Origin of the sequence: Paenibacillus whitsoniae (assembly GCF_003955665.1) — a bacterium.
GTDB classification, from domain to species: domain Bacteria; phylum Bacillota; class Bacilli; order Paenibacillales; family NBRC-103111; genus Paenibacillus_E; species Paenibacillus_E whitsoniae.
In genome coordinates, this window is record NZ_RXHU01000085.1 from 1 (window position 1) to 57,671 (window position 57,671).

Sequence of the window (57,671 nt, forward strand, 5' to 3'; positions counted from 1 at the left end):
CCGATAGTTATCCCAGTCTCAAAGGCAGGTTGCCTACGTGTTACTCACCCGTCCGCCGCTATCCCCGAAGGGACCGCTCGACTTGCATGTATTAGGCACGCCGCCAGCGTTCGTCCTGAGCCAGGATCAAACTCTCCATAAAGAAAATCTGACTTGCTCATTTGACTTGCTAGCGAGATTTTTCAATCTCATTATAGTTGATTACTCAACCGATTTGCTTACTCACTCGTTGTTCAGTTTTCAAGGAACAATGACTTGCTTTTTTCATCGCCTCGTTTAGCGGCGACTTTTTCAATATATCACATTATCATCTGTGATTGCAAGTTTTTTTCAAAAAACTTTTTTTACAGCCTGTCCGATCTAACGAATTTGACTGTTGCCCTCAAAGTGACGTTTTATAAGTTAACACACGATTAGAGGATAAGTCAAGCACTTATCCTCTATTTTTTCTGTGCTTGGTAATTGCGGTTCCTGGCATACTTGGAAATCTCTTTGGGAGTCGCGAGCCGCGCATACATGCGGAAGATTACTTTGTATCTGGACTCGATAGCACCCTTTATTTCTTGATCGATCCTTTTATCGTTTAAATCAAATAACATTTCATCCAACTCTTTGCGAAGCACGTAATCCAATTCTCTGCACTCTCTGTCATTGAACAAAAATCCTAGCATACACCCCTTCAAACCCCTCTCAACTGTAGAGATTTACGGCACATACAGTGTAATTCAGAAATTGGGCCGAAATTGTTCGTCCGCTTCATTTCTGCCTTATTGTTATGCTCAGATTTTTACAGTTTTATGACTGGGATTTGAAAATATTTTACAAATGAACCAACCAGTAGGTTAGCGTGCTTTCAATAATCGCCGCAAGCAGGAGCAGCGCCACGATGGCCACGATCAACGTTTTACTCAGTCGGAAGACATTCGCAAGCTCGCGCCGCGCCGTCCTTCTTTCAACAGGAAGGAACAACTGACCCCCCATTTTCCATACTAGCATGCCGACCTTTAAACCATATGCGCAAGCAATAAGAATAACAGGGATCTCAATAATACCATGCGGTAGAATCCCCTTGAGAACGACGGAAAGCGTACTTTCATTTGTTTGCAAGGAAAGTACATAACCCAGAATCATCCCATTGGCAACCAACATATACAGGGGAAGCACCCCGAAGAACAGACCTAGGAAGATGATCAGGACCGATTTTACCGCATTATTCAGAAATATAAATATAAAATACCAAATCTGCGGATTCCCCTTTGCACTAAGCGATTGACTAACGGATTTTAGACCCTGCAGCTGCCCTTCCAGAAAGAACGAATACCGATCGGAATTGGCCCAACCCAAATAAAAACTAATTGCAAAAACGACCAACACAACGACGAAGTAATGCTTCATATCGGTAAAATGCCGAAACAACCCTTTAAAATTCATGTCCATTCCTCCATGTCCCGAAGCATAAGTGCTTTGTGTACGAGCATACATTAGTTACTAAAAGATAAACAAGCTCTGCCCATTCGCAGGTTAAGGAGGTACAGGCTGTCTATGAACTATTTTTTCGTTTTTAATGCCAGCAAGCTCAAACAGTATGTTTTCATCGCACTTGCCGTTGTCTTTGCAGCTGCGATCGTGTACTCCGAGCAAAGCCATGTATCGGTCTTCATGAATTCTGAGCCGTCCGCGATTTACAGCGTACAGACCGAGAAAAAAGTGATCGCACTGACCTTTGATATTTCCTGGGGGGAAGAGCGCGCAGAACCGATCGTGAAGACGCTCAAGGAGAATGGCGTCAGCGAGGCTACCTTCTTCTTATCTTCCCCATGGAGTAAAGCGCATCCGGAGATCGTTGATCAGATCAAAAAAGCAGGCTTTGAAATCGGCAGTCACGGCAATGACTTCACGAACTACAGCAAGCTTGACGACGAAGAAATTCGCAAACAAATTTCTACAGCACACAGTATTTTGACTGAATTGATCGGAAAAGAGCCGAGCCTCATTCGACTGCCTAACGGTGATTTCGACAAACGTGTGCTGCGCATTGCCGACGATATGGGCTACTCGGTGATTCAATGGGATACCGATTCCCAGGATTGGCTGAACAAAGGCGTAGATACGCTGATCAACCGCGTTGTTAACAAAGCGCACCCGGGCGACATCGTGCTGCTGCATGCCAGCGACGCCTCCCTGCAAACGAATGAAGCGCTGCCGGTCATCATCAAACAACTCCGCGACAAAGGCTATCAATTCGTGACGGTGAGTGATCTCATCAAGCAGACCGAAGTGGATACAGTGCCGGTGGAAGACCAAGCCTAAAGCCGCTTTCATACCTAAACAGACAAAAAGAGCTAATGATTTAGCTCTTTTTGTTTTCCAATATTTTATGCAGGGTCAGGATTTGCCATGCATTGCACACAATCAGCGGTGCAAACATAAAAAGAGTTGTCGCGGCATTATCCTCTTGGAGTGCAGGAACGGCCTCCAACACCGTTACGACCGTCATAAAGAAAAGCGTTGGAATAAAAGCGTTGCGGTTGGTCAATTTCACTTTCCAGTAGCCAATGCCTACCGCAATGATCAGAATGATGATTGGTGTAATGAAATAACTGGACAATGAACCTGAACCATTTTTACGCAAATACACGAGATCAAACATCACGACAATGACGACGGCGAGCTGCAGCAATTCCCAAACCGTCTTGGACCTGATGATGCCAATCGCGATAAAACGGACAATTAAATAGGCGAAAAAGCCCATTTGACTGAGTAAACTGATAATGCCTCCGCCTAGAATCATAATAAGCAAATTAAATCCATAGCCAGACAGGCCCATTACCGAAAAATCTTTGTCTGATAATTGAAGAATTAATCCGATCACCGTTGATACAACGATGCCCAGTAACAAGGTTGTCCAAAACAAATGAAACCATTTCCGCAGCGTCAACTGATTTCCCTCCACGATTTTCAACTCTAATTGTTAATTGTACCAACCTTTCCGGGAAAAATCCAATGATAGCCTCTTATAATCTTCCCCTTTTCACACATACTACTGGTATATTATAAAGCTACGGGAAGGGAGATTCGGTCATGTTCACTACGACCTTTAAAAAAGTTCATGTTATACCGATCATTTCGATGGCAGTCCTCTTGGCTTCCTGCGGGACGGACAACTCCTCTCAGGGACAATCGCAGGGCTACACCTACAAAGAGCAAAAGGCGATGGTTCTGGATATTCTCAAATCGGACGAGGGCAAAAAGGCGATCAGCGTAGCCAACCAAGCGATTATGAACGGTGAGGTCGGCACCAACAGCTTCGCTGGGCAGTCTCAAATCAAACTGCTATCGGCGAACGAATCGCTGCAGCTGCAAATGGCTGTAAAGGATGTTCTGACCTCCAAAGAGAACAATCAATTTCTAACCGACATGATGAAAGACCCGAAATTTGCTGGCGATTTCGCCAAAGCGATTCAGAAAGACACCAAGCAAATGTTCAAAGAGTTGCTGAAAGATCCTACCTATCAAAAAGCGCTCATCGATGCGATGAAAAATCCCGAATACGAGAAAATGACTCTCGATGTCATGAAAACTGCGCCTTACCGCCAGCAAATGATGACCGTTATGGAAGAATCGTTGCAAAGTCCTCTGTTCAAGGCCCAGATGGTCGAGCTTTTGAAGGCCGCCATTGTGCAGCAAACGAGGCAGGAGCAAGTTCCCACCGCACAGAGTGCATCGAAGGGGAATCAATCGAGTCAATCGAAGGATAGCCAACAGGATAAAGAGAAGGAGAAAGATGATTCCGGCTCTGATAAAAAAGAGGGCGAACAGAAGAGCGATTCCGAGTCCGATTCTGGCTCCTAAGTCCTTCTGTTCAACAAATAAGAGCGTGCCGGAAGGCACGCTCTTTTCCTATTTTTCCAACTTCTGAATGACCGCTTCCGCTACTTCGAGGTACAGTTGTCCCGCTTTGGAATCAGCCTTGTACACCGATGGCGAATAATCCGGTTCCGAAATATGATTGTCTGGCGCGCCTAACGGGATCTGCGCAAGCAAATCGGTATGCAGGTTCTCAGCAAGCTTAGCGCCGCCGCCTTTGCCGAAGACGTAATCGATAGTACCGTCCTTGGCCTCGTAATAGGACATATTCTCAACAATACCCAGAATCTCATGGTTCGTCTGAATAGCCATCGCCCCGGCTCTAGCTGCCACAAAGGAAGCTGTTGCGTGAGGCGTCGTGACAATGACTTCTTTACTTTGAGGGATAAGCTGATGTACATCAAGCGCTACGTCCCCGGTGCCTGGAGGCAAGTCGAGCAAAATGTATTCAACATCGCCCCATTTCACTTCGTTGAAGAAGTTGCGAAGCATTTTGCCCAGCATCGGCCCCCGCCACACAACAGGCGCGTTATCCTGCACGAAGAAGCCCATCGAAATAACTTTAACACCAAACTTCTCAACCGGCATTATGACGTTGTCAACTAATTGCGGCTGCTCCTCAATCCCCATCATATCCGGAATGCTGAAGCCGTAAATGTCAGCATCGATAATTCCAACCTTTTTCCCTTTGCGTGCCAGCGCAACTGCGAGGTTCACCGTTACCGTCGACTTGCCCACACCGCCCTTGCCGCTCGCTACCGCGATAAAATGCACCTTGGACTCTTGTCCAAGAATCGGTTGATCGATCGGCGGCTGTACCGGTTTCTGTTGGGATTGCGCGGCGTGCTCATGCTGATGCTGATGTCCGCCCATCTCCTGCTCAATCCGGCCTCTTTCATGATCGGTCATCAGTCTGAACCGAACATGCACCTGAGAAGCTCCCAGCGCCCCAAGCGCGTCGGCAATAAATGCTTTTGCCTCTTCTTTATATCCTTCGTCGTCCGATGTCGTAATGACACTCAAGGATATGGCCTCTTCTTTAATCATGACGTCACGCACCAAGTTGAGCTCGACGACGCTCTTCTGAAATTGCGGATCTATGAGAGGCTGCAATGCTTCCATCAATTGTTCTCGTTGAATCATAGCCACACACCTTTTGTTCGTAATCTACTTTCCTTCGTGGCTTTTATTATATCACATTATGTTGTAGAACCCACTTTTTCCCCTGCAAAAAAGCGCAAGATTCCCTGATAGACCGATGCAGCCAGCATTTTCTGGTATTTCTCGTCCGCAAGCAGCTTTGCTTCTTCAGGATTAGACAGAAAGCCGACTTCCACAAGAGCGCTTGGCATTTTCAAGGTTTTCAGCAAATACACGGTTTTGTCCGCCACTTTTGCCACCCGGTCCGTGTTCTCCAGATTCCGCTTAATTTCGGATTGGATAAGAGCGGCTAGATTCGGATTCTCCGGATTGTTCAAATAGTAGAACGTTTGTGCCCCTCTCCATTTCTCAGAAGGAATGCTATTGAGATGGATACTCAAAAATAAATCAGCATCCGTATTATTGATCAGGTCAGCGCGATTGTGAAGGTCTTCCGTTTTCCGCTTGCTGTACCCCTTCGTACCCGATTCCGCTAAATCGGTATCCGTCTCACGCGTTAAGACGACCACAGCTCCCGCCTGCTGCAGGAAATCACGAAGATGAAGGGTAATGGCCAGGTTAATGTCCTTCTCAATCACCCCATTCTTGCTCGAAGCACCGCCATCAGGCCCACCATGGCCCGCATCTAAGGCGATTGTTTTGCCGGATAGGGGCAAGCTCCACTGCGAAACGGACTTCGATTGAGGAAGCTCATAAGCATAAATAAAAACAATGAGTGCAACAAGCATCGCCGAGAGCAGCAGCTTCAGGCTGCCGTGGAAGGTTAGCCAGACGACCAGCCTCTTCTTTCTTTTGCGCATAAAAAATCCACCTCTGTTCCCCTATAGACTCTGTAACATCTATATGGGACAGGGTGGACAAATATACCTTGTTGTTCCTTCGACTACGGATTCCAGCTTATTTGTGCAGGCCGCACTCCGTTTTCTCCGAATTCGACCAACGTCCTGCACGAGGGTCTTCACCCGGCATGACTTGCCGCGTGCAGTGCGAGCAGCCGATACTAGGATAGTTGCGGTCATGAAGCGGATTGTAGATCACATCATGTTCACGGATGTAATTCCACACGTCTTCAGACGTCCAGTCTGCCAATGGGTTGAATTTGATGAGACCGAATTTCACATCGTATTCCACTTTTTTGGCATTCGCACGTGTAGGCGCTTGGTCGCGGCGGATCCCGGTGATCCATGCGTCGTAGTTTCTGAGAATATCCGTCAGCGGATCTACTTTACGAATGTTGCAGCATTGATTCGCATCCGATTTCCAGAGCTCATCGCCATATTGCGCCGCTTGCTCTTCAAGCGTCAGTTTTGGAAGTACTTGAACGAACTTTGTGCCATAATGCTGTTCAAGACGGTCTCTCGTTTCATACGTCTCTTGGAAATGCACGTTCGTATCCAAGTAGAAAATGTCCACGTTGGGATTGATTTTTTGCAGCATATCTACAAGCACGACATCTTCTGCACCAAAGCTGCATGCCAGCGTCAAACGGGGAAACGTCTCTATAGCAAGTTTCAGAAGTGCCTCTGGGGATTGGCTTTCAAATTCTTCTGCAGCCTTCGTAACAAACGCTTCTTTTTCAAATAGATTCATCTTACGATTCCTCCAATGTCGTTAATTCCGACCAATATAATATGAATAACTTTATTATATCCGACTTCACCGCTATGTCAATGACTTTTGATCATTTTGGTATTAACTTCTTTGAAGCTTTATAGAACTAGACGGACAGCTAAAAAGAAGAACCTCTCCAACATATGCCGGAAAGGTTCTCGAGGGTGTGCAAAAGCACGAATATTAACGTTTGGAGAATTGAGGAGCGCGACGAGCTGCTTTCAAGCCGTACTTTTTACGCTCTTTCATGCGGGAATCACGAGTCAGGAAGCCTGCTTTTTTCAGGGATCCACGGTACTCAGGATCAGCTTTCAACAATGCACGGGAAATCCCGTGACGGATTGCGCCAGCTTGTCCGCTGATGCCGCCACCGTTCGCGATAACCAGAACGTCGTACTTACCAACAGTTTCCGTCAACGCTAATGGTTGCTTCACGATCAATTTCAAAGTTTCAAGACCGAAATACTCATCTAACTCACGTTTATTAATGATGATGCGTCCTTCACCCGGTACAAGGCGCACACGCGCTACCGAATGCTTACGACGACCCGTTCCATAATATTGAACTTGTGCCACGAAACGTTCCTCCTTATATTAACCGCGAAGATTCCAAACTTCTGGTTGTTGTGCTTGGTGTGGGTGCTCTGCGCCACCGTAGACTTTCAGCTTTGTTTTCATGCTGTCGCCTAGGCGGTTCTTAGGAAGCATGCCATGTACGGCGAATTCGATCATGCGGTCAGGTTTGCTGTTCAGCAGGTCCTGTGCAGAAGTCACTTTCAAACCACCTGGGTACAAAGAGTGACGGTAGTACATTTTGTTTTGCATTTTCTTACCAGTCAGTTTGATCTGGGAAGCGTTGATGACGATTACGAAATCGCCTGTATCCACATGTGGAGTAAATTCCGGTTTGTGTTTACCGCGGATGATGCTTGCAACTTCACTTGCAAGACGGCCAAGAGTTTGGCCAGCAGCGTCAACGATGTACCATTTACGCTCTACTTCATTTGGCTTAGCCATATATGTGGTGCGCATGCTTAGTCCTCCTAAAAATATATCTCAAATACGTAGGTTATTAGATGTTAATTTTACTTAAGTGATGGATTGTTGGTTTCCGTAGCCTGGGGCTGTGGGATAGCCGACCACGAAACGCCAAGTTATATTTTACACGATCACGCTCGAAGAATCAAGTCTTATGCTGATCTTTTTAATAGTCGACTTTCCACATCGTTAAGCCCTTAGCCTCAGCTGTAGGTCCTGCCAATGCGCGGTCTTTGGCCTCAAGGATGCGCTGCATATCGCTGCTTGGTCGCTTCCCTTCACCGATCTGGATCAAGGTGCCGACCATGATTCTTACCATGTTATATAAGAACCCGTTGCCGCTCACAAAGAAGCGCAGCCGATCGATCGAGCCGCTATCCAGGAAGCCGTCGGATTCTGTTTCCAATCGAGCTTCGTAGAGCGTTCTCACCTTCACTTCTTTATCCGTTCTTACCGTGCAAAACGAAGTAAAATCATGCTCGCCGATTAAGCAAGGCAGCGCCTCTCTCATGGCTTCCACGTTCAAAGGGGTGGGATGATGATACTCATAACTGCGGTGAAAAACATCAGGGAAGCGCGCTGTGCGAATCGTATAACAGTACGTTTTGCGTTTCGCGGCTTTACGAGCGTGGAAGGAGGGAAGGACTTCTTCCGCGGTATGGGCAACAATGTCCTTGGGCAATCTAGCATTAAGCGCCAGACACCAACGTTCGACAGGAATCTGAGAGTTTGTCGTAAAATTAATCACTTGTGCTTTCGCATGTACGCCGGCATCGGTGCGCCCAGAGGAAATCACCTTCACGGTTTCTCCGGTGAGCATCCAAACCGCCTTCTCCAGCCGATATTGAATCGTATCTGATTGAGGCTGTATTTGAAAGCCGGAGTAGGCCGTACCATCATAGCTTATCGTAAAACGGAGATTTCTCAAGGTTGTTCCTCCTGAGTCATCTTTGAGTCCGCGACGAAAAAAGGTATCGCTCATTTCCTCGCAGCTCCGTAGGTGTCGAGCCAAGACCGCAAAAAAAGGGCTTCACCAGAATCTAGCGATTCCGTCCACCCTTTCCCATCCGTCTTTTTTATGCGCGATCTACTAGCTCTAGGTAAACCATTGGCGCTGCGTCGCCGCGGCGTGGTCCCAGTTTCAGGATACGTGTGTATCCGCCTGGACGCTCGGAGTAGCGAGTTGCCAAATCAGAGAATAGTTTTTGAATCGCATCTTGATTCTCGTTAGCAGCTTCTCTGCGAACAAAAGCAGCAACCTGACGGCGTGCGTGAAGATCTCCGCGTTTCGCAAGAGTAATTAACTTCTCAGCGATCGAACGAATTTCTTTTGCTTTTGCTTCAGTAGTTTGAATGCGCTCATGTATGAACAGATCTGTTACCAGATCGCGAAATAACGCTTTACGATTACTGGAATCGCGGTTCAACTTTCTGTAGTTCATTGAGTTAACCTCCTTCTGTCACGATTATTCCTCGTTACGTAGACCCAGACCCAGCTCTTCGAGTTTCTCTTGAACCTCTTCAAGGGATTTACGACCTAAGTTACGAACCTTCATCATGTCTTCTTCTGTTTTGGTAATCAGTTCTTGAACGGTGTTAATACCCGCACGCTTCAAGCAGTTGTAAGAACGAACAGAGAGATCCAGTTCTTCGATTGTCATCTCCAGAACTTTCTCTTTCTTGTCTTCTTCTTTCTCAACCATAATCTCAGCGTCTTTTGCCTCATCCGTCAAACCAACGAACAACAGCAAATGTTCTGTCAGGATTTTCGCGCCCAAGCTTACTGCTTCTTCAGGTCGAATACTGCCATCAGTCCACACTTCGAGGGTCAACTTATCATAGTTCGTCACTTGGCCGACGCGAGTATTCTCAATGGAGTAGTTTACCCGTGTAATAGGCGTATAGATAGAATCAATCGGAATGACGCCGATCGGTTGATCTTCACGCTTATTTTTGTCTGATTGGACGTAACCGCGCCCTCTGCCCGCATGAATCCTCATATGAAGACGCGCATCGGAAGAAAGCGTAGCAATGTGCAGATCCGGGTTAAGGATCTCCACGTCGCTATCACCGCGAATATCAGCCGCAGTGATGATACCTTCTCCTTCAGCATCAATTTCAAGCACTTTCTCCTCATCGGAGTGAATTTTCAACGACAGACCTTTCAGATTGAGGATAATTTCCGTAACATCCTCAAGCACGCCAGGAATCGTTGAAAATTCATGCAAAACGCCATCGATTTGGACAGAGGTTACTGCTGCCCCCGGCAAAGAGGACAGTAGAATACGACGTAGTGAGTTACCTAAGGTTGTACCGTAGCCGCGCTCCAACGGTTCGATGATAAATCGACCATACGCACCATCTTCACTTAGAGCTACAGTTTCTATTTTTGGCTTTTCGATTTCGATCATGAAATGTACCCTCCATTCAATACGTCGGTTCCCTCTGGATACTTCGTTCAAAAAAATCTAGTATATCTATCCTTCAAACCATTATTCACGATTTTGGAATAATTATACTACAAAGTGATCCTGAATTATACGCGACGACGTTTTGGAGGACGGCAGCCATTGTGAGGAACCGGCGTCACGTCTTTAATCAGGTTTACTTCGAGGCCTGCTGCTTGCAAAGAGCGGATTGCTGCTTCACGGCCAGCGCCTGGACCTTTAACCATCACTTCAACAGTTTTCAAGCCGTGCTCCATTGCTGCTTTAGCTGCTTTCTCAGCTGCCATTTGCGCTGCAAATGGTGTGCTTTTACGGGAACCTTTGAAACCAAGGTTACCGGAACTTGCCCAAGAAATTGCGTTACCATGCGGATCCGTAATTGTAACGATCGTATTGTTAAATGTGGAACGGATGTGTGCAACACCGCTCTCAATATTTTTCCGGTCACGACGTTTTGTACGGACAACTTTTTTAGGCTTTGCCATTTAGCTCTTACCTCCTTTATTATTTCTTTTTATTCGCTACTGTACGACGAGGACCTTTACGTGTACGAGCATTTGTTTTAGTACGTTGACCACGAACAGGAAGACCACGACGGTGACGAAGACCGCGGTAAGATCCGATTTCGATCAAGCGTTTGATGTTCAACGAGATTTCACGACGAAGATCCCCTTCTACTTTCAGGGTTTTGTCGATTACGTCACGAATTTTGCTAACTTCGTCTTCGGTAAGGTCGCGAACGCGAGTACTACCGTTGATCCCAGTTTCAGCAATAATTTTTTGTGCAGTTGTATTGCCAATACCGAAAATGTAAGTCAACGCGATTACGACTCGTTTGTCACGAGGTAAGTCAACACCAGCTAAACGTGCCATCTACAGATTGCACCTCCTTCTAACCTTGTTTTTGTTTGTGTTTAGGATTTTCGCAGATAACCATAACATTGCCTTTACGGCGAATTACTTTGCATTTTTCACAAATCGGTTTAACCGACGGTCTTACTTTCATTTTAAGCCCTCCTCCTTTTCATCGTAAGCAACCATGTTGCGTTTTCGTGAGAAAACTTGCTTCGTAAGCATACGCCTTTGAGAGAGTAACTTACTTGTAAGCCGAACATTTATTTGAAACGGTAGGTTATACGGCCTCTTGTTAAATCGTAAGGCGATAATTCTACGGTAACCTTGTCTCCAGGCAAAATGCGAATGAAGTGCATTCTGATTTTACCGGATACATGGGCTAGGATTTTATGACCATTTTCCAATTCAACTTTAAACATTGCATTCGGAAGAGGTTCAATCACTGTACCTTCTACTTCAATTACATCTTCTTTGGCCACAGTCATTCTCCTTTCTCTTGTGCTTCAACGAATTTGGCAAGCGCATGACGCAGCTTTCCGTTCGTGACACGTCCTGTTTCCCTGATGCTCTCTTCTACTTCACTGCTAATCTGATCTTGTAACTGAAGATGATGCAGGTTCTTCTTTTTCGGCTGATCGAATTTGCGATTGACGCCGTCGGCAAGCCAGACAAACCGTTCATCCTCGATGCCGATCACGATCGCATATTCTCCGGGATCTTTACCGCGAAGCACCTTTACGATTTGACCTATGACAGGATACTTACTATTCATGCCATTCACCTACGATCTAGGCAAAGTTAATATTTCATAACCTGTTGCCGTTATTGCAACCGTATGTTCGAAGTGGGCACATAGCGAGCGATCCGCTGTCACGACCGTCCAATCGTCTTCGAGTGTTTGGACAAATCTTTCGCCAACGTTCACCATCGGTTCAATGGCTAAGACCATGCCTGGTTTGAGTCTAGGACCTTTATCAGGGATTCCATAGTTCGGAATTTGCGGTTCTTCGTGAAGATCTGTTCCGATGCCGTGACCAACGTATTCGATAACCACGGAGAAGCCTGCGTCTTCAATACAAGTTTGGATTGCATGCGACAGCGTATAGAGTCTGACATCCGGTTTCGCTTCTGCTATCCCCCGGTAAAGCGATTGTTCCGTTACCTGCAGCAAACGCTGCGCGGTCTCGGAAATTTCACCGACCGGATACGTCCATGCAGAATCTCCATGATAACCTTTATACTGAGCGCCAATATCAATGGAGATGATATCGCCCTCAGCCAGCTTTCTTGGACCAGGAATACCATGAACTAATTCTTCGTTGACTGAAGCACAAATGCTTCCGGGAAAACCGTTGTAGCCTTTGAAAGATGGAATCGCTCCCTGACTGCGAATGAATTCCTCTGCGATCTGATCAAGTTCTTTCGTTGTAATGTTCGGACGAATCGCCCTTGAGAGCAGTCTGTGCGTTTCAGCTACGATCCGCCCAGCTTCTCGCATAAGGTCTAGTTCAACCTCGGACTTACAAATGATCATTCCGCTAAACCTCGGAGCAGCGAGCTAATTTGCTCGGTTACCGCATGAATGTCTTGCTCTCCGTTAACCTCACGCAATAATTCCCTCTTTTGGTAGTAATCCAGCAGCGGAGCCGTTTTGTTGATGTACTCATCCAAACGAGTTCCGACTTTCTCTTCCGTATCATCCGAACGTTGGTACAACTCACCGGAACATTTATCGCATACGCCTTCTTGCTGAGGTGGGTTGAAAATCACATGATACGTAGAACCACAGGATTTACAAATTCTTCGGCCAGTCAGTCTAGCTAGCAGGAAACTGCGATCAACGGACAGATTGATAACAAGCTCAATCTTCTTACCTAAGGAATCCACGATATCAGACAATGCATCTGCTTGTGCTACCGTTCTTGGGAACCCATCAAGCAAAAATCCTTTATCACAATCCGGTTGGGCAAGACGCTCTTTCACAATACCGTTCGTAATTTCATCTGGAACCAGAAGGCCCTGATCCACATATTTCTTAGCCTCAACACCCAGCGGAGTGCCTTGGCTCATCGCCAAACGAAACGCATCGCCTGTCGAGATATGAGGAATTTGAAATTCGGAAACGATTTTCTCTGCTTGCGTACCTTTGCCTGCACCAGGAGGCCCCATAAATATTACGTTCACAAATTAAACCTCCCCATCGCACTCGGCATTACGAACAGCACAATAGGTGCCGATGTCGCAACAATCGCGCACCAGAACCTATATGCTATTTATTGATAAATCCTTTGTAATGACGCTTAATCAATTGGCTCTCGATTTGCTTCATCGTCTCAAGACCAACGCCTACTACGATAAGTAAAGATGTACCACCTATCTTAACCGAACTAGGGAGTCCGGCAAGTCCGCCAAACAACATTGGTAGGATTGAGATTGCTGCAAGAAACAAAGCACCAGAAAGAGTAATTCTAGTCATTACGCGAGTCAGATAAGTCGAAGTGGTTTTACCCGGTCTAATCCCAGGTATGTAGCCACCGTTCTTCTTCATCTGGTCCGCCATTTGTACCGGATTAATTTGAACGAAGGTGTAAAAGTAAGTGAACCCGATAATCAGCAGTACATAAAGTACAATCGCTATTGGCGCAGTTTGGTTAATGCTCAGGTTGTTGATGATCCATTCTGCTACAACGTTGCCTCTCCAATAGCTCGCTATTGTTGGAGGAAACATCAATAGGGACAATGCGAAGATTACAGGAATAACACCCGCGGCATTCACTTTAAGTGGAATGTGCGTTGTTTGTCCGCCATACATTTTACGACCGACGACGCGTTTGGCATATTGTACAGGGATTTTTCGAACGCCCTGCTGTACAAAGATGACACCCGCAATAATCAGGATTATGACGACAGCAATAATAATCAGCTTCACGATATTCAGAAACAGCGCTGCGTCTGAAGCGAAAAGCGATTTATAGATTTGCTGGATCCCCGTAGGAATCGCCGCGACGATACCGGCAAAGATGATAATGGAAATACCATTTCCAATCCCATACTCCGTGATTTGCTCCCCAAGCCACATCAAGAAAGCTGTACCAGCTGTCAGTACGATCGCGATTAGCGCATAAGTTGTAAAGCCTGCATCAATCACCAAACCGCTGTAGAGGCGGTTAAATCCGATGGAAAGACCGAAGGCTTGAATCAACCCAAGAACAATCGTACCGTAACGAGTCACCTGCGTCATTTTCTTTCTGCCAACATCGCCTTCTTTTGCCCATTGCGCAAAGCGCGGGACTACGTCCATGGACAAAAGCTGAACGATAATGGATGCCGTGATATAGGGCATAATTCCCATCGCAAAGATGGAGAATTGGAAAAGAGCACCGCCCGAAAACGTGTTAAGCAAACCAAAGACATCGCTTTGATTCGCTTGATCTTGAAGTTTCAAAACATCTGTATTAATGTTAGGCACCGGAATGAAAGCACCCAACCGGTAGACGATGAGCAAGAGAAGTGTAAACACAATCCTTCTGCGAAGATCTTCTACTTTAAAGATGTTGGCAATGGTACTGAACATTAAATCACCTCGGTTTGACCGCCGGCAGCTTGGATTTTCTCAATCGCCGATTGAGAGAACTTATTCGCTTTAACGGTTAATTTTACTGTGATTTCACCGTTCCCTAGGATTTTGATGCCATCTTTAGGGGCTTTAACAATACCAGACTCCTTCAAAACTTCTGGAGTGACTTCAGTACCAGCTGCGAAATTGTTCAGATCTTCCAGGTTTACGATTGCGTATTCCGTACGGAAACGGTTCGTGAAACCGCGTTTCGGTAGACGACGGTACAATGGGTTTTGACCACCCTCGAAACCAGGACGAACACCGCCACCGGAACGTGCATTTTGACCTTTGTGTCCGCGAGTTGATGTTTTACCCATGCCGCTACCTGTACCACGTCCAACACGCTTGCGAGTTTGACGAGCACCAGTTGCAGAACTTAGCTCATGTAACTTCATCGTTGCACACCTCCTCTAAATCTTAATTATATAGCATTTAAGCTTCGATTTCTTTAACTTCTACAAGATGGCTAACTTGATTAACCATTCCTCTGATAGCAGCATTATCTTGGTGAACAACAGTTTGGTTCAGCTTGCGCAGACCCAGTGTTTTCACAGTAATGCGTTGCGTTTCAGGACGGCCAATCAGGCTACGCTTTAGGGTAACTTGTAATTGTTTCGCCATGTTTACCCCTCCTAACCTAACAGCTCTTGAACTGTTTTGCCGCGAAGCTTAGCAACTTCTTCCGCTTTTTTCAAGCGGCTCAAGCCTTCAAGCGTTGCGTTTACCATGTTCATGGAGTTCGAAGAACCTAGGGATTTTGTCAAAATATCGCCGATACCAGCAAGCTCAAGTACTGCACGTACTGGACCACCAGCGATAACACCAGTACCTTGGGATGCCGGTTTCAACAGAACGCGGCCTGCGCCAAAGCGACCAGTTACAAGGTGAGGAATCGAAGTGCCTACGATTGGAACATGGATCAAGTTCTTCTTCGCATCTTCAATACCTTTACGGATCGCATCTGGAACTTCAGATGCTTTACCGATGCCTGCACCAACCCAGCCCTTGCCATCGCCAACGACAACAAGTGCGCTGAAGCTGAAACGGCGTCCGCCTTTAACTACTTTAGCTACGCGGTTAATGTTAACAACTTTTTCAGTCAGCTCTAAAGTATTAGGATCTACACGCAAGTCTTTTACCTCCTTATAAATGTTTTTTAGAATTCAAGACCAGCTTCACGAGCTGCGTCAGCCAATGCTTGCACACGTCCGTGGTACAGGTATCCGCCGCGGTCAAAAACCACTTGCTGAACACCTTTCTCTTTTGCGCGAGCTGCGATCAAAGCGCCCACTTTACGAGCAGCTTCAACGTTACCGCCGTTGCCGATTTCGCTTTTCAAATCTTTATCTTGAGTCGATGCCGATACGATTGTTACTCCCGTCGTGTCATCGATAAGTTGAGCGTACATATGTTTCGAAGAACGGAAAATGTTCAAACGTGGGCGAGCTGTAGTGCCTTCGATTTTCTTACGAACACGAAGGTGTCTTTTCAAACGAGCCTTGTTTTTATCGCCTTTAGTAATCATTTAATCTTGCACTCCTTTCATCAGCTTATGATGCGAGGTTGCGGCTTACATCAAGCCGTGATCTTACGATCTTATTTCTTCTTACCTGCTTTACCTTCTTTACGAAGGATGCGCTCGCCTTCATACTTGATCCCTTTACCTTTATAAGGCTCAGGTTCGCGTACGGAACGAACTTTCGCTGCAATCGCGCCTACGCGCTCTTTGTCGATCCCTTTAACGATAATCTTCGTGTTCGAAGGAACTTCGAACTCGATACCGGATTCAGGAGTGATTTCTACCGGGTGGGAGTAACCAACGTTCAGGACCAGCTTGTCGCCGGATTTGTTAGCACGGTAACCAACGCCGACCAGTTCCAAAGATTTCGTGAAGCCTTCCGTAACGCCACTAACCATGTTAGCTACAACACTGCGAGTTGTACCGTGAAGGGAACGGTGGAGTTTATTGTCGGAAGGACGCTCAACAGAAATCTCGTTTTCAAGAACACTAACTTTCATATCTTGATGAAGCTCACGGGAAAGCGTACCTTTTGGACCTTTAACCGTGATTTGAGAATTTTCTAGTGTTACATTTACACCACTTGGAATGGTGATTGGCTTACGACCAATACGAGACATGTTTGCACCTCCATTCAATTACAATTGTATTACCAAACGTAGCAGATAACCTCTCCGCCAGCTTTGGATTGACGAGCTTCTTTATCCGTCATAACTCCTTGAGATGTGGAGATGATGGCAATCCCTAGTCCGCCCAAAACACGAGGGATTTCTTGTGCTTTTGTGTACACGCGCAGGCCTGGTTTCGAAATTCTTTTCAAACCAGAAATAACACGCTCATTGTTCGAACCGTATTTCAGGAACAAACGAATGATACCTTGCTTGCTGTCTTGAACATATTCAGCGTCACGGATAAATCCCTCTTTTTTGAGGATTTCAGCGATTTCCTTCTTCACTTTGGATGCAGGAATTTCAACTGTTTCATGACGAACGATATTCGCATTACGAATGCGAGTAAGCATATCTGCAATTGGATCTGACATGACCATTTGTGTAAACCTCCTTCCCGAAAATAGGGTGATTACCAGCTTGCCTTCTTAACGCCAGGAATCTGACCTTTATGTGCTAATTCGCGGAAACAAATCCGACAAATTTTGAACTTACGCAGAACGGAATGCGGACGCCCGCAGCGCTCACAACGTGTGTATGCTTGCACTTTAAACTTCGGGGCACGCTGTTGCTTGATTTTCATCGAAGTTTTTGCCACTTAATATAACACCTCCTGATAGGTACGACTAGGAACCTATTTTACGAAAGGCGCTCCGAGTTGTGTTAAAAGCTCGCGAGCTTCTTCGTCGGACTTAGCCGTTGTTACGATAACGATATCCATACCACGAACTTTATCAACTTTGTCATACTCGATCTCTGGGAAGATGAGCTGCTCTTTCAAACCAAGTGTGTAGTTTCCGCGGCCGTCAAACGCTTTGTTGGAAATACCGCGGAAGTCACGTACGCGTGGAAGCGATACGTTGAACAATTTATCCAAGAAGTGATACATGCGCTCGCCGCGAAGTGTTACTTTAACCCCGATCGGCATGTTCTCACGCAATTTGAAACCTGCGATCGCTTTTTTGGATCTTGTTACAACCGGTTTTTGACCTGCGATTTTTTGAAGATCTTCTACTGCAGTGTCAAGTACTTTGGAGTTCGAAACGGCTTCACCAACACCCATGTTGATGACAACTTTCTCGATTTTAGGTACTTGCATTACAGTTGTGTAGTTGAACTTTTGAATTAAAGCAGGTGTAATTTCGTTCAGGTAACGATCTTTCAATCTTGCCATGATTCATTGGCCTCCTTTCCATGCTTGTTGTATTAGTCGATAACTTCGCCGGATTTTTTCGCAACGCGAACTTTTGTCCCGTTATCCAATACTTTGTAGCCTACGCGAGTAGGTTTGCCGCTCTTAGGGTCAATCAGCATCACGTTGGAAACGTGGATTGCTGCTTCTTGAGTCAAGATGCCGCCTTGTGGGTTTTGTTGAGTTGGCTTCGCATGTTTCTTAACCATGTTTACACCTTCTACAAGCACACGGTTTTGACGAGGATAAGCTGCGATAACGCGGCCTTTCTTACCTTTGTCTTTACCAGTGATAACAAAAACTACGTCGTCTTTCTTCACGTGCAATTTATTGTTGTGAGATTCGAGTCTCTTTTTTGTTCTTGGCACTAGCTTTACACCTCCTGGGGTTTTCCGAATGGAAAACGAGCATCACTGTTCTTAGATAACTTCTGGAGCCAAGGATACGATCTTCATGAAGTCTCTGTCACGAAGTTCGCGAGCAACTGGTCCGAAGATACGAGTACCACGTGGGCTTTTATCTTCTTTCACGATAACCGCTGCGTTCTCGTCGAAAGAGATGTAAGAACCGTCTTTACGGCGAGCGCCGCTCTTAGTACGAACGATAACGGCTTTTACAACGTCACCTTTTTTGACAACGCCACCTGGTGTTGCTTCTTTTACAGAGCATACGATCAGATCACCAATGTGACCAACGCGACGCCCAGTACCACCCAATACGCGGATGCACATCAATTGTTTCGCACCGGAGTTGTCAGCGACAGCCAAACGAGTAAATGGTTGAATCATCGTATTCCCTCCTTTCGGGGTTCAAGTCTTAAGTTATTAGATCACAACTGCCACTTCGAGAACTTCAACCAGTCTCCAAGATTTCTCTTTGGACAACGGTCTTGTTTCAGCGATTTTTACGGTGTCGCCGATTTTAGCTTGGTTGTTCTCGTCATGCGCTTTGAACTTTTTCGTATATTTGATTCTCTTGTGATAGAGATCATGTTTTTTGTAAGTTTCAACAGCAACAACGATGGTTTTATCCATTTTATCGCTGACAACTTTACCGATCAGAACCTTACGATCATTACGTTCAGCCATGTAAGGAATCCTCCCTTCTAATATGGTTAGCTAATTAGCCAATCCCCAATTCTCTTTCACGCAAAATAGTCTTGGCACGAGCGATCTCTTTACGCAAGTCACGAATTTGAGTCGGGTTGTCCAACTGACCAGTAGCTAATTGAAAACGGAGGTTGAAGAGTTCTTCTTTAAAACCATTAACTTTTTGCTCAATTTCAGCAGTGGTTAAGTTCCGGAATTCACTACCCTTCATTTGCTTCACCGCCTACTTCTTCTCTTTTCACGAACTTCGTTTTGATTGGAAGCTTGTGAGCAGCAAGACGCATTGCTTCGCGAGCAACTTCTTCGCTGACACCAGCAAGTTCAAACAAAATTTTGCCCGGTTTAACTACGGAAACCCATTTCTCTACGCTACCTTTACCGCTACCCATACGAACCTCAAGAGGTTTTTGCGTAATAGGTTTAGCAGGGAAGATTTTGATCCATACTTTACCGCCACGTTTGATGTAACGTGTCATCGCGATACGAGCTGCTTCGATTTGACGGTTGGTTACCCAAGCCGGTTCAGTTGCCTGCAAACCGAATTCGCCAAAAGCCACTTCTGTGCCGCCTTTAGCGCGCCCTTTCATGTTACCACGGTGTTCTTTACGGTGCTTTACACGTTTAGGTACTAACATGATTTAGTTTCCTCCTTCCGGCTGAGCCTTTTTCTTAGCTGTCGGAAGCACTTCTCCACGATAGATCCATACTTTCACACCAATACGTCCGTACGTAGTGTGTGCTTCTGCTGTACCGTAGTCGATATCTGCACGAAGCGTATGAAGTGGAACCGTTCCTTCGCTATATCCTTCCGTACGAGCGATCTCAGCGCCGCCAAGACGTCCGCTAGTTGCGATTTTAATACCTTTTGCTCCGGATCTCATCGTTCTTTGCATAGCTTGCTTCATCGCACGGCGGAAAGATACGCGGCGCTCAAGTTGAAGAGCTACGGACTCAGCTACGAGGATAGCATCCAGATCAGGGCTTTTAATTTCGGAAATGTTGATATGGACTTTCTTGTTCGACATTGCAGCGATGTAGTTACGAATAACTTCAACTTCCGCTCCGCCTTTACCAATAACCATACCAGGTTTAGCAGTATGAATCGTTACGTTCACACGGTTAGCCGCGCGCTCGATATCGATGTGGGAAACTGCCGAATCTTTAAGTTTATTTTTTAAGTATTCGCGGATTTTGACGTCTTCAAGCAGCAGAGTTCCGAAATCTTTTTCTGCGAACCATTTGGACTCCCAATCACGAATGACACCAATTCTAAAACCTACCGGGTTTACCTTCTGACCCACACGTTATCCCTCCTTATTTCTCAGATACCACGATTGTAATGTGGCTTGTGCGTTTTCTGATCGCGCTAGCGCGGCCCATTGCACGTTGATGGAATCTTTTCATTGTCGGCCCTTGGTTGACGAAAGTCTCGGACACAACAAGGTTATTTGGATCTAGCGAATAGTTATGCTCTGCATTGGCAATTGCGGAGTTCAAGAGTTTCTCCAGAATAGGAGAAGCTGCTTTCGGTGTATGACGCAGAATCGCGATCGCTTCACCTACCGCTTTTCCCCGAATCAAGTCTACAACTAACTTTGCTTTACGAGGAGCAATCCGAGCGTGGTTCAATACTGCTTTAGCTTGCATGGTAGTACCTCCTCTCGGTTAAAAATTAACGTTTTCCGGTTTTCTTATCGTCATCGTGACCTTTGTACGTACGTGTTGGAGCAAACTCACCGAGCTTATGTCCAACCATATCTTCCGTTACGTAAACTGGCACGTGTTTTCTTCCGTCATAAACTCCGAAAGTGTGACCAACGAATTGCGGGTAGATTGTAGAACGACGGGACCACGTTTTAACAACAACTTTCTTGTTAGAACTGTTCAAGTCTTCTACTTTTTTCAGTAAGTGTCCATCAATAAAAGGACCTTTCTTTAAGCTGCGACCCATGGGTGTTCCTCCCTTCTTTGAACCTCAAGAGAATTCATATGACCGTTATTACTTCGTACGGCGACGTACAATGTATTTATCGGAAGCTTTGCCTTTTTTACGCGTTTTGTAACCAAGAGTCGGTTTGCCCCATGGAGACATAGGAGATTTACGACCGATTGGAGCGCGGCCTTCACCACCACCGTGTGGGTGATCATTCGGGTTCATGACGACACCACGAACTTGTGGACGATTGCCTTTCCAACGATTACGTCCTGCTTTACCGATTTTCACGAGCTCGTGATCTTCGTTACCAACAGAACCGATTGTAGCGCGGCAAACTTTCAGCACTTTACGAACTTCACCGGAAGAAAGACGGATTGTTACGTAAGTTTCTTCTTTACCGAGCAATTGAGCTTCTGTACCTGCAGCACGAACCAATTGTCCGCCTTTACCAGGTTTCAACTCGATGTTGTGGATAACTGTACCCACTGGGATGTTTTCCAAAGGAAGAGCGTTACCGATTTTGATGTCTGCATCCGATCCGGATACGATACGATCGTCAACTTTCAAACCTTTAGGCGCGATGATGTATCTTTTCTCACCATCAGCATAGTGAATCAATGCGATGTTAGCGGAACGGTTAGGATCGTACTCGATTGTAGCAACGCGTCCTGGTATTCCATCTTTCGTACGCTTGAAGTCAATGATACGATATTTACGCTTGTGGCCACCGCCGTGGTGACGAACCGTAATTTTACCTTGGTTGTTACGACCAGCTGTTTTGCTTAAAGGAGCAAGCAAAGATTTCTCCGGTGTTGATGTTGTGATTTCTTCGAAAGTAGAAACCGACATCGAACGTCTCGCTGGAGAGGTTGGTTTATATTTTTTTACTGGCACTCGGATTCCCTCCTTACTTCAAAAATGTGTTTTATACCGTTTCAAAGAATTCCAGTTCTTTGCTGTCCGCGCTCAGGGACACGATTGCTTTCTTCCATTCGGAAGTGTAGCCAAAGTGACGACCGTAACGTTTAGGCTTAGCCGGCATTCTGAGTGTGTTTACATTTGTAACTTTCACTTTGAAGATTGCTTCGATTGCTTGTTTGATTTCTGTTTTGTTAGCGCGAAGATCCACTTCGAAAACATACTTTTTGTTAACCATCAGGTCGCTTGTACGTTCAGTGATGATCGGGCGCTTGATAATGTCGCGTGGATTTTTCATTGTGCAAGCACCTCCTCAACTTTCTGTACAGCTTCTTGCGTGATGATCAATTTGTCATGCAGCATGACATCAAGAACATTCACACCATCAGCAGCAACGAATTTCACACCTGGGATGTTGCGAGCGGACAAAGCAACGTTAGAGTCGCTATCTACGCCTACAACCAATACTTTGCGATCAACTTTCAGGTTGTTCAGAATGGCAACGAATTCTTTCGTTTTCGGAGCATTCAATTGAAGCTGATCCAGAACGATCAGGTTGTTATCGATCACTTTCGAGGACAACGCGGATTTAATCGCTAAGCGACGTACTTTTCTTGGCAATTTAAAACCATAGCTGCGCGGAGTCGGCCCGAATACAGTACCGCCGCCTTTCCATTGCGGAGCGCGAATGGAACCTTGACGAGCACGGCCAGTTCCTTTTTGTTTCCAAGGTTTACGGCCACCGCCGCGAACTTCAGAACGACCTTTAGTTTTATGAGTACCTTGACGCACAGCTGCTTGTTGCAGAAGAACTGCTTCATGCATCGCGTGAACGTGAGGTTCGATTCCGAAAACAACGTCAGACAGTTCAACTTCCCCTACCTGAGCACCTGTTACATTATATAAAGCTACTTTTGGCATCTGTCTTCCTCCTTCCTTACTTTTTAACAGCAGATTTCACGCTAACATAGCTGTTTTTAGGACCAGGAATGGAACCTTTAACGAGCAATACGTTACGTTCAGCATCTACTTTAAGAATTTGAAGATTTTGCAATGTTACTGTTTCGTTACCCATTTGACCTGGCAGGTTTTTACCTTTAGGTACGCGGTTCGCTTGAATGGAACCCATCGAACCTGGTCCGCGGTGATAGCGGGAACCGTGCGCCATAGGGCCTGTGGATTGATTATGTCTCTTGATGTTACCTTGGAACCCTTTACCTTTGGAAGTACCCGTTACATCAACGAATTCGCCCTCTGCGAACAGATCTGCCTTCAGTTCTTGACCCACTTCATAGTCACCCAACTGAATGCCACGAATTTCCTTAACGTAGCGCTTAGGCGTTGCCCCTGCTTTTTTCGCATGGCCAAGCTCCGGTTTGTTGGTTCTGCTAGCTTTAACGTCCTCGAAACCGATTTGGATCGACTCATAACCGTCGTTATCCACATCTTTCTTTTGCAAAACCACACATGGTCCTGCTTGAATGACTGTTACTGGAACTACGTTACCTTCCGCAGTAAACATTTGTGTCATCCCAAGTTTTTTTCCTAAGATACCTTTCATCGTTGACACCTCTTTTCCTTCCTAAACATTCGTTTCTATAATAGTTTTACAGTTTGATCTCGATGTCAACGCCAGACGGCAAGTCCAGACGCATCAAAGCATCAACTGTTTGTGGTGTTGGATTCACAATATCGATCAGACGCTTATGCGTACGCATTTCGAATTGTTCGCGCGAATCCTTGTACTTGTGCACCGCACGAAGAATCGTGATGATTTGCTTCTCAGTTGGAAGCGGAATCGGACCGGATACACCTGCACCGGAACGCTTGGCAGTTTCCACGATTTTCTCAGCAGATTGATCAATAACTCTGTGATCATACGCCTTCAAACGGATACGAATTTTTTGCTTTGCCATTTAAAGTCCCTCCTTCTATCGCCCAATTTAGTATCGGACATACTCCGCGAAAATTCTCCAACCACCTAACCCATGGCAAAGGGTCCGGGTGTGTCGGCAACCTTTCGCATCATCGCAACGTCACAGACCAACGTTTTATATTATATAAAAAATAAATACGAATAGCAAGCAAAATCTTAGGCATATACCATCTTTTTTAAACATAGCACCCTTGCCGCTCATTACCTACTATCATCCCATCGCTCATCGGCACAATAACCTGATTATAATAGAAGAAACACGCCATCTCCAGTGCAATCTCTTTCCAAATCAATCGGCTATTCGCTGCTCTTGGAGCAAGTTCAGTTGTGTTGCTGCAGCCACTGCTTTGACGCGGTTATTCACTTGAAGCTTTGCAAATAGATTGCGCATATGCACCTTAACGGTCCCTGCAGACATGATGAGGCGATCAGCGATCTCTTTATTGGACATACCTGCCGCCATGAACTGCAGTACCTCCCGCTCCCGCTCCGTTAACGCCGCGGCAGGTATCAAGTCCTTCAAAGGCTGAGGCGCACTATAATAACCGATTAGCTTAAGCACATAGCTGATCTGCGAGGAGAGCATTTGGAGAACGCCTAGCCGATCGGCGGAAAAGACATAGGGAGCATAGTTGTTCTCGAGATAAAGAATCCCCTGCAAATCGCCTTGTGCGAAAACAGGCAAGCCTAGAATCGATTGCGGCTGATTGGCAAGCACATAAGGATCGTCCGCATATAGGCCAACACGCGATGCTTGATCAAGAATCACATAGGTACGCTTCAATGCGACGTAAGTGATCAGGTTTTGACAGACCTCTGTGCAGTTAGCCAGCGGCATCCCGAACGAACCCGTCGCTTGCGCATTACGGGCATCTGCAATATGCTCCACGATCAGCTCCTGCCCACGCAAGCTCACAAAGCATCCACGCTCCGCGCCCGCCGCTTCAATCGTAATCTGCATCAATTTGTGCAGGAGATGGTACGAATCCTTTTCTTCCGCAAATGCTTGAGAAGCCCGCATCACCGCGGCCAGCTCCAGGACATTCGCATAGCCTCCAGTCGACGATTCAACTTCGTGTCTTTGCTGTACATGAACTGTCTGGTTCACAGGCGATCCCGAAACAACATCGAGCATCAGCGGCGCATCCAAAGTTCCGATATCAAAGTGTTCGCAAACACCGTTTTGTTCCCAACTTTGCAGACATCTTTCCAGATCAGCACGAAGCCCATAAGCGCTTTGGTACCTGCGATCTGTGGTCTTCTCTAGAAGCTTCAAAATTATTTCTTCTATTATATATGGTATTTCTCCACGCAACTCCGAGGGGTGAATTGGCCTTCTAGCCAGATGCGCATGAGCCCATTCCAGAGGGTCCTTCGCTTCAAAAGGCAAGCGTCCGGTCAACGCTTCATAGAGCGTAACGCCAAGCGAATATAGATCGCTGCTTCCTTCGATCATTCGGTTGAGAAGGCCTGTCCGTTCCGGGGCCATGTAAGGCGGCGCGCCTTCAATAAGCGGCATGCTCCGTCCGGGACTGCCATCTGGTACGTGAAGAACGGCGTGCCCCAGACCCGTTAGGTGAACCCGCAGTGCGCTCGGGACAACAACAATCGTGTCAGGCCGGATGTTCATGTGCACAACGTTTGCCTTGTGAAGCTGCTCGAGTACCCGCGCAATTTGGATGGAAATACGCAGAAACACCGGAATGTCGAGCGGGCCGGAACGTGTAAAGTGGCGCAGCGTCAGCCCATGAACCCACTCGCTGGCGAGAATTAAGCCATTACCCTGACGCAACAAGGCAAGGGGTTTAATAATCCCCGGAATCGTGACGCTGCCGGCGATTTCATATTCATTAATGAGTTTAGCGTTCTCTATAATAGCGCGATGGCTTTCCTTGACGATTTTCAGCAAAACCTCACGCTTCAATTCATCGGAAGTTGCATGGCATACGACGATCGTTGCATCTTCAAAAATAACCTGATTAATGTGATATCCCGTTACATTCAGCATCATGCGGCTCCTTGTATGTAATGGTTAGATATCTGTATCGTACCATATTCAAGGCAGTCCGTCTTTGTATCTCGCTTAATTTCAACGTTTCATAATATAACAAATAAGCCTTATCCCGGTATAACACCAAAGATAAGGCTTATTCACGATTAGTGTGATAACACCGTTAGCATACGGCTAATCATGGCTGCTGCCTCTTCACGCGTAATGTAAGCATCCGGGCGGAGCGTGCCATCCGGATATCCGCTTAGGATTCCGCTTTGAGTGAGCCGCGGCACATAGGCCATCGCCCAGTCTGGGATCGTCGCGGCATCCTTGAAGTTAACATCAACAGCTGCTGAAATAGTACCAGGCGACGATGCTAGCATCCGACCGATTATGGCCATGGCTTCAGCACGCGTAATGGCGGCTGCTGGCTGAAGATACAAGCCATCGGCTTGCGAGGAACCCCCCAGCCATTGCTTCGCCAGTGCCGATACGATATATGGTTCAGCCCATAAGCTGACCGTGTTGTGGTCGGCAAAGCGCTCGAGCATCCCCGCTCCCTCTGCAGCATCACTAGCTGGGCCCCCTTCTCGGGCACCTACTGCGATCTTGGCAAACTCTTGGCGGGTAATCAAGCGCTCCGGCTCAAAGACCGGAATTCCTTCCCGCTCCGAACCGTTGATCGCCCCTAGAGATGCTAGCTGATACACGTAATCCTTTGACCAGCGGCTGTGCATGTCTTCGAAATCAGGCAGCGCCGTATTGACGAGTAGTGCATATTTGCTAAAATGCGGTAGGGCAGCCGTCATCGTACCTGCAACAGGGTTGAACGTCCCTCCGATGTATTCCCAACGATGCGCGACTTCATTATACCAGTAAATTGCCGCGCGATTAGGATCAGGGATTTCCTCCAGGTTAAAGCGAATGGTCAGTTCGGCTGGCTGCCCTAAGGTGAGGGGATTGTCCCATTTCAGCTCGTACAGATCGCCAATCACCTGAATGCCGTTCGATTCGAAGGCATTCGGATCCGTCATGACACCAGCCGCAATATTGGCCTCCCTCGGCAGATCTTGCGCAGGAATGCGCAGAGCGGCACGGTTACCGATCGGTAATATCGTTTCATGATTCGGCTTTACTGTGACGGAGCCAACATATTTAGCACCTTGCTCGCGCTCGATCAATTGTTTGAGCAGATTCAGCAAGGTATGATCGATAAGCGCATCTCGATCGGTAGCACTCAGACTTGGTGAAGACTCCTGATTGTCCGTCACCGGAGGCGGCACATACCAGTCCTCATAGCTAGTATCCGGTTGATTCGGCGGATCTCCCGTCACCTTGACGATCAGCGTATCTTCAAAAGCGTAATCTTCCGACACGCTGTAAGAAGCCTTCACCACGATGTCGCCTTCATAATTGGCGGAGAGCTCCCCGTTATCCGAAACGGAACCTTGCGTATCACCGTGGAGGATCTCCCATTTCACCAGTTCCGGATTAACCAAGGTCTTGACGCCTTTTGCATCCGTTGCCACAAGCTCCAGCACTTGCTTACTACCCGCTGCCAAGTTCAACTCCGTTTCCGGGTCCGCGGCAGCCAAAGCACCCGGATCACCTGATGCCGCCGCGCTGATCTCAACACTCACGAGCCCATCCAATTCGGTATTCCCCATTTCGGTCTCGTACATGGTCTGATTACCCGCGTCATCTGTCGCGGTGACCACAACTGTTTTCATGAGCTTCCCGTCTAGTGGCAGCGCATGCTCAAAGCTGCCATCCGCTTCAACAGCAATAGGCTGTCCCTCAATCGTAAGACGGCTGCCAGGTTCTGCCGCTCCCTTCACCATGACAGTTCCATTCACGGAAACGGCACCAAGACGCTCAACCTTGAGATCGGGCGGTACCGTATCCGCCATGATGCGTATACCGCTCTGCGTCGTATCTCCAGCTTGATTCTTCGAGAACAGGGCAATTTGATTAGTCCCCTCTTGCAGCTCTATCTCCCGCTGCCAGTCGCTGCCCTCAAGTGTGCCGATCTCTTTGTCATTCACGCGCAGGACGGTGGATACCGCTTGGTCCGCGTGGAAAGCTAAGGAGAACGAAGACTCTTTCGTTACATACGTTTCCTGCGAAGCATCACCAAATCGATTCGTTATCGGTTGATGATTCAATTGCAGCGGCGTCAGTTCAATCGAGGCCGGCGCAGGCACCGGAACATACACCGGAGCGGATATGGTCGGCGCACTGTACACTTTTCCGCCGTTTACCTGCTTATAAGAGCCTATGGAAACCTTATAAGAGGCACCCGGAACAAGTCCAGCTTTTGCGCCAGAAGCATCCTGAATCATGCCGCCTACGGTACTTGTCAGCTTATCCCCCGCCAGATCGATTGTGCCTAGCCCTGGAATCGGCCCCCCCTGTTCATCGAGCAGCTGCAGCGTGTAGCCGTCAACTGCCTGAGGCGTTTCCCAATTTACTTGCAGGAATCCATTTCCCGCAGGTACCAAACGTACGTTCGATGGCCTGTCGGGCTGATCGTGATTAACATAATGAATCGAAGCGGTGCTATACCGGCTATCCATATTCGTATCCTCACGGGAGAGAACCGCCTTGATGTAGTACTCGCCGCTTGCTGTCATCTCAGGAAGCGTCACATCTGCTTGCCCGTTTGCTGCCGGTACATCTTTCATCAGTAAACGCCCAGGATCATCCGTGTTGTTCGAACTCAGAAATAACGATACCTTTTCATCCGATACATGATCGCCTTCCCAGCTCACATGAACGCTATTCGCATCCGCCGCGTTAATCGCCTGAAGGTCCGTCAGAGACGCAGGTACCGTTACATCCATCAGTGCCCAGGAAAGTGGCTGATCGGAGATTACCTGCCAATTCCCCGCGATGCTGCCGCCTTGCGGTTTTGGCACCGAAATATACACATGCTTCTCCGGCAAGCCGGATTGCGAGTCCTCGGACGGAATTTCTTGCGTCATATAGTTACTGTCCAGAATAAGCGGATAGTCTGTGCCATCCGGTGCCTTCACTTGCAGATTCGGCAGCGTATCGCCTGTATAGGTAAGATCGAAAAGTGCGATTTCTTGATCAGCCGATACCGGAATGGGATAAGTCTGTGAAGCGGAAAGGATGCTCACCCGCTCCGATTTCAGCTCCGCCGCTTGAAGCGAAGAGCTTGTCACCCGTTTGATATTCGTACCGAACGTCAAGGAGGAGGCCTGCCCTGCGTCATCAATAAAATGCTGCTCCGACAAGCCTTCCGGTTCAGGCAGCATATCCGCCGACATTCGAACCGATGCGAGTTTCGGCAGCTTATTGCCCCACACATACTGATAACCAAACGGAATGCCGATAATACGAACTTTGCCCCACACCTTCTCGGAGGAGATTTCGCCCGAGGCGTGTGCAATCTCTTTGCCTCCCAGAATTGGAACGGCTCGCGGAATTCTTAGCGTCAGCTCCCCGCCGCCGGCCAAATAAACGGGACCAAGCAAACCGTGGCGTGACGAATCGTAGCCAAATACGACGTGCACTTCTCCGATGATGGCGTCGAATACCTCCAGCCTCGCCCCCGCCTTCAGCTCGACACCGAAGTTGGATAACGAATCCTGGAAATCAATACTGCCATAGACTTCTTTGAGAATCGGAAACTTCACAATTTCAAATTCACCCGAAAACTCGATCCCCCGTGCCGAAAGCCCCAAAGTCACGTTGTCTGCGGTCACGACCTTGGCAACACTCAGCCCACCGACAATGAGCAGCTTCAGCGGCGGCAAGATATTGAAGTTCCCCATCAGCGAGTCATATAAATTGCGGAAGCCGCCTCCGCCTTTCGTGATATACGCCACCGGCGCAATCGGAATAAGCGGAATGCCTGGTTCCCCGCCGACAACAAAGACGAAGTTATCCGGAATCGGGACTCCAATATCGGTAAAACGAAGCGTTAACAGCCCGTCCACTTCAACAACCTGGAATTGAACGTGGCCTTCGATTTCGAACTTTTTATCAAAGGTATCCAGGGCCACGCGGCCGCTAGCGCCGAAATCGAGACCGGGTATCATGCCTTCCGGCAATCCCGCTTCTCCTTCGGCCCGCAAGCCAATGAAGCCAAACGTGCCTGCCTTGCCGAACATGCTCGTCTCCTGCCGCATACCGAATCTCGCTTCGTCCACCGCGATCCCTAGCTGCAGGTTATCGTCGCTCTGATCCCGTTCGGAATCATCGCCGGCTTGCCCGCCGTTATTCGAGGGCGGCGGTTGCCCATTGTTATTGCCGTTGTCCTCGCCCTCTTTCTCCTTCTTCTGACCGGGATTGAAGTTCAAAGAGACCGAACCGCCAAAGGAAACACTCTCATTCCCGATCACGGCATTCTTAATTTCCACTTGGAAGAAGGACATATGCTGAACGATCGAAAGGCCTTTTAACACTTCCCACTGAATTTCAATCGGCGCGTCACCCGCATCTTCATCCGCTTCCAAGGCGTAATGGGTGCCATCGACCATTTCAATTTGGAAAGGGCCGAACGAGAAAGGAAATCCTGGGATGGTTAGAACCCCATTCCCCTTCAGTTCAATATAATCCCCTTCATGCGATAGATCCTGCTCTGCTTTGCGGATCACCATCTTTTGCGTACTCGCCCCGAAAATATTGCTCAATTCCTTCGAGGTATCATGGCGAATTACCGAGTTGATCGTCGTGCCCGGGCCCATCTCAAAGTACGTGTTATCGCCGGAAAGCGAACGAATCGGCCCTCGGAACTCCAGCAGCAATTCCTTGTCACTGCTCGCATACTGACGCTTCAGCTCAGCTAGCTTCGTTTCATTTTCCACAGGGACCAGCTTGTACGTCTCATCCCCACCACTGCTCATCTGCTCGCCTACGACCAGCAGCAGCCCATAATCGCGCGTTTTGTATTTCGCATCGTTCGTCAGCTGAATCTTCTGCTCGAAGTTGCCCCGGGCTCCGCCTAGAATCCGCACCTTGTACGTGCCTGGCTCCTCCGCAAGCGTAGTCCAGATCCCTGGACTCAATTGCAGGCTAATTTGTTTATCATCGACGACGTTCACGTCGGCGCTAGGTACCGCCACCGCTTTACCATCACGCTCGCGAATCACTTGAATCTGCCAATCCGCCGCTCCCTTTAGCACCTCAAAGCCTTTACCCTGAAGCACAACAGAAGGATTCGTGTCCTTCGTATACAAATTCTTCGGGAGCGCTTCAAGCAATTGGATCTGCGGTAATTGCCCAGATAGCGCCGGCAAAACGACATAAGAAGCCTGCACATTCTCAGCGCCTCCCGCGGCTTTGACAATCACCTGGTACTGCGCGGCCTTATAGCTTTTCTGCGGCTTCGGCTTTACCTTCCACGCCACCGTTCTTGTCTGTCCAGCCGGCATCGAACCGACTGCCTTGGTCGCCCGCTCCTCCGCCACCAGCTCCAGGTCAGCAGGTAAGCCCAGCACGGCTTGAACATCTGTTTGGTCCACCGAACGGTCCAGGGTATTGTCGATATCGACACGGATTTCAAACGTATCCTCGTTATACCCCGTTCGACTGCTGTTCAGGCTCAGCTGCTTCGGCGCTCCAATCTGGACGCCGTACGAAGCCTCTTTTTCCGAAGTAAAGAAGCTGCCCAACCCATAATACGTCTCATAGACGGTTTCTTGCCCAGGCGCCAACGCCGTCGGATCCCAGTACATCGCAACCGCACTGTCCGCTGTGCCGTATTGATTTTGCTTATTGGTAAAATCAAGCCCAGGATTCACCGTGTAATCCCATTTGGTTTCGGAGATTCCGTTCCAATGCGCGATAATCATCCAATTCGGCGAGGTATTCCCCCACCCTTGAAGAAAGCCGTAAGATAAAACTTTCGGATTCAGCGGATTGTCCGTCGCCCGCCAATAATACGGCAGAGGCCCTTCCAACTTGGTCTCCGTCCGGATATAGCTATTTCCATTCGCCATCGAGATCGGAGCCGCATCCTCAGGCCCTAGCATCGTATCGAGCAAAATCCGCGACCCCACTTGCTGCGTCTGCGCCGACTTATTAATAACCTTATAGGATACTTTCATATTCCCCGCGTTCGGGTTGGTCGGATCATCTACGAGCGTAAGAGTTTGTGTAATCTCCAGGCCATCCACATGCCACACCGATTGGTTGATCGTCCCCTGCGTCTCCGGAGAGTAGGTAAAGTAACCGTTGGAGCCCAAATAGCCATAGCCATTACCATAGATATAATCTTTCCCATTAATCCGAAACGTTGTAAAGGACGTATCCGGCAGCTTATCCTGGAACAGGAGCGATTTGTTGTCATCCCCGGTTTTTAATGGGGCGCCCAGCTTGGTTTTGACACTGAACCGGCCGTTCTGCTTATTCACACTCACATCCATAAAATCATTCGACAGCTTGACTGGCTGCAATTCCGATCCTACCGCAAGCGCCAGCTCACCGCCAATCGGCAAGCACAACACCAGCGAGCAGCCCATTAGGACAAGCTTCTTCCACAAAGGAACAGCGCGAACCTTCATAGGACACCTACCTTTCAAAATTGGAAAAGCATCCACCATCCAGCGAATGGCGATGCTTCTCCTAGATTCAGCCATGCTAGTCCGTCGTTTTCGCAGGCAAAATATAAACATGAATCAATTTCGTCTGACGTTCTTGATCTTGCACATAGAAGGTATACAAGCCGTAGTCCTTGATTTCCAGCATTCCGTTCGTGACAGCCGCTTGGAATGTCTTGAAATCGCCCTTCGCCTTGCTGCCACGTGACCATTGCACTTGCGTATCCCCCTGCTGACCGAAGAGGGACAGCTTGATCGCTTGACCGTACACCACAACATCGCCGTTCTGAACCGAATTGCCGTTCACATACACCGTGAACTCGGTCGGAGCAATGACGATCGCTTTCCGCACGACGACCGCTTCATTGCCAGCTCGGTCTTTCACACTGTACGTCACTTTGTACTCGCCCGGCACTTGGTTCTGGATCGTATGCGTGACGCTGAGCTTATCCTTCACGTTGCCGTCCAGATTATCGACCGCCTCTACATACTGCTTGAGATCGCCAGTCGGCGAGCCTACCGGAAGCAATAGCTGATCGCCATCCAGGAAGCGGATGCTTGGCGCCGTGCGATCGATGTTCGTAACATCAACACGGAAAACATATTTATTGCTTACCGCATCAGTCGCCTCAATCCACCGGGTACCATTCTCCGTAAAAGTCACTTTATTCCCGCTAATACCTGCATACGTCAGAGGTTGTTCGGCGTTCAAGGTGACTGTAACATCATTGCGCGTAGGTCCGGTTTCGCTGTAGCTATAGGTTACCTTCGCGTTCGGCAGCGAAATGTTCGTTACCGTCGCAACTGCTTCGGCTCGATTGCCAGCCAAGTCCTGCACAAGGAACGTAAATGTGCCGTTATCTCTAAACACCATCTGCTTCGCGCGGTTATTGTTCAGCACTTGAATCTCTTCATTCGCTCCCACCGTCACGTACACCGCGTCTTTAGTCGGAGCTGTTGTGCTGTAGGTAAGGTGGAGCGAGGGCGGTGTTCGATCAATATTCGCTACCGTCGCTGTCACCGTTGACTGATTGCCTGCCCGATCTGCGACGACAAACGTATAGCTGCCATTGACCGTAAAATCATAAAAGCTGTTCCCGTTATTCCCGAGCACGGTAATCGCTTCGTTCGCATCCACGCTGGCACGAACATCCGCATTTGTCGGCACCGATGTTGAATATCGGATGGTCGCAACCGGCTTCTGCTTATCGATGCGGTCCACATAAGCGCGCAGCTCCTGCTGATTTCCCGCCTCATCTCGAAACACAAAGGTGAACTCACCGTTATCCGTAAACGTATAGGTAGGGTTTCCTTGATTGTTGACGATGACGGGTGCGACGCCCGAGTTATCCACAGCGACTATAGTCGCCACCACATTTTGATTCGTCCAGCCAGTTACATTATAGGTGATGACCGCTTTCGGCGGCTCACGGTCGATGTTGGTGACTTGCGCCATGGCTTCGCCTTCATTCCCGGCCTCATCCCGGTAGTAGAAAGTGAATGTGCCATTCTGGGTAAACGTCACTTTTGCGCTTCCCTCGTTATTGAGGATAGTCATTGGCAAGACGGCTCCAGGAAACGCCAGCGTCGCTTGCACGTCCTGCTTCGTCCAGCCCGTCTCACTATACGTGATCACGGCTTGCGGCAGCTGCTTCACGATATTCGACACCGTCGCCGTCATCTGTGAGAGATTGCCCGCCTGGTCTGCAAACACGAAGGTAAAAGTGCCGTTCTTCGTGAACGTGTACGTGTCGCTTCCGCCATTATTCACAATCGTGACGGCTTCATGATTCTCATCGTAAGTCACTAGGGTCACTGTTACATCCTGATTCGTCGGGCGCGCCTCGCTATAGATGAGCTCTCCAGTAGGCGGAACAAGGTCGATATTACGCACGTCAACCTCGTCTTCACTCATAATCCCCGTAGTCTGGTTTGTCACCCTATACCGAATCGTCCCATTCGTAGCAAAGGTGTAGACCGCTTTGCTTACAGTCGACTCCATCGACACCGCGTCCTCCGGCACAACAAAATCACTCAAAGTGAGCTCCGTGTTGCCCCCTGTGTCGACCGTGACTTGCACAGGCCCCTTCGTCCAATCCGTAGGAGATATCGTCACCTGCGCAGAAGGCAGGCTGCGGTCAATGTTGTTCACGACTGCAGTGGCCGTCCCGACATTCCCTGCAAGATCCTCAAATCTAAATTCAAAGGTTCCATTATCCGTAAAAATGAATTCCTTAGCCCCTGAGGCCGGCTGAGTGATCCTAACCTGCTCATTCGTTGTTAACGTAGCCGTTACGTTATTCGCCGTTCGGCCGGCTGGACTGTAAGTAATCATCCCTACCGGGCTCGTATTATCGAGCTGGAACAATCCGCTGACGCGAGTCGCGGTGTTGCCCGCTTGATCCGTGACTTTGGCCCAGAGGTACCAGATGCCGTCCGTTCCGCTCAGACTAGCTTTATGATCAGCGGGAAGCGTCTGCCATGTCGCAGGAGCGGTCGTCGCAGACGTAGACCACGCATAAGCATAGGTGAGCTGATCCGAAGCTGTCACATTATCGGTTGCGGAGATGACGGTGCTGACCGCTTTCTGCTTCGTGGTAGAACCATCAACACTTAACGTGATGGCAGGCTTCGTTTTATCAATCCAAGTCACCGTGGCCGTTGCGGTATTCTCATTGCCCGCCTTATCGCGGAAGACGAACGTATACGTGCCATTCGTTTGAAACTCATAGGTAAAACCGTTCAAGCCCGAAACTACAATATCCCCCGCAGCCGTGTAATTATCTGTCGCACTTAACGTTGCTTTAACCGGCTGATTGGTGTTCGCTGTCGTAGAGTATGTAATCTTCACTAGTGCTGGCTTCGTTACATCGTAGATCGCTGTATCTTTGTAAATCACACTCATGTTTCCAGCTGCATCCCGAAATTGAACGGCAATGGTCTGTGTGCCTTCTGTCCCTGCTATCGTGACGGTCTTGGTATCCGCATAAGGCTCCCAGCTCCCCCAAGTCGACCCGCCATTCACCGATAATCGCATATCCAGCGGACCGTGTTCATCCGCAGCCGTCAGACCTACCTCGACCGAATTGGTTTTCACCTGCTTCGTTTTCACGGTTAGACTGCCCGTAGGCGGCGTGCTATCCATGTAATAAGGGCCACCTGTCAGCGTCTGCTGGTTTCCTGCCTGATCCGAAACCTTCGTATAAATGTAGTACTCGCCGTTTAATCCCGATAACGAAAATGTCCCGTTGGTGGACGAGCTCCAAGCAGCCCCATCGGCAGGGGTCGTCTTCTGCTGCGTCACGACGTATTTGATCACAAAATTCGCTAATGAGTTCGTGATATTATCGGTTATATTTAAGCTCGTCTCGAGTGAGCTCACATATTTCGACGTGCTTGGCGTCGTGAAGGAGAGCACCGGCTTCGTGTTATCGAGCACAAAGCCTTGCGTCGTGCTGGTATAACCGATATTCCCCGCCTTATCCGCTGCTTTGATATGGAGGAACATCGTACCGTTAGCCCCCGTCGGCGACCCTATCTGTTTGCTGTATGTTGCCGTAGTTCCACCTGTGTAGAAGACCGTCCACCCCGCATTCGCGGCAGGTGTCGTCGAACTGTTCGTCCACAGATAGCTCGCTTCGCCAAGCGTCCCCTGGGCATCCGTCAAGCTTACGTTTACCTGCCGTGCGCCCGCCGGCGCTGCATTCCCTTGGGACGAGAACGTCACGACTGGCGGCGACTTATCGATGACATAATCTTGCGTCGTAACGATTGTGGCATTACCGGCATTGTCCGTCGCCGTCACTTTTAACCGATAATTCCCCTCAAGGCTATTCGGCACATTCAAGCTGCCGCTGCTAGAGCTAGTGGTCCCTGTTGAGTAAGAAGCCCCGTCTTTGAGCCATTCATAGCTCATTTGCTTAAACCCCGCGAAAGTATCCGTGATGATGTAAGCTATACTCCGACTTGTACTGGCTGCTCCTGAATTTGGTGTAATCGTCACTGCGGGCCCTTGATGGTCATAGAATACTTGACCTGACGAAGCGACCGTCACGTTGCCTGCACCATCCACCGCTTTTACATGAAGAAAGAACACCCCCGTACCCGTGGGGTCTAGAGCAGGAGCGCCGTTCATCATTTCGGTGGTAATTGCATCTGGCGACGGCTGCGAGATACTTTGTGTCCATGTGTAGTACAGCCGCACATTCGTGTTCGTAGGCTCGTCCGTAGCTGTTACGGTAATACCATGGCTTTGCTTAATGATTGCTCCTGTATAGGGACCGAAGGTAATCTTCGGAGCAATATGATCGTAATTAAAAGGGCCTGCCGTCGAGATCGTCTCATGTCCCACCCAGTCTACCGCCCGTGCATGGAGATAAAAGGTTCCGTTCTCTACCGGATCCGGAATAACCGCCCCGCTGGTGAAGGCCGTTTTGATATCTGCGGCAGCCGGAGGTGCAGCATTGGTCGTCCAGGCGTAATATTGAGATACGTTATTATCCAAGACAGGTAGATCCGTTACGTTGATCGTGACACCATGGCTATCTTTAAAATTGGTGTTCGCGCTCTGACTGAATGTGATCACAGGGGCGCTCGTATCGATGTAAACTTCCTGCGTGAACAAGCTTTTAAAGTAACTGACGTTGTCCAACCACGTTGAATCCGTAAAACTTGCATGGTAATTACTCGAGCTGTGCCATACGTTCTGTGTTTTGCCTGAATAGCATAGCTCAGGTCCCTGTTTCATCAATAACCGACCTGAAGGGTCCGAAGCCTTCACTTTATAGGAAAACATAGCGGGATACCCTGTGATCTGAGATCCGGATGCCGGGATGGTCAAGTTAATCGGACTTGTCGTCTGCCCCACCGATTCCGCATACACGATGCTGTCCCTTTGACATGCCGCTCCTGAGCCCTCAAATTGCACATTTACCCAAAGCAGATCGTCCTCCTTCACGAAATTTCGACCGGTGTTAGGATCAAGCCGCATGGGTAAGACTTGGACATTGATCGGCTGGTTTACCGGCGGTGTCGGAACGAGTTCTTTGAAGGCGATAATAATATCCGCCTGTGCCGGTTGGCTGATCCCCATAAAGAGCATTAGAGCAACCAGAAACGAAGCTAATTTTCTCATAGCTCCTCCTTCAAGAAATGACTTTGACTATGTAAAAAATAACGACATTATGCGACTTTATCTTCGATTACACATATAAAAATACCGCCCGGTGGTACTTTCGCACCATACCCCAAATGGGGTATATTTGCCCCAAAACGCATAAAAAGCCTTCCCACTGCGCCTGATCGCACAGTAGAAAGGCTGAATTTGGTTTTAATAAACCTCCATCTCCGCAAAAGCCATCCGATACCGATTCGCATCCGTCGGATTCGGACGCAAATTCGTGCCCTGCGTATACCGTTGAGGCCGAATAGATCGATGGCAGGGCATAGGTTGACAATGTTGCTGCATGTGCTTTCTGCTGTGCCGCGTACGTCGCGCCAGACAGAATTAGAATGAAAGTCAATATCCCTACCAGCCATTGCTTGATCTTTTTCAAATTATTCTCCTCCTTGAATAGTTGTTGTTAAGCGCAATTTAAGCGCTTACAAGAGCCGTTTTAGGCGAGCCCCTACCTTTCGACAATGCGTGAATTTCAAGATTAGGGGCAACTTTCATGCGCACATTCGTTAAAACGCAAAAAAACACCCATCGATTCCTCGATGGGTGTTTCCATATCTCTCCAAAGAGAGATTATTTTTGGATTGTAGCAACCGCGCCCGCACCAACAGTACGTCCGCCTTCACGGATCGCGAAACGAGTACCTTCTTCGATCGCGATTGGAGCGATAAGCTCAACTGTAACTGTGATGTTATCGCCAGGCATAACCATTTCAGTACCTTCTGGAAGAGCGATGATGCCCGTTACGTCAGTTGTACGGAAATAGAATTGTGGACGGTAACCGGAGAAGAAAGGCTTATGACGGCCACCCTCTTCTTTAGTCAGAACGTAGATTTGAGCTGTAAAGTTCGTGTGTGGTTTAACGGAACCTGGTTTCGCCAAAACTTGTCCACGCTCGATGTCTTTACGGTCAACACCACGAAGCAAAGCACCGATGTTGTCGCCTGCTTGAGCGGAGTCAAGCAATTTACGGAACATCTCTACGCCTGTTACGACGCATTTACGAGTTTCTTCCGCGATACCAACGATTTCAACTTCGTCTTGTACTTTAACAGTACCACGCTCTACACGGCCTGTAGCAACTGTACCACGACCAGTGATGGAGAATACGTCCTCGACAGGCATAAGGAAAGGCTTGTCAGTTTGACGCTCTGGAGTTGGGATGTAAGTGTCAACTTGTTCGAACAACTCAACGATTTTGTCAGCCCAAGGACCATCTGGGTTTTGCAGAGCTTCACGAGCTGCACCACGGATGATTGGCGTGTCATCGCCTGGGAATTCGTATTCGTTAAGAAGGTCGCGAACTTCCATCTCAACCAGTTCAAGCAACTCGTCATCTTCAACCATGTCGCATTTGTTCAAGAATACGACGATGTAAGGTACGCCTACTTGACGGGACAACAGGATGTGCTCACGAGTTTGCGGCATAGGGCCGTCAGCTGCGGATACAACCAGGATCGCTCCGTCCATTTGAGCAGCACCAGTGATCATGTTTTTAACATAGTCAGCATGTCCTGGGCAGTCTACGTGTGCGTAGTGACGGTTAGGAGTTTCATACTCAACGTGAGCTGTGGAGATTGTGATACCGCGCTCGCGCTCTTCTGGAGCTTTATCGATTTGGTCGAATGCTACTGCAGCACCGCCATAACGTTTGGACAATACTGTTGTGATCGCAGCAGTCAAAGTTGTTTTACCGTGGTCAACGTGACCGATAGTACCGATGTTAACATGCGGTTTATTACGTTCAAATTTAGCCTTTGCCATTTTAAACGATTCCTCCTTAGAGTGACTATTAGTTTATATTAAGCGCCTTTGCCTTTTGCAATAATTTCTTCTGCAATCGACTTAGGAACTTCTTCATAATGAGAGATTTCCATCGAGTAAACACCACGGCCTTGTGTTCTCGAACGAAGTGTTGTGGAGTAACCAAACATTTCGGACAAAGGCACTTTAGCACGGATGATTTGTGCTCCATGACGGTTGTCCATACCTTCGATGCGTCCACGACGGGAGTTAAGGTCACCCATAACGTCGCCCATGTACTCTTCAGGTACAGTAACTTCAACCTTCATGATTGGCTCAAGAAGAACCGGCTTACATTTTTCCTTAGCTGCTTTAAGCGCCATGGAACCTGCGATTTTGAACGCCATTTCGTTGGAGTCAACATCGTGGTAGGAACCATCGACAACTGTCGCTTTGATGTCAACGAGAGGGAATCCTGCAAGAACCCCGTTCTTCATCGACTCTTCGATACCAGCTTGGATTGGAGCGATGTATTCTCTTGGAATCGAACCGCCCACGATTTTGCTTTCGAACGTGAAGCCAGCGCCTGCTTCTTGAGGTTCGAACTCAACCCAACAATGTCCGTATTGACCACGGCCACCGGATTGACGAACGAATTTACCTTCAACTTTAGCAGCTGCACGGAAAGTTTCACGGTAAGCAACTTGCGGTTTACCTACGTTCGTTTCAACTTTGAATTCACGAAGCATACGGTCAACGAGGATTTCAAGGTGAAGCTCACCCATACCTGCGATGATCGTTTGGCCTGTTTCTTCATCAGTCGAAGCACGGAACGTCGGATCTTCTTCGGCAAGCTTTTGCAATGCGATACCCATTTTATCTTGGTCCGCTTTCGTCTTCGGCTCAACAGCAAGCTGGATAACCGGTTCAGGGAAGTTCATGGACTCAAGGATAACTGGGTTCTTCTCATCACAAAGCGTATCCCCTGTCGTTGTATCTTTCAGACCAACGGCAGCCGCGATGTCACCGGAGTATACGATGCTGATCTCTTGACGGCTGTTCGCATGCATTTGCAGGATACGACCAACGCGCTCACGTTTGCCTTTTGTCGCATTGACGACATAGGAACCGGAGTTCAGAACGCCCGAGTATACGCGGAAGAATGTTAGACGACCAACGAAAGGATCTGTCATGATTTTGAACGCAAGCGCTGAGAACGGTTGGTCGTCAGCGGATTTACGAGTCACTTCAGTTCCATCGTCAAGTACACCTTTGATATCAGGTACGTCAATTGGAGCAGGCAGGTAATCAATTACCGCGTCCAGCATCAATTGAACACCTTTGTTACGATAAGAGGAACCTGCGATTACTGGGAAGATCTTAACCTCACAGACACCTTTACGAAGTGCTGCTTTGATTTCAGGGACCGTCAGTTCTTCGCCTTCGAGATATTTCATTGTAAGCTCTTCATCAAGCTCAGCAACTTTCTCTACAAGCTCAAGACGCAGTTCAGCTACTTTATCTTTGAACTCAGCAGGAATTTCAACTTTCTCAATGTCCTTGCCAAGATCATCTTTGTACATGTAGGCAACTTCTTCAACAAGGTCAATGATGCCTTTGAAATCACTCTCAGCACCGATTGGAAGTTGAATAGCAACCGCATTTGCACCTAGTTTATCACGCATGGATTGAACAACTTGCAGGAAGTCTGCACCGATGATATCCATTTTGTTAACATAAGCAATACGTGGAACGTGGTATTTATCAGCTTGTCTCCAAACTGTCTCGGATTGAGGTTCAACGCCCTCTTTCGCGCTAAATACACCTACTGCTCCGTCCAACACGCGCAGGGAGCGCTCTACTTCTACAGTAAAGTCAACGTGCCCCGGGGTATCGATGATGTTGATGCGGTGACCATTCCATTGCGCAGTTGTAGCGGCGGAAGTAATCGTAATTCCGCGCTCTTGCTCTTGCTCCATCCAGTCCATCGTAGCTCCACCTTCGTGGACCTCACCGATTTTGTGAACTTTACCAGTGTAGAACAAGATACGCTCTGTCGTAGTCGTTTTACCAGCATCAATGTGAGCCATGATCCCGATATTACGCGTGTTTGCTAAGGAGAACTCTCTAGCCATAGGTCGGTATTTCTCCTTTCATTAATTCGATCAATATTCTACCAACGATAGTGAGCAAACGCTTTGTTTGCTTCAGCCATTTTGTGCGTATCTTCACGTTTCTTAACGGAAGCGCCTGTGCTGTTGCTAGCGTCGATGATTTCATTAGCCAATCTTTCTTCCATCGTCTTCTCACCACGAAGACGGGAATAGTTCACCAACCAACGAAGACCAAGAGTCGTACGACGCTCTGGTTTTACTTCGATTGGCACTTGATAGTTAGCGCCACCTACACGGCGAGCTTTAACTTCAAGAACTGGCATGATGTTTTTGATAGCAGCTTCGAACACTTCCATAGGCTCTTTTCCTGTACGATCTTTCACCAGGTTAAAAGCGTTATATAGAATGGACTGAGCTACCCCTCTTTTTCCATCGATCATAATACGATTGATCAGACGAGTAACAAGTTTGCTATTGTAAATCGGATCTGGCAATACGTCTCTGCGAGTAACTGGACCTTTACGAGGCATAGTTATCCCCCTTTCTTTCAAGAATCATTCGTATTTGGTAAAGCTTATTTTTTAACCTTCGGACGTTTTGTACCGTATTTGGAACGAGCTTGTTTACGGTTATTAACACCGGATGTATCAAGCGCGCCGCGAACGATATGATAACGCACCCCTGGAAGGTCTTTTACCCTTCCGCCACGGATCATAACAACGCTATGCTCTTGCAGGTTGTGACCGATACCTGGAATGTATGCAGTCACCTCAATACGGTTCGTTAAACGAACACGAGCATATTTACGAAGTGCGGAGTTTGGCTTCTTTGGAGTCATTGTGCCTACACGCGTGCAGACACCACGTTTTTGAGGAGCGCTCAAATCCGTTGCCTCTCTTTTCAAAGCATTAAACCCTTTTTGCAAAGCTGGGGATTTGGATTTATCCACCTTAGCTTGGCGACCTTTACGTACTAATTGGTTAATTGTTGGCATTTCGTTACCTCCTCCCTACAGTCATAACATAATGTGCTTTTTTGCAAGCCCACAGATCCAGGCGAGTCATAAATGAGCAAAGAGAAAGTCTTTGCTATGGACGGCCGAGCAAATCACCAGCATTCACCAACGCCAATTCCACGAACAAAAACATCGTAAGCTTTTATTCATTTACAACAGCTGCTACCGCAGCTCCAACTTCAATTCCACATGCCTTACCTAGCATCTTCATAGAATCTACGTAGGTTACAGGTATTCCCTTCTGCGAGCAGAGGTTCACCAGATTTATCGTCAATCGCGGATCTGCATCTCTCGATACGACGACTGCGAGCGCCTTACCTTGCTCGACAATCTTCGTTACCTTCTTCGTGCCTACCTTAACATTCTTCGCCTGTTTGACAATATCGTACGACATTCAGGCACCTCCTTCAAAGAAAGGAAAGAATATGACTTAGGCACACTACGATATATTAGCATTTTGGTATACCTCATGTCAAGGCGCTAGTGCTTCTATTTTTCAGATTTACATAAAGTTAAAAAAAGAGAGACGGCACACCTCAATCTGTGGCCGTCTCTTGCGATTCCGCCGCGTTATTACTCGACAGCAACCGTCTCTTTTTCTACGCCTTCATCCGTTTCGATAACTTCGTTCGGATTCGTAATGCGAATGTTGCGGTATCTTGGCATGCCCGTACCTGCCGGGATCAATTTACCGATGATAACATTCTCTTTCAGACCTAGCAACTGATCGACTTTACCTTTGATCGCAGCGTCAGTCAAGACACGAGTCGTCTCTTGGAACGATGCCGCGGACAAGAAGGAATCTGTCTCCAGGGATGCTTTCGTAATCCCGAGAAGGATCGGTCTAGCAACCGCCGGTTCAGCGTCAGCGAACAGAGCAACCTTATTGGCTGCTTCATATTCATGAATATCAACGAAGGAGCCTGGCAGCAATGTCGTGTCACCCGCATCGACGATACGGATTTTGCGCAACATTTGACGTACCATAACTTCAATATGCTTATCGTTAATTTCTACCCCTTGGTTACGGTAAACGCGCTGTACTTCTTGCAGAATGTAGTTCTGCACGCCGCGGATACCTTTAATACGGAGCATTTCTTTCGGATCGATGGAACCGTCTGTCAACTCGTCGCCCGCCTCAACCTGTTGGTTAAGGGTAACACGAACACGAGAGCCATATGGTACGGCATATACTTTGGATTCCGCTTCACCTTGCACTTCGATTTCGCGGCGATCCTTCGCCTCACGGATTTCCTTCACGACGCCATCGATTTCGGAAATGATCGCTTGACCTTTCGGATTACGCGCCTCGAAGAGCTCTTGAATACGCGGCAAACCTTGCGTAATATCGTCACCGGCAACGCCCCCGGTATGGAATGTACGCATCGTAAGCTGGGTTCCTGGCTCCCCGATGGATTGTGCCGCGATAATACCAACCGCTTCACCAATCTCAACGAATTGACCTGTTGCCAAGTTACGGCCGTAACATTTTTTACATACGCCATGGTTGGTGCGGCAGCTAAGAACAGAGCGAATTTGCAAACGCTCAATGCCTGCAGAGATAATCGCATCCGCAATGTCGGATTCGATCAGCTCGTTACGGTTAACGATAACTTCGCCAGTTTGCGGATGGCGAACGGTTTCAAACGCGTAGCGTCCTTCAATACGGTCGTAAAGATCTTCAATGACCTCTTTACCGTCTTGAATTTTGCTAACCATGAAGCCTTTATCCGTACCGCAATCGTCTTCGCGCACGATGACGTCCTGCGCAACGTCGACGAGACGACGTGTCAAGTAACCGGAGTCCGCTGTACGAAGCGCCGTATCGGCAAGACCTTTACGCGCACCGTGCGTGGAAATAAAGTATTCCAAGATCGTCAAGCCTTCGCGGAAGTTCGATTTGATCGGGAGCTCCATAATCTTACCGGACGGGTTCGCCATCAGACCACGCATACCGCCTAGCTGTGTAATCTGCGATTTGTTACCCCGCGCTTTCGATTCCACCATCATCGCAATGGAGTTGTACTTATCGAGGGATTTCATCAGGATATCCGTGATTTCGTCCTTCGCTTTGCTCCAAATCGCAATGACACGGTCATAACGCTCTTCATCCGTAATCAAACCTCGGCGGTATTGGTTCGTAACGACGCGGACCTTCTCTTCGCAATCTTTGAGAATACCAGCCTTCTCTGTAGGTACGACAACGTCTGCGACCGCAACTGTAATCCCCGCTTTGGTGGAATACGTGAAGCCAAGCTCTTTAATTTTATCCAAAATCATCGACGTTTGCGTCGTGTGGTATTTACGGAAGCACTCGGCAATGATCGACCCGAGGTACTCTTTACCTACCGCTTTGTTCTCAGGGCGTTCCGCCATAATTGCGCGCAGATCGGCACCTTTCTCAAACACAAAGTGGGAGTCCGGAATACCATTCAACAGATTCGTTTTCGTTGGCTCATTAATGTACGGGAAATCTGCAGGATAGATTTCGTTCATAATGATTTTGCCAATCGTCGTAATCAGCATCGCGTTTTGTTGTTTCTCTGTGAAGCTCGTTTTGTTCAACGCTCTTGCAGGGATCGCAACGCGTGCATGCAGAGCCATTTTACCCGATTGGTAGGAAGAAACCGCTTCGTGTACAGTTCTAATAATGGAACCTGCACCTTTAGCAAATTTGTTGTCCGTTGTTAAATAGAAGCTTCCGAGAACCATATCCTGGGAAGGTGTAACAACCGGTTTACCGTCTTTCGGGTTCAAAATGTTACCGGACGCCAGCATCAGCAAACGTGCTTCCGCTTGCGCTTCGGATGACAACGGTACGTGCACCGCCATTTGGTCACCGTCGAAGTCAGCGTTGTACGCTGTACATACAAGCGGGTGAAGCTTAATGGCGCGGCCCTCGACCAGAATCGGTTCGAACGCCTGGATACCAAGTCTATGCAATGTGGGGGCACGGTTCAGAAGAACTGGATGCTCCTTGATGACTTCTTCGAGTACATCCCATACATCCGGGCTTACGCGCTCAACTTTACGTTTCGCACTCTTGATGTTGTGGGCAAGACCTTTATTCACAAGCTCTTTCATGACGAAAGGCTTGAACAGTTCAAGTGCCATTTCCTTCGGAAGACCGCACTGGTACATCTTCAGGTTAGGACCTACGACGATAACGGAACGACCGGAGTAGTCAACCCGTTTACCGAGCAAGTTTTGACGGAAACGTCCTTGTTTCCCTTTCAGCATGTGCGAGAGGGATTTCAATGGACGGTTACCTGGTCCAGTAACTGGACGGCCGCGGCGACCGTTATCGATCAGCGCATCGACTGCTTCCTGCAGCATGCGCTTCTCATTTTGAACGATAATGTCCGGCGCGCCGAGATCGAGCAATCTTTTGAGACGGTTGTTGCGGTTGATCACGCGGCGGTACAAATCGTTCAAGTCGGACGTTGCAAAACGGCCACCATCCAGCTGTACCATCGGACGCAGTTCAGGAGGAATGACCGGCAGAACGTCAAGTACCATCCAGCTAGGCAAGTTTTTGGAGTTACGGAATGCTTCCATTACTTCCAAACGCTTGATCGCACGGTTACGGCGCTGACCTTGTGCAGTTTTCAATTCTTCCTTCAGCGTGTCGACTTCGCGTTCAATGTCGATGTCAACAAGAAGCTTTTTGACAGCTTCCGCACCCATGCCGGCTTGGAACGCATACCCGTATTTCTCACGGTAGCTGCGGTATTCCTTTTCCGACAAGAGCTGTTTCTTCTCCAAAGGCGTGTCGCCTGGATCCGTGACAACGTAGGACGCAAAGTAAATGATCTCTTCCAACGATCTTGGAGACATATCCAGTGCGAGACCCATACGGCTCGGGATGCCTTTGAAGTACCAGATGTGAGACACAGGGGCAGCAAGCTCAATGTGCCCCATACGTTCACGGCGTACCTTTTGACGGGTTACTTCAACGCCACAACGGTCACAAACGACACCTTTATAGCGCACGCGTTTGTACTTACCGCAATGACATTCCCAATCTTTCGTAGGTCCGAAGATCTTTTCGCAGAAAAGACCTTCTTTCTCAGGTTTTAAGGTTCTGTAGTTAATCGTTTCCGGCTTCTTTACTTCCCCACGGGACCAAGAGCGAATTTTATCGGGTGATGCCAATCCGATTTTCATAAACTCGAAGTTGTTAACGTCCATCAAGGAGCAACCCTCCTTTAAGAATTTAAAACCACGTTGCCGTGTTTCGTTCTCGATCTATTGCGGTGCTTATCTTAATCGTTGACGCCGAGCTCGGTGCCTTCGATATTCAGGTTCAATTTGTCGCTGGTGATGTCGTCGTCATCGTCCGCTTCGCGCATTTCGATCTCTTCTTCGTCGCCGGACAGGATCTTCACGTCCATACCCAAACTTTGAAGCTCTTTGATCAAAACTTTGAAGGATTCCGGAACGCCCGGTTCCGGCACGTTCTCGCCTTTCACGATGGATTCGTACGTTTTGACACGTCCTACAACGTCATCGGACTTAACTGTAAGAATTTCCTGGAGCGTGTATGCTGCGCCGTAGGCCTCGAGGGCCCAAACTTCCATCTCCCCGAAACGCTGACCGCCGAACTGTGCTTTACCGCCCAGTGGCTGCTGTGTAACGAGAGAGTAAGGACCGGTGGAGCGAGCATGGATTTTATCGTCAACCATGTGCGCCAGTTTGATCATGTACATAACGCCAACGGTAACTTCACGCTCAAACGACTCCCCTGTACGTCCATCGTACAGAACCGTTTTACCGTTACGCTGCATGCCGGCTTCTTCCATCGCATCGAACACGTCATACTCGCGCGCGCCGTCAAATACCGGCGTAGCGGCATGAATGCCGAGGTAACGGGAAGCCATGCCCAAGTGAACTTCAAGCACTTGACCGATGTTCATCCGGGAAGGAACCCCCAGCGGGTTGAGTACGACCTCAACCGGCGTACCGTCCGGAAGGAACGGCATATCTTCTTCAGGCAAAATACGAGCGACGACCCCTTTGTTGCCGTGGCGTCCCGCCATTTTATCACCTTCGGAAATCTTACGTTTCTGAGCGATGTACACACGGACGAGTTGATTCACGCCTGGAGGCAGCTCATCGCCGTTCTCACGCGTAAATACTTTTACGTCAACAACGATACCATCTGTACCGTGCGGTACGCGAAGGGACGTATCACGAACTTCACGGGCCTTCTCACCGAAGATTGCGTGGAGCAATCTTTCTTCGGCCGTCAGCTCCGTCACACCTTTCGGTGTTACTTTACCGACGAGAATGTCGCCGGCGCCGATCTCGGCACCAACGCGGATAATACCGCGCTCGTCAAGGTTCTTCAGCGCATCTTCCCCAACGTTCGGGATGTCGCGTGTAATCTCTTCCGGTCCAAGCTTCGTATCGCGGGCTTCGGACTCGTACTCCTCGATGTGAATGGAGGTGTAGACATCCTCTTTCACAAGCTTTTGGCTCAGCAAGATCGCATCCTCGTAGTTGTAACCTTCCCATGTCATGAAGGCAACGACCACGTTGCGGCCAAGCGCCAATTCGCCTTGTTCAGTGGACGGACCGTCCGCCAAAATATCGCCTGCTTTAATCAACTGCCCCTTCTTCACGATCGGACGTTGGTTAATGCAAGTACCTTGGTTGGAACGCATGAACTTGTGAAGCTTATATTTGACCAGGTTGCCGCTTACCAGCTTGCCATCGACCATTTCTTGACGACGAAGCCAAATTTCATTGGCAGCAGCCTTTTCGATAATTCCATCAAATTTGGAGACAATACATACTCCCGAGTCCTTCGCAACCTTATGCTCCATACCGGTACCGACAAGCGGGGCTTTCGGAATCAAAAGCGGAACCGCTTGACGCTGCATGTTGGAACCCATGAGCGCACGGTTGGAGTCATCGTTCTCGAGGAACGGAATCAGCGCTGTCGCCACGGAAACAACCTGCTTCGGCGAAACGTCCATGTAGTCGACACGTTCTACCGGCAGCGTTAAGTTGTCATCCTTATAACGAACGATAATCGCATCTTCAACGAATTTGTTGTCTTCGGTGAGTTCCGCGTTCGCTTGCGCGATAACGTAGTTATCCTCTTCGTCGGCAGTCAAATACGCGATTTGATCCGTAACAACACCGGTCTTCGGATCAACCCAGCGATAAGGGGCCTCGATGAAGCCATACTCGTTAATGCGGGCAAACGTCGACAAGGAGTTGATCAGACCAATGTTCGGTCCCTCAGGCGTCTCAATCGGACACATACGGCCATAGTGAGAGTGATGGACGTCCCGAACTTCCATGCCTGCGCGCTCTCTCGTCAAACCGCCCGGTCCGAGTGCGGACAGACGACGTTTGTGCGTGAGCTCGGCAAGTGGATTTGTTTGGTCCATAAATTGCGACAATTGCGAGCTTCCGAAGAACTCTTTAATCGACGCAATGACCGGACGAATATTGATCAACGCTTGAGGCGTAATCACATTGGCATCCTGAATGGACATCCGCTCGCGAACGACGCGCTCCATCCGGGAAAGACCGATGCGGAATTGGTTTTGCAGCAATTCACCGACAGAACGCAGACGACGGTTGCCCAAGTGGTCAATATCATCCGTATTGCCAATGCCATGCAGCAAGTTGATAAAATAGTTAATGGACGAAATGATGTCGGCTGGCGTGATGTTCTTAACTGTTTTATCGATGACACCGTTGGAAATGACTTTAACGATTTTGCCGTCTTCGAGCGGCGAATACACGTTAATGCATTGAACCGGGATCGTATCGGCGCCGGTCACGCCTTTCGGAATCGAGAACTCCTTGTTGCCTGCCCCTTTTTCAATAAAAGGAAGGATTTCGTCGAGCACGCGGCGATCCAGCAATTGACCGGCTTCCGCGATAATTTCGCCCGTCTCGTTATCCACCAGCGTTTCCGCGAGGCGTTGGTTGAACAAGCGATTCTTGATGTGCAGCTTTTTGTTGATTTTGTAACGACCGACGTTCGCGAGATCGTAACGTTTCGGATCGAAGAAGCGCGCCACGAGCAAGCTTCTTGCATTCTCGAGTGTCGGCGGCTCACCTGGACGAAGACGCTCATAGATCTCGATCAACGCTTTTTCCGTAGAATCGGTGTTGTCTTTGTCGAGCGTGTTCCGAATATATTCATTGTCGCCGAGCAAATCGATAATCTCAGCATCCGTGCCAAAGCCTAAAGAACGCAGCAAGACCGTAACCGGAATTTTACGCGTGCGATCAATACGGACATAGATGATGTCCTTCGCATCAGTTTCCAGCTCGAGCCAAGCACCACGGTTCGGGATAACCGTCGCGGTGTAAGTTTTCTTGCCGTTTTTATCCACTTTCGTGCTATAATAAACGCTGGGAGAACGAACGAGCTGGGAGACGATTACACGCTCCGCGCCGTTAATAATGAATGTTCCCGTATCGGTCATGATAGGGAAATCCCCCATGAACACCTCTTGCTCCTTGACCTCTCCGGTTTCCTTATTAATCAAACGGACTTTGACTCTTAATGGCGCCGCATACGTTACATCGCGTTCTTTGGATTCATCGACCGAGTACTTAGGATCACCTAAGCTATAGTCAATAAACTCCAGTACCAGGTTACCCGTAAAATCCTGAATCGGGGAGATGTCTTGAAACATCTCACGAAGCCCCTCTTCCAAAAACCATTCGTACGATTTTTGCTGAATTTCAATCAGGTTTGGAATGCCCAGCACCTCATTAATTCGTGCATAAGTCCTGCGTTTACGTCGTCCAAATTGAACAAGATGTCCCGCCAACTTTCATTCACCCCTCAACTCTACTCAATAAATAAAAAAAGAAAGAAGAAAAACTTCGACCGACATGCATTCAGGACGCCTCCATGCGTGGAGCCCGTCCGAATTGTGCAGCTGTATGGATGAGTTTTTCCCTTTTGCCTTACACATTTCCAAATATTTCTTTCCATCCTGTTAGAGTTTCCTAAAATTCAAACATTATACGTTACAAGTTTAAATTTTATTCATCCCGGACGAAAAAAATGACTTGACATTTTTGTCAACTAAAGACATGTGTCCCATCTTAATACTGACATTTTCTAATAATATCACATGCGAAATGTCAAGTCAAATACTTTCCGCCCTTTACATAAATTAAAAAGCCGGATTATTTTGTCGCTTTCAGAATACGATAGCCCTTATCTTTCGATACTTCTTCAACCTCGGCATACAGCAACTCGAGTTTCTTCATCGCGGATGGCGCGCCCTGTTTTTTCTGAATAACTACCCAGAGCGAACCGCCTTCGACAAGACAAGCATGCGCATCTTCGAAAATGCGGTGAACCACATCTTTGCCGGCACGGATCGGCGGATTCGTCAGAACCACATCGAATTGCTGCTCTTTTACTTGCTCCAACACATCACTTTGCAGAATCGTCACATTGGCAATCCCGTTTTGCTTCGCATTTTGCATCGAGAGCTCGATCGCCCGCTCGTTAATGTCCACCATGGTGACATGCCCCTTCGGACACATCAAAGCTGCACTCAATCCAATCGGACCGTAGCCGCAGCCGACGTCAAGCACCTTGGCATCCTCGGGAAAATCCATCGTTTCGATCAAGTGCCTGCTGCCATAATCCACGCCATTCTTTGAAAATACACCGCTATCCGTTAAAAAGGTCAAGCTTCTGCCGCGCAGCACATCCTTCGTCGTTTGCACATTTCGCTTCACGGTAGGCTGCTGCGTATAATAATGTTCGGCCATGCTTAGAAATTCCTCCTCTTTCTACCGTTAGGAAAATCATAGCCGCGCGTTCGTTCCTAAGGCTTTCCTAAGGGTACAAACATCGATTTCCATAACGCCTAAAAAAACCCCTTGAAGACAAGCTTCAAGAGGTTTTCTCTAGTAAAAGAAAATTACTTAACTTCTACAGTTGCGCCAGCTTCAGTCAGCTTAGCTTTAACAGCTTCTGCTTCTTCGGAGCTAACTTTTTCTTTGATTGGTTTTGGAGCGCCGTCAACCAGGTCTTTTGCTTCTTTCAGACCAAGGCCAGTGATTTCGCGAACCACTTTGATAACGTTGATTTTGGATGCACCAGCGTTAGTCAGGATTACGTCGAACTCAGTTTGCGCTTCTTCTACTGCTGCTGCGCCGCCAGCTACTACAGCTACTGGAGCTGCTGCTGTTACGCCGAATTCTTCTTCGATCGCTTTGATCAGGTCGTTCAATTCCAAGATTGTCATGCCTTTGATTGCTTCAAGGATAGTTGCATTGTTGCTCATGGTTAAACCTCCATTATCATCAATAAATTTAGTTTGGGTTGTTGTAAAACGGTCCGAGCGTCAAACTTAAGCTTGACCTTCAGCTTCTTTCTTCTCAGCAACTGCTTTAACAGCAAGTGCAAAGTTACGAACTGGAGCTTGAAGAACGCTAAGCAACATGGAGAGCAAGCCCTCTCTGGACGGAAGATCCGCCAGTGCTTTGATTTGATCGTAACCAACGACGCGGCCTTCAACGACGCCAGCTTTTACGCTCAATTTATCGTTCTTTTTCGCAAACTCAGTCAAGATCTTAGCAGGCGCCACAATATCGTTATTGCTAAATGCGATCGCAGTAGGACCTGTCAAGAACTCATCCAACTCCGTCAATTCAGCGTTTGCTGTTGCGCGTCTTGCCAAAGAGTTTTTCAAAACTGTAAATTCGATGCCAGCTTCACGTAAGCTTTTACGCAGCTGAGTTACTTGAGCTACGTTCAAACCACGGTAGTCTGCCACGACTGTACAAGCGCTCGCTTTGAACTTTTCAGTTACTTCCGCTACCGCCGCTTGTTTCTCTGCAAGAATTTTCGCGTTTGCCATAGTTACACCTCACTTCTCATGCATTTATGATTCAAGTTCGCAAACAGTAGGAGCGTTAGCATTTCTTATAAAAATAAGAAATGCCTTCGTAGACGCTACGAAGGCATGATGTTCACTCATTCCGTGCAAGCACTAAGAAATCGCAATCTATATCATAACACCTCGGTAGGAAATTAAGCCCGCAGGGCACCTACTGTCTACGGTTTGCATATTCGTTTGTCAGGACCTTTGATAGAGTATCACGACCAGTGGCCGAAGTCAACTGGTAGCTATTACTTATCTGAAGGATTGCAGGTTAACACGTACGCTTGGTCCCATTGTGGAGGAAACAGCGATGTTTTTCAGGTATACACCTTTAGCAGCTGCTGGTTTCGCTCTTACGAGGGCATCAACCAAGGCTTTGAAGTTTTCTTGCAGCTTCTCAGCTTCGAAGGATACTTTACCAAGTGGAGCATGGATTTGGCCTGCTTTGTCGAGACGGTATTCGATTTTACCAGCTTTGATCTCTTGAACAGCTTTAGTAACGTCGAAAGTAACTGTTCCTGCTTTAGGGTTCGGCATCAAACCTTTACCCCCGAGGATACGACCCAGTTTACCTACTTCGCTCATCATGTCAGGAGTCGCTACGCAAACGTCGAATTCGAACCAACCTTGTTGGATTTTGTTGATCATGTCTGCATCACCAACATAATCCGCACCGGCTGCTTCAGCCTCTTTTGCTTTCTCGCCTTTTGCAAATACGAGAACGCGTTTTGTTTTACCAGTACCGTGTGGAAGTACAACGACACCACGAACAGCTTGGTCTTGTTTTCTTGGGTCTACACCCAGACGAACTGCAACATCCACAGTTTCGTCGAATTTAGCAGGAGCTGTTTTCTTAACAAGCTCGATTGCTTCGGACGGATCGTACAAAGTTTCAGCATTTACAAGCTGAGCAACTTCGCGGTATTTTTTACCGTGTTTAGGCATGAAATTTTCCTCCTTAGTGGTATTAGCGGATGATCCTCCCACCGAGCGGCTAGCACGACGCTGCCGCGATTCCATTCAAAGATGGAATTAGTCTTCGATGACGATACCCATGCTGCGAGCAGTACCCTCAACCATGCGCATAGCAGCCTCAACGGATGCAGCATTCAGGTCAGGCATTTTTTGCTCAGCGATTTCACGAACTTTTGCGCGTTTCACAGTTGCCACTTTCTTTTTGTTCGGTTCACCGGATCCTTTTTCGATACCAGCAACGACGCGAAGAAGAACTGCAGCCGGAGGCGTTTTCGTGATGAATGTAAAGGAACGATCCTCAAACACTGTGATTTCAACCGGAATGATAAGACCCGCTTGATCAGCAGTACGAGCATTGAACTCTTTACAGAAAGCCATAATGTTCACACCTGCTTGACCGAGAGCCGGACCAATTGGTGGTGCTGGATTTGCTTTCGCAGCTTGAACTTGCAGCTTAACGATTTTAATAACCTTTTTTGCCATGATAGACACCTCCTTGCCGTAGTATGGGACTCCGCGGAGTTTCATCCCACCAACATAGGTCTATCCCAAGGAATAGACCTGGTAAAACCTTTTGGTTGTTGTCAACGTCTTATAGCTTCTCCACTTGATCAAAATCAAGCTCAAGCGGCGTTTCCCTACCAAACATATTGACGTGTACCTTGAGTTTACCCTTATCAGCCACAATCTCTTCAACTGAGCCGACGAAGTTCGCAAATGGACCCACCTTGACACGCACGGTTTCTTTGAGTTCGAAGTCGATCTTCGCCTTCGGCTCTTCCATTCCCATGTGTTTCAGGATCGATTCAACTTCCTCTGGTAACAATGCAGTTGGTTTAGAGCCAGATCCCGTAGAACCTACGAATCCGGTAACTCCAGGCGTATTGCGAACAACATACCAGGAATCATCCGTTTGAATCATTTCGACAAGGACATAGCCTGGATAAACTTTGCGCATGACAACTTTCTTCTTGCCATCCTTGTTCACCAGTTCTTCTTCCATCGGCACAAGCACGCGGAAGATCTTGTCCGTCATCTCCATGGACTCAACGCGCTTCTCTAAATTGGCTTTCACTTTGTTTTCATACCCAGAATAGGTATGTACGACGTACCATCTTTTTTCCATGAATAAATTCACCTATTGTCCTGTTTATTTAAAAACAAGGCGCAGCAACTCAGAGATGCCTAGATCAAGCACAAAAAAGTAAACAGCAACGAAAGCAACGGTACCGATAACGACAAGCGTATAAGTAATCATTTCTTTACGGCTCGGCCATTTAACCTTTTTGAGTTCTGACCAACTGTCGGTGAAGAAGGAAAAAGTGGATCCGAAGCTTTGTCTCATTCTAGCCAAGAACCCCACAAACTACACCTCCAAGGAACTACCTAGTCTCGCGATGAGCAGTATGTTCATTGCAAAATTTGCAATATTTCTTCAACTCAATACGGTCGGGATTGTTGCGCTTATTTTTAGTGGATGCATAGTTTCTTTGTTTGCAATTTGTGCACGCTAATGTGATAATGACCCGCATGATGTACACCTCCTACATAGACACTTTCTAATTAAAGCCCTTTGAAGCGCATCAAAAAGAAAGCGACTTTCAGGGCTACCTGAACTACTTTATCACAACCGTTCCCCGAGTGTCAAGGCGGCAGTCTCACAATTGCAAGAGTATCACCAGTATAGACCTCGCGGCCGATCGCTAAACGTATTTACAAAGAAAAACACCCGCACAGCTTGGACAGCGCGGGCATTTCTATAAGTCTCTGACTTCCAAATATCGCTCAAGCTTTCGTTTGACGCGCTGAAGAGCATTATCAATTGACTTGACATGACGGTCCAAATCCACAGCAATCTCCTGATAGGATCTCCCATCAAGATAAAGCATGAGCACTCTCCGCTCCAAATCGCTCAAAATCTCTCCCATTTTATCTTCCAGACCCGTAAACTCTTCCTGATTGATAAGAAGCTCTTCGGGGTCTGTCACTCTAGATCCGCTAATCACATCAAGCAGCGTACGATCCGAATCTTCATCATAAATGGGCTTGTCCAAAGATACGTAGGAATTCAAAGGGATATGCTTCTGGCGTGTCGCCGTCTTTATCGCCGTAATAATCTGCCGCGTAATGCACAATTCAGCAAAGGCTTTAAAGGAAGCTAGCTTGTCTCCCCGGAAGTCGCGGATAGATTTATACAAACCTATCATGCCTTCCTGAACAATATCTTCTCGGTCCGCACCAATCAAGAAATAAGAACGCGCTTTGGCACGCACAAAGTTCTTATACTTGTTGATGAGATATTCCAACGCTTCGCTGCTGCCTTCACGGACGGCTTCGACGATGTCTTCATCTGGCTTGAGGTCATAATCATACATTCTCAGTTCTTTGAGGTCGACGCTCACCAACACAATCCCTCCGGCCTGCAAGACTACCCAGATTCACTATAAGTACCAGTTCAAAAAGTCGGATTTCCATAACCGAAAAGACAACTTTATGAACAACCTCTATAAAAGTTAGGTTAAGTATACATGATGAAATCTGACACCGTCAACGGGGAGCCGCACCATTTCTAGCATTTGGAGGGTTTTACTCACCTCGGCGCATCCGTTCGAGCTTCGCTTTCTGGTCCTCGTTCAAACTGCCTTCGAACGGATTGCGCCGCTTCGTATGTTCCGTTTTGATCTGTTCGCGGACCTCTTTGCGACTCAGTTTAATTTTGGTCAAAAGTTCCTTTGCTGGAAGCCGCAGCGCACCTTTCCCGAAAATGACATGCTGTTCAATCATATCTGAAGTGGCGACGAATATCTCCTTGCGCCTGCCCATTAAATTCGTTACCAGCCGCTCGATCCGTTCATCCGCGGTTTCCTTCTCCTTAGTGTACAAGACCACCAGCTTGCTATGAACATAAGACTTCCCTAGCCCAGGCACCATGTAAGCATCGAAGACCAGATACACCTTCATTCCGGAAAAAGACTGATACTCCGCCAGCATATGAATCAGCTTGTCACGTGCGCCCTCAAGATCCGTATCCTTGAGTTTGCTGAGCTCCGGCCAGGCTCCAATGATGTTGTAGCCGTCTACGATCAGGTACTGTTCCATGCGAACCTAGCGTGCGCGTTGTCGGACAACTTCGTACATGAGCACACCGGCAGCAACGGATGCGTTCAGCGAGTTGACATGCCCGGCCATCGGCAGCTTTACCAAAAAGTCGCAGCGCTCTTTGATCAAACGGCCGACGCCTTTGCCTTCATTCCCGATCACTAGCGCGATCGGCATGTTGAAGTTCGCTTTGTACACGTCCTGCGCCGCGGTCACATCCGTTCCGGCAACCCACACGCCCTGTTCCTTGAGCTGCTCAATCGTTTGTGCAATGTTCGTTACCCGCGCGACGGACACGTATTCCACCGCTCCTGCGGAAGTCTTGGACACGGTGGCCGTCAGACCGACGGAACGGCGTTTCGGGATAATGACCCCGTGCACACCTGTGCAGTCAGCCGTTCTCAGGATCGAGCCCAGATTGTGCGGATCTTCAATTTCATCCAGAATGAGGATAAACGGGTCTTGACCAAGCGCCTTCGCTTTCGCAAGAATATCCTCGACTTCCACATATTCATATGCGGCGACTTGCGCGACGACGCCTTGGTGCTGTAGGCCTTCTGCCATTTGATCCAATTTTCGTTTATCCGTGAACTGTACGAGAATGCCAAGATTTTTCGCTTCGGCCACAATCGGTCCGGCGAATTGCTTTTGCGCGTTCTCGGCAATCCAAATTTTATTAATGCTCCGCCCCGCGCGAAGCGCCTCCATGACAGAGTGCTTCCCGCCGATGATATCTTCTTCCATCCGACTTCCTCCTATTTTTGCACCTTGTCCTGATTAAAGGCGATGGCAAAATCCATAATCTCCTTCAATCGTTTGAACGACTTTTGGTAATATAAGTAACCGATCAAGCACTCAAACGCGGTGCTATGCCGATATTCAAGCACATCCGCATTTTTGGCCGTCGTTCCCGATTTGGCATTCCGGCCCCGCTTCACAATGTCTTGCTCTTCCTCCGACAGCGTCGGCATCAGCGCTGCGAGCAGCTTCGACTGCGCTTTCGCGGAGACATACCCCGTCGCTGCGCGGTGCAAATGATTCGGACGGTGATTGCCGCCCGAAATCACGTACTGCCGCACATATACTTCATACACCGCATCGCCGATATAGGCGAGAACGAGCGGATTTAGAAGGTTGGGGCGCGTAGTTGGAGGAAAAGCGAACAAATTGGCATCTTCGATCGTGAATTCGCTCATTTTCTGCGCCAGCGTATTCCTTGCGGCGTAT

At 48.1% G+C, this 57,671-nt stretch carries 66 protein-coding genes, 1 rRNA gene and 1 other annotated feature (1 of these 68 running past the window's edge); of the genes, 2 read left to right on the plus strand and 65 right to left on the minus strand.

Annotation, left to right across the window (positions count from 1 at the left end; genetic code table 11):
* From EJQ19_RS25485 to EJQ19_RS25495, 3 genes are all read right to left on the minus strand, one after another.
* Positions 1-142: ribosomal RNA gene (locus EJQ19_RS25485) — 16S ribosomal RNA — on the minus strand; the annotation flags it as partial.
* 298 nt (positions 143-440) lie between these two features.
* Complete coding sequence (locus EJQ19_RS32685; RefSeq protein ID WP_090826664.1) at positions 441-671, minus strand: hypothetical protein; 231 nt, start codon at positions 669-671, stop codon at positions 441-443.
* A 148-nt stretch (positions 672-819) separates the two neighbouring features.
* Positions 820-1,431, minus strand: a complete 612-nt coding sequence (locus EJQ19_RS25495; RefSeq protein WP_126144064.1) for a stage II sporulation protein M — start codon at positions 1,429-1,431, stop codon at positions 820-822.
* A 111-nt stretch (positions 1,432-1,542) separates the two neighbouring features.
* Between EJQ19_RS25495 and pdaB the strand changes: the two genes are divergently transcribed.
* Positions 1,543-2,310: a polysaccharide deacetylase family sporulation protein PdaB gene (pdaB, locus tag EJQ19_RS25500; RefSeq protein ID WP_126144065.1), complete on the plus strand. Its 768-nt coding sequence runs from the start codon at positions 1,543-1,545 to the stop codon at positions 2,308-2,310.
* 40 nt (positions 2,311-2,350) lie between these two features.
* Here pdaB and EJQ19_RS25505 read toward each other — a convergent pair whose 3' ends face one another.
* Entirely contained in the window at positions 2,351-2,938 is a 588-nt protein-coding gene (locus EJQ19_RS25505) for a KinB-signaling pathway activation protein (protein ID WP_126144066.1), read from the minus strand.
* 143 nt (positions 2,939-3,081) lie between these two features.
* Between EJQ19_RS25505 and gerD the strand changes: the two genes are divergently transcribed.
* Positions 3,082-3,852, plus strand: coding sequence for a spore germination lipoprotein GerD (gene gerD, locus EJQ19_RS25510; RefSeq protein ID WP_126144067.1), 771 nt, complete (start codon positions 3,082-3,084; stop codon positions 3,850-3,852).
* A 48-nt stretch (positions 3,853-3,900) separates the two neighbouring features.
* Here the strand turns inward: gerD and EJQ19_RS25515 are convergent, their stop codons facing one another.
* From EJQ19_RS25515 to cysS, 61 genes are all read right to left on the minus strand, one after another.
* Complete coding sequence (locus EJQ19_RS25515; RefSeq protein WP_126144068.1) at positions 3,901-5,010, minus strand: P-loop NTPase; 1,110 nt, start codon at positions 5,008-5,010, stop codon at positions 3,901-3,903.
* 56 nt (positions 5,011-5,066) lie between these two features.
* Positions 5,067-5,828, minus strand: coding sequence for an N-acetylmuramoyl-L-alanine amidase CwlD (cwlD, locus tag EJQ19_RS25520; protein WP_126144069.1), 762 nt, complete (start codon positions 5,826-5,828; stop codon positions 5,067-5,069).
* 97 nt (positions 5,829-5,925) lie between these two features.
* The gene (locus tag EJQ19_RS25525; protein ID WP_126144070.1) at positions 5,926-6,618 is read right to left on the minus strand and encodes a phosphoadenylyl-sulfate reductase; all 693 of its coding nucleotides are present in this window, start codon (positions 6,616-6,618) and stop codon (positions 5,926-5,928) included.
* A 204-nt stretch (positions 6,619-6,822) separates the two neighbouring features.
* Entirely contained in the window at positions 6,823-7,215 is a 393-nt protein-coding gene (gene rpsI, locus EJQ19_RS25530; RefSeq protein WP_126144071.1) for a 30S ribosomal protein S9, read from the minus strand.
* Between the two features lie 18 nt (positions 7,216-7,233).
* Entirely contained in the window at positions 7,234-7,671 is a 438-nt protein-coding gene (gene rplM / locus EJQ19_RS25535) for a 50S ribosomal protein L13 (protein ID WP_126144072.1), read from the minus strand.
* A 172-nt stretch (positions 7,672-7,843) separates the two neighbouring features.
* Positions 7,844-8,605, minus strand: a complete 762-nt coding sequence (gene truA, locus EJQ19_RS25540; protein ID WP_126144073.1) for a tRNA pseudouridine(38-40) synthase TruA — start codon at positions 8,603-8,605, stop codon at positions 7,844-7,846.
* Positions 8,606-8,753: 148 nt separating this feature from the next.
* On the minus strand, positions 8,754-9,119 hold the full coding sequence (gene rplQ, locus EJQ19_RS25545; protein WP_057304263.1) for a 50S ribosomal protein L17: 366 nt from the start codon (positions 9,117-9,119) through the stop codon (positions 8,754-8,756).
* Positions 9,120-9,143: 24 nt separating this feature from the next.
* Positions 9,144-10,088, minus strand: coding sequence for a DNA-directed RNA polymerase subunit alpha (locus EJQ19_RS25550; protein ID WP_126144074.1), 945 nt, complete (start codon positions 10,086-10,088; stop codon positions 9,144-9,146).
* Between the two features lie 125 nt (positions 10,089-10,213).
* Entirely contained in the window at positions 10,214-10,609 is a 396-nt protein-coding gene (rpsK, locus tag EJQ19_RS25555) for a 30S ribosomal protein S11 (protein ID WP_028557470.1), read from the minus strand.
* 19 nt (positions 10,610-10,628) lie between these two features.
* Positions 10,629-10,997 carry a 30S ribosomal protein S13 gene (gene rpsM, locus EJQ19_RS25560; RefSeq protein WP_126144075.1) on the minus strand — a complete coding sequence of 123 codons (369 nt, stop codon included), beginning with the start codon at positions 10,995-10,997 and terminating at the stop codon, positions 10,629-10,631.
* Positions 10,998-11,016: 19 nt separating this feature from the next.
* On the minus strand, positions 11,017-11,130 hold the full coding sequence (gene rpmJ, locus EJQ19_RS25565; protein WP_003333770.1) for a 50S ribosomal protein L36: 114 nt from the start codon (positions 11,128-11,130) through the stop codon (positions 11,017-11,019).
* 109 nt (positions 11,131-11,239) lie between these two features.
* Positions 11,240-11,458, minus strand: coding sequence for a translation initiation factor IF-1 (gene infA, locus EJQ19_RS25570; RefSeq protein WP_009676800.1), 219 nt, complete (start codon positions 11,456-11,458; stop codon positions 11,240-11,242).
* Positions 11,459-11,460: 2 nt separating this feature from the next.
* Positions 11,461-11,751, minus strand: coding sequence for a KOW domain-containing RNA-binding protein (locus tag EJQ19_RS25575; RefSeq protein WP_126144076.1), 291 nt, complete (start codon positions 11,749-11,751; stop codon positions 11,461-11,463).
* 9 nt (positions 11,752-11,760) lie between these two features.
* Positions 11,761-12,513 (minus strand): type I methionyl aminopeptidase, encoded by a 753-nt coding sequence (gene map / locus EJQ19_RS25580; RefSeq protein ID WP_126144077.1) that lies wholly within the window; start codon positions 12,511-12,513, stop codon positions 11,761-11,763.
* Positions 12,510-13,163: an adenylate kinase gene (locus EJQ19_RS25585; protein WP_126144078.1), complete on the minus strand. Its 654-nt coding sequence runs from the start codon at positions 13,161-13,163 to the stop codon at positions 12,510-12,512. The genes map and EJQ19_RS25585 overlap by 4 nt, the downstream gene beginning before the upstream one ends.
* Positions 13,164-13,248: 85 nt before the next feature.
* A complete protein-coding gene (gene secY / locus EJQ19_RS25590; protein WP_126144079.1) occupies positions 13,249-14,553 on the minus strand; it encodes a preprotein translocase subunit SecY in 1,305 nt (434 codons plus the stop codon).
* Entirely contained in the window at positions 14,553-14,993 is a 441-nt protein-coding gene (rplO, locus tag EJQ19_RS25595) for a 50S ribosomal protein L15 (RefSeq protein WP_126144080.1), read from the minus strand. The genes secY and rplO overlap by 1 nt, the downstream gene beginning before the upstream one ends.
* A 37-nt stretch (positions 14,994-15,030) precedes the next feature.
* Entirely contained in the window at positions 15,031-15,219 is a 189-nt protein-coding gene (rpmD, locus tag EJQ19_RS25600; protein ID WP_126144081.1) for a 50S ribosomal protein L30, read from the minus strand.
* 11 nt (positions 15,220-15,230) lie between these two features.
* Positions 15,231-15,728, minus strand: coding sequence for a 30S ribosomal protein S5 (gene rpsE / locus EJQ19_RS25605; RefSeq protein WP_126144082.1), 498 nt, complete (start codon positions 15,726-15,728; stop codon positions 15,231-15,233).
* A gap of 26 nt (positions 15,729-15,754) precedes the next feature.
* Positions 15,755-16,123, minus strand: a complete 369-nt coding sequence (gene rplR, locus EJQ19_RS25610) for a 50S ribosomal protein L18 (protein WP_126144083.1) — start codon at positions 16,121-16,123, stop codon at positions 15,755-15,757.
* A 71-nt stretch (positions 16,124-16,194) separates the two neighbouring features.
* On the minus strand, positions 16,195-16,737 hold the full coding sequence (rplF, locus tag EJQ19_RS25615; protein ID WP_126144084.1) for a 50S ribosomal protein L6: 543 nt from the start codon (positions 16,735-16,737) through the stop codon (positions 16,195-16,197).
* A 29-nt stretch (positions 16,738-16,766) separates the two neighbouring features.
* Positions 16,767-17,165, minus strand: a complete 399-nt coding sequence (rpsH, locus tag EJQ19_RS25620) for a 30S ribosomal protein S8 (protein ID WP_126144085.1) — start codon at positions 17,163-17,165, stop codon at positions 16,767-16,769.
* Positions 17,166-17,197: 32 nt separating this feature from the next.
* Positions 17,198-17,383 carry a type Z 30S ribosomal protein S14 gene (locus tag EJQ19_RS25625; protein ID WP_126144086.1) on the minus strand — a complete coding sequence of 62 codons (186 nt, stop codon included), beginning with the start codon at positions 17,381-17,383 and terminating at the stop codon, positions 17,198-17,200.
* 36 nt (positions 17,384-17,419) lie between these two features.
* Complete coding sequence (rplE, locus tag EJQ19_RS25630) at positions 17,420-17,962, minus strand: 50S ribosomal protein L5 (RefSeq protein WP_126144087.1); 543 nt, start codon at positions 17,960-17,962, stop codon at positions 17,420-17,422.
* Positions 17,963-17,991: 29 nt separating this feature from the next.
* Positions 17,992-18,345: a 50S ribosomal protein L24 gene (gene rplX, locus EJQ19_RS25635; protein WP_241243086.1), complete on the minus strand. Its 354-nt coding sequence runs from the start codon at positions 18,343-18,345 to the stop codon at positions 17,992-17,994.
* A gap of 51 nt (positions 18,346-18,396) precedes the next feature.
* The gene (gene rplN / locus EJQ19_RS25640) at positions 18,397-18,765 is read right to left on the minus strand and encodes a 50S ribosomal protein L14 (protein WP_028557485.1); all 369 of its coding nucleotides are present in this window, start codon (positions 18,763-18,765) and stop codon (positions 18,397-18,399) included.
* Positions 18,766-18,801: 36 nt separating this feature from the next.
* Entirely contained in the window at positions 18,802-19,065 is a 264-nt protein-coding gene (gene rpsQ, locus EJQ19_RS25645) for a 30S ribosomal protein S17 (protein WP_126144088.1), read from the minus strand.
* A 34-nt stretch (positions 19,066-19,099) separates the two neighbouring features.
* Positions 19,100-19,297, minus strand: coding sequence for a 50S ribosomal protein L29 (gene rpmC / locus EJQ19_RS25650; protein WP_028557487.1), 198 nt, complete (start codon positions 19,295-19,297; stop codon positions 19,100-19,102).
* Entirely contained in the window at positions 19,287-19,721 is a 435-nt protein-coding gene (rplP, locus tag EJQ19_RS25655; RefSeq protein WP_126144089.1) for a 50S ribosomal protein L16, read from the minus strand. Before rplP ends, rpmC begins: the two co-directional genes overlap by 11 nt.
* 3 nt (positions 19,722-19,724) lie before the next feature.
* Complete coding sequence (gene rpsC / locus EJQ19_RS25660) at positions 19,725-20,387, minus strand: 30S ribosomal protein S3 (RefSeq protein ID WP_126144090.1); 663 nt, start codon at positions 20,385-20,387, stop codon at positions 19,725-19,727.
* Between the two features lie 13 nt (positions 20,388-20,400).
* Positions 20,401-20,733 carry a 50S ribosomal protein L22 gene (rplV, locus tag EJQ19_RS25665; protein WP_126144091.1) on the minus strand — a complete coding sequence of 111 codons (333 nt, stop codon included), beginning with the start codon at positions 20,731-20,733 and terminating at the stop codon, positions 20,401-20,403.
* Between the two features lie 25 nt (positions 20,734-20,758).
* Positions 20,759-21,037, minus strand: coding sequence for a 30S ribosomal protein S19 (gene rpsS / locus EJQ19_RS25670; RefSeq protein ID WP_126144092.1), 279 nt, complete (start codon positions 21,035-21,037; stop codon positions 20,759-20,761).
* Positions 21,038-21,085: 48 nt separating this feature from the next.
* Positions 21,086-21,916: a 50S ribosomal protein L2 gene (gene rplB, locus EJQ19_RS25675; RefSeq protein ID WP_126144093.1), complete on the minus strand. Its 831-nt coding sequence runs from the start codon at positions 21,914-21,916 to the stop codon at positions 21,086-21,088.
* A gap of 31 nt (positions 21,917-21,947) precedes the next feature.
* A complete protein-coding gene (gene rplW / locus EJQ19_RS25680; RefSeq protein WP_126144094.1) occupies positions 21,948-22,238 on the minus strand; it encodes a 50S ribosomal protein L23 in 291 nt (96 codons plus the stop codon).
* Positions 22,235-22,861, minus strand: a complete 627-nt coding sequence (gene rplD, locus EJQ19_RS25685) for a 50S ribosomal protein L4 (RefSeq protein ID WP_126144095.1) — start codon at positions 22,859-22,861, stop codon at positions 22,235-22,237. The genes rplW and rplD overlap by 4 nt, the downstream gene beginning before the upstream one ends.
* Before the next feature lie 16 nt (positions 22,862-22,877).
* The gene (gene rplC, locus EJQ19_RS25690; RefSeq protein ID WP_126144096.1) at positions 22,878-23,501 is read right to left on the minus strand and encodes a 50S ribosomal protein L3; all 624 of its coding nucleotides are present in this window, start codon (positions 23,499-23,501) and stop codon (positions 22,878-22,880) included.
* 46 nt (positions 23,502-23,547) lie between these two features.
* Positions 23,548-23,856: a 30S ribosomal protein S10 gene (rpsJ, locus tag EJQ19_RS25695; RefSeq protein ID WP_023482171.1), complete on the minus strand. Its 309-nt coding sequence runs from the start codon at positions 23,854-23,856 to the stop codon at positions 23,548-23,550.
* Between the two features lie 309 nt (positions 23,857-24,165).
* Positions 24,166-25,884, minus strand: a complete 1,719-nt coding sequence (locus EJQ19_RS25700) for a protein kinase domain-containing protein (protein WP_164716720.1) — start codon at positions 25,882-25,884, stop codon at positions 24,166-24,168.
* Between the two features lie 149 nt (positions 25,885-26,033).
* Positions 26,034-32,402 (minus strand): S-layer homology domain-containing protein, encoded by a 6,369-nt coding sequence (locus EJQ19_RS25705; protein WP_164716721.1) that lies wholly within the window; start codon positions 32,400-32,402, stop codon positions 26,034-26,036.
* Between the two features lie 76 nt (positions 32,403-32,478).
* Positions 32,479-37,572 carry an Ig-like domain repeat protein gene (locus tag EJQ19_RS25710; protein ID WP_126144099.1) on the minus strand — a complete coding sequence of 1,698 codons (5,094 nt, stop codon included), beginning with the start codon at positions 37,570-37,572 and terminating at the stop codon, positions 32,479-32,481.
* A 67-nt stretch (positions 37,573-37,639) separates the two neighbouring features.
* Positions 37,640-37,993, minus strand: coding sequence for a hypothetical protein (locus EJQ19_RS25715; protein WP_126144100.1), 354 nt, complete (start codon positions 37,991-37,993; stop codon positions 37,640-37,642).
* A gap of 194 nt (positions 37,994-38,187) precedes the next feature.
* Positions 38,188-39,378, minus strand: a complete 1,191-nt coding sequence (gene tuf, locus EJQ19_RS25720) for an elongation factor Tu (RefSeq protein WP_126144101.1) — start codon at positions 39,376-39,378, stop codon at positions 38,188-38,190.
* A gap of 38 nt (positions 39,379-39,416) precedes the next feature.
* Positions 39,417-41,492, minus strand: coding sequence for an elongation factor G (fusA, locus tag EJQ19_RS25725; protein ID WP_126144102.1), 2,076 nt, complete (start codon positions 41,490-41,492; stop codon positions 39,417-39,419).
* Between the two features lie 38 nt (positions 41,493-41,530).
* On the minus strand, positions 41,531-42,001 hold the full coding sequence (gene rpsG / locus EJQ19_RS25730) for a 30S ribosomal protein S7 (RefSeq protein WP_126144103.1): 471 nt from the start codon (positions 41,999-42,001) through the stop codon (positions 41,531-41,533).
* A 44-nt stretch (positions 42,002-42,045) separates the two neighbouring features.
* Positions 42,046-42,465, minus strand: a complete 420-nt coding sequence (rpsL, locus tag EJQ19_RS25735) for a 30S ribosomal protein S12 (RefSeq protein ID WP_126144104.1) — start codon at positions 42,463-42,465, stop codon at positions 42,046-42,048.
* 163 nt (positions 42,466-42,628) lie between these two features.
* Entirely contained in the window at positions 42,629-42,880 is a 252-nt protein-coding gene (locus tag EJQ19_RS25740) for a ribosomal L7Ae/L30e/S12e/Gadd45 family protein (RefSeq protein WP_126144105.1), read from the minus strand.
* Positions 42,881-43,059: 179 nt separating this feature from the next.
* A complete protein-coding gene (gene rpoC / locus EJQ19_RS25745; RefSeq protein WP_126144106.1) occupies positions 43,060-46,680 on the minus strand; it encodes a DNA-directed RNA polymerase subunit beta' in 3,621 nt (1,206 codons plus the stop codon).
* A gap of 71 nt (positions 46,681-46,751) precedes the next feature.
* The gene (rpoB, locus tag EJQ19_RS25750; RefSeq protein WP_126144107.1) at positions 46,752-50,291 is read right to left on the minus strand and encodes a DNA-directed RNA polymerase subunit beta; all 3,540 of its coding nucleotides are present in this window, start codon (positions 50,289-50,291) and stop codon (positions 46,752-46,754) included.
* A gap of 364 nt (positions 50,292-50,655) precedes the next feature.
* Positions 50,656-51,252: a class I SAM-dependent methyltransferase gene (locus EJQ19_RS25755; protein ID WP_126144108.1), complete on the minus strand. Its 597-nt coding sequence runs from the start codon at positions 51,250-51,252 to the stop codon at positions 50,656-50,658.
* Between the two features lie 152 nt (positions 51,253-51,404).
* Positions 51,405-51,770: a 50S ribosomal protein L7/L12 gene (gene rplL / locus EJQ19_RS25760; RefSeq protein ID WP_126144109.1), complete on the minus strand. Its 366-nt coding sequence runs from the start codon at positions 51,768-51,770 to the stop codon at positions 51,405-51,407.
* Between the two features lie 66 nt (positions 51,771-51,836).
* Complete coding sequence (rplJ, locus tag EJQ19_RS25765) at positions 51,837-52,346, minus strand: 50S ribosomal protein L10 (protein ID WP_126144110.1); 510 nt, start codon at positions 52,344-52,346, stop codon at positions 51,837-51,839.
* Between the two features lie 67 nt (positions 52,347-52,413).
* Positions 52,414-52,567 (minus strand) — a sequence feature (ribosomal protein L10 leader region).
* Between the two features lie 55 nt (positions 52,568-52,622).
* Complete coding sequence (gene rplA / locus EJQ19_RS25770; RefSeq protein WP_126144111.1) at positions 52,623-53,315, minus strand: 50S ribosomal protein L1; 693 nt, start codon at positions 53,313-53,315, stop codon at positions 52,623-52,625.
* 87 nt (positions 53,316-53,402) lie between these two features.
* Positions 53,403-53,828, minus strand: coding sequence for a 50S ribosomal protein L11 (gene rplK, locus EJQ19_RS25775; RefSeq protein ID WP_126144112.1), 426 nt, complete (start codon positions 53,826-53,828; stop codon positions 53,403-53,405).
* Between the two features lie 109 nt (positions 53,829-53,937).
* On the minus strand, positions 53,938-54,471 hold the full coding sequence (nusG, locus tag EJQ19_RS25780) for a transcription termination/antitermination protein NusG (RefSeq protein ID WP_126144113.1): 534 nt from the start codon (positions 54,469-54,471) through the stop codon (positions 53,938-53,940).
* Positions 54,472-54,495: 24 nt separating this feature from the next.
* Positions 54,496-54,708, minus strand: a complete 213-nt coding sequence (gene secE / locus EJQ19_RS25785) for a preprotein translocase subunit SecE (RefSeq protein WP_126144114.1) — start codon at positions 54,706-54,708, stop codon at positions 54,496-54,498.
* A 19-nt stretch (positions 54,709-54,727) separates the two neighbouring features.
* Positions 54,728-54,877 (minus strand): 50S ribosomal protein L33, encoded by a 150-nt coding sequence (rpmG, locus tag EJQ19_RS25790; protein ID WP_079418041.1) that lies wholly within the window; start codon positions 54,875-54,877, stop codon positions 54,728-54,730.
* A 225-nt stretch (positions 54,878-55,102) separates the two neighbouring features.
* Positions 55,103-55,747 (minus strand): RNA polymerase sporulation sigma factor SigH, encoded by a 645-nt coding sequence (gene sigH, locus EJQ19_RS25795; RefSeq protein ID WP_126144115.1) that lies wholly within the window; start codon positions 55,745-55,747, stop codon positions 55,103-55,105.
* Between the two features lie 184 nt (positions 55,748-55,931).
* Positions 55,932-56,444, minus strand: a complete 513-nt coding sequence (locus EJQ19_RS25800; protein WP_126144116.1) for an NYN domain-containing protein — start codon at positions 56,442-56,444, stop codon at positions 55,932-55,934.
* Positions 56,445-56,450: 6 nt separating this feature from the next.
* Positions 56,451-57,188, minus strand: a complete 738-nt coding sequence (gene rlmB, locus EJQ19_RS25805; protein ID WP_126144117.1) for a 23S rRNA (guanosine(2251)-2'-O)-methyltransferase RlmB — start codon at positions 57,186-57,188, stop codon at positions 56,451-56,453.
* Positions 57,189-57,199: 11 nt separating this feature from the next.
* Positions 57,200-57,640 carry a Mini-ribonuclease 3 gene (locus EJQ19_RS25810; RefSeq protein ID WP_126144118.1) on the minus strand — a complete coding sequence of 147 codons (441 nt, stop codon included), beginning with the start codon at positions 57,638-57,640 and terminating at the stop codon, positions 57,200-57,202.
* Positions 57,637-57,671 carry the 3' portion of a cysteine--tRNA ligase gene (gene cysS / locus EJQ19_RS25815; RefSeq protein ID WP_126144119.1) on the minus strand. 1,366 nt of this gene lie beyond the right edge of the window, so 35 of the gene's 1,401 nt are visible here — the last part of the coding sequence; its start codon lies beyond the right edge, outside the window — the gene reads right to left on this strand; the stop codon is at positions 57,637-57,639. The genes EJQ19_RS25810 and cysS overlap by 4 nt, the downstream gene beginning before the upstream one ends.

Coding starts and splice junctions, on each gene's coding strand:
- EJQ19_RS32685 (WP_090826664.1), bottom strand. CDS start 671: ATGCTAGGATTTTTGTTCAATGACAGAGAGTGCAGAGAATTGGATTAC.
- EJQ19_RS25495 (WP_126144064.1), bottom strand. CDS start 1,431: ATGAATTTTAAAGGGTTGTTTCGGCATTTTACCGATATGAAGCATTAC.
- pdaB (WP_126144065.1), top strand. CDS start 1,543: ATGAACTATTTTTTCGTTTTTAATGCCAGCAAGCTCAAACAGTATGTT.
- gerD (WP_126144067.1), top strand. CDS start 3,082: ATGTTCACTACGACCTTTAAAAAAGTTCATGTTATACCGATCATTTCG.
- EJQ19_RS25515 (WP_126144068.1), bottom strand. CDS start 5,010: ATGATTCAACGAGAACAATTGATGGAAGCATTGCAGCCTCTCATAGAT.
- cwlD (WP_126144069.1), bottom strand. CDS start 5,828: ATGCGCAAAAGAAAGAAGAGGCTGGTCGTCTGGCTAACCTTCCACGGC.
- EJQ19_RS25525 (WP_126144070.1), bottom strand. CDS start 6,618: ATGAATCTATTTGAAAAAGAAGCGTTTGTTACGAAGGCTGCAGAAGAA.
- rplM (WP_126144072.1), bottom strand. CDS start 7,671: ATGCGCACCACATATATGGCTAAGCCAAATGAAGTAGAGCGTAAATGG.
- rplQ (WP_057304263.1), bottom strand. CDS start 9,119: ATGAACTACAGAAAGTTGAACCGCGATTCCAGTAATCGTAAAGCGTTA.
- EJQ19_RS25550 (WP_126144074.1), bottom strand. CDS start 10,088: ATGATCGAAATCGAAAAGCCAAAAATAGAAACTGTAGCTCTAAGTGAA.
- rpsK (WP_028557470.1), bottom strand. CDS start 10,609: ATGGCAAAGCCTAAAAAAGTTGTCCGTACAAAACGTCGTGACCGGAAA.
- rpsM (WP_126144075.1), bottom strand. CDS start 10,997: ATGGCACGTTTAGCTGGTGTTGACTTACCTCGTGACAAACGAGTCGTA.
- rpmJ (WP_003333770.1), bottom strand. CDS start 11,130: ATGAAAGTAAGACCGTCGGTTAAACCGATTTGTGAAAAATGCAAAGTA.
- EJQ19_RS25575 (WP_126144076.1), bottom strand. CDS start 11,751: ATGAATAGTAAGTATCCTGTCATAGGTCAAATCGTAAAGGTGCTTCGC.
- map (WP_126144077.1), bottom strand. CDS start 12,513: ATGATCATTTGTAAGTCCGAGGTTGAACTAGACCTTATGCGAGAAGCT.
- secY (WP_126144079.1), bottom strand. CDS start 14,553: ATGTTCAGTACCATTGCCAACATCTTTAAAGTAGAAGATCTTCGCAGA.
- rplO (WP_126144080.1), bottom strand. CDS start 14,993: ATGAAGTTACATGAGCTAAGTTCTGCAACTGGTGCTCGTCAAACTCGC.
- rpmD (WP_126144081.1), bottom strand. CDS start 15,219: ATGGCGAAACAATTACAAGTTACCCTAAAGCGTAGCCTGATTGGCCGT.
- rplR (WP_126144083.1), bottom strand. CDS start 16,123: ATGATTACTAAAGGCGATAAAAACAAGGCTCGTTTGAAAAGACACCTT.
- rplF (WP_126144084.1), bottom strand. CDS start 16,737: ATGTCTCGTATTGGTCGTAAGCCAATCACCATTCCAAGTGGTGTAAAT.
- rpsH (WP_126144085.1), bottom strand. CDS start 17,165: ATGGTCATGTCAGATCCAATTGCAGATATGCTTACTCGCATTCGTAAT.
- rplN (WP_028557485.1), bottom strand. CDS start 18,765: ATGATTCAACCATTTACTCGTTTGGCTGTCGCTGACAACTCCGGTGCG.
- rpsQ (WP_126144088.1), bottom strand. CDS start 19,065: ATGGCTGAACGTAATGATCGTAAGGTTCTGATCGGTAAAGTTGTCAGC.
- rpmC (WP_028557487.1), bottom strand. CDS start 19,297: ATGAAGGGTAGTGAATTCCGGAACTTAACCACTGCTGAAATTGAGCAA.
- rplP (WP_126144089.1), bottom strand. CDS start 19,721: ATGTTAGTACCTAAACGTGTAAAGCACCGTAAAGAACACCGTGGTAAC.
- rplV (WP_126144091.1), bottom strand. CDS start 20,733: ATGCAAGCTAAAGCAGTATTGAACCACGCTCGGATTGCTCCTCGTAAA.
- rpsS (WP_126144092.1), bottom strand. CDS start 21,037: ATGGGTCGCAGCTTAAAGAAAGGTCCTTTTATTGATGGACACTTACTG.
- rplW (WP_126144094.1), bottom strand. CDS start 22,238: ATGAAAAATCCACGCGACATTATCAAGCGCCCGATCATCACTGAACGT.
- rplD (WP_126144095.1), bottom strand. CDS start 22,861: ATGCCAAAAGTAGCTTTATATAATGTAACAGGTGCTCAGGTAGGGGAA.
- rplC (WP_126144096.1), bottom strand. CDS start 23,501: ATGAAAGGTATCTTAGGAAAAAAACTTGGGATGACACAAATGTTTACT.
- rpsJ (WP_023482171.1), bottom strand. CDS start 23,856: ATGGCAAAGCAAAAAATTCGTATCCGTTTGAAGGCGTATGATCACAGA.
- EJQ19_RS25700 (WP_164716720.1), bottom strand. CDS start 25,884: ATGCTGAATGTAACGGGATATCACATTAATCAGGTTATTTTTGAAGAT.
- EJQ19_RS25705 (WP_164716721.1), bottom strand. CDS start 32,402: ATGAAGGTTCGCGCTGTTCCTTTGTGGAAGAAGCTTGTCCTAATGGGC.
- EJQ19_RS25710 (WP_126144099.1), bottom strand. CDS start 37,572: ATGAGAAAATTAGCTTCGTTTCTGGTTGCTCTAATGCTCTTTATGGGG.
- tuf (WP_126144101.1), bottom strand. CDS start 39,378: ATGGCAAAGGCTAAATTTGAACGTAATAAACCGCATGTTAACATCGGT.
- fusA (WP_126144102.1), bottom strand. CDS start 41,492: ATGGCTAGAGAGTTCTCCTTAGCAAACACGCGTAATATCGGGATCATG.
- rpsG (WP_126144103.1), bottom strand. CDS start 42,001: ATGCCTCGTAAAGGTCCAGTTACTCGCAGAGACGTATTGCCAGATCCG.
- rpsL (WP_126144104.1), bottom strand. CDS start 42,465: ATGCCAACAATTAACCAATTAGTACGTAAAGGTCGCCAAGCTAAGGTG.
- EJQ19_RS25740 (WP_126144105.1), bottom strand. CDS start 42,880: ATGTCGTACGATATTGTCAAACAGGCGAAGAATGTTAAGGTAGGCACG.
- EJQ19_RS25755 (WP_126144108.1), bottom strand. CDS start 51,252: ATGGCCGAACATTATTATACGCAGCAGCCTACCGTGAAGCGAAATGTG.
- rplL (WP_126144109.1), bottom strand. CDS start 51,770: ATGAGCAACAATGCAACTATCCTTGAAGCAATCAAAGGCATGACAATC.
- rplJ (WP_126144110.1), bottom strand. CDS start 52,346: ATGGCAAACGCGAAAATTCTTGCAGAGAAACAAGCGGCGGTAGCGGAA.
- rplA (WP_126144111.1), bottom strand. CDS start 53,315: ATGCCTAAACACGGTAAAAAATACCGCGAAGTTGCTCAGCTTGTAAAT.
- rplK (WP_126144112.1), bottom strand. CDS start 53,828: ATGGCAAAAAAGGTTATTAAAATCGTTAAGCTGCAAGTTCAAGCTGCG.
- nusG (WP_126144113.1), bottom strand. CDS start 54,471: ATGGAAAAAAGATGGTACGTCGTACATACCTATTCTGGGTATGAAAAC.
- rpmG (WP_079418041.1), bottom strand. CDS start 54,877: ATGCGGGTCATTATCACATTAGCGTGCACAAATTGCAAACAAAGAAAC.
- EJQ19_RS25800 (WP_126144116.1), bottom strand. CDS start 56,444: ATGGAACAGTACCTGATCGTAGACGGCTACAACATCATTGGAGCCTGG.
- rlmB (WP_126144117.1), bottom strand. CDS start 57,188: ATGGAAGAAGATATCATCGGCGGGAAGCACTCTGTCATGGAGGCGCTT.
- EJQ19_RS25810 (WP_126144118.1), bottom strand. CDS start 57,640: ATGAGCGAATTCACGATCGAAGATGCCAATTTGTTCGCTTTTCCTCCA.